This window comes from Chryseobacterium sp. MFBS3-17 (assembly GCF_020687745.1).
In the GTDB taxonomy this organism is placed as follows: Bacteria; Bacteroidota; Bacteroidia; order Flavobacteriales; family Weeksellaceae; genus Marnyiella.
On the sequence record NZ_JAJEWK010000011.1, the window covers coordinates 1 to 57671 of the forward strand.

Annotated in this window: 54 protein-coding genes and 3 tRNA genes (1 of these 57 running past the window's edge); 22 read left to right on the forward strand and 35 right to left on the reverse strand. The window is 41.3% G+C overall.

Annotated features, from left to right (window positions below; all coding sequences use genetic code 11):
- The 6 genes from LKO26_RS09245 to LKO26_RS09270 form a co-directional block, all read right to left on the reverse strand.
- Positions 1-605: RHS repeat domain-containing protein (locus tag LKO26_RS09245; RefSeq protein ID WP_227587574.1), on the reverse strand; the 605-nt coding region annotated here is incomplete at its 3' end.
- Between the two features lie 42 nt (positions 606-647).
- Positions 648-1064: a hypothetical protein gene (locus LKO26_RS09250; protein ID WP_227587575.1), complete on the reverse strand. Its 417-nt coding sequence runs from the start codon at positions 1062-1064 to the stop codon at positions 648-650.
- 4 nt (positions 1065-1068) lie between these two features.
- Positions 1069-1491 carry a hypothetical protein gene (locus tag LKO26_RS09255; protein WP_227587576.1) on the reverse strand — a complete coding sequence of 141 codons (423 nt, stop codon included), beginning with the start codon at positions 1489-1491 and terminating at the stop codon, positions 1069-1071.
- Positions 1492-1538: 47 nt separating this feature from the next.
- The gene (locus LKO26_RS09260) at positions 1539-1907 is read right to left on the reverse strand and encodes a hypothetical protein (protein ID WP_227587577.1); all 369 of its coding nucleotides are present in this window, start codon (positions 1905-1907) and stop codon (positions 1539-1541) included.
- 51 nt (positions 1908-1958) lie between these two features.
- Positions 1959-4697 carry a formate dehydrogenase subunit alpha gene (fdhF, locus tag LKO26_RS09265; protein ID WP_227587578.1) on the reverse strand — a complete coding sequence of 913 codons (2739 nt, stop codon included), beginning with the start codon at positions 4695-4697 and terminating at the stop codon, positions 1959-1961.
- A 12-nt stretch (positions 4698-4709) separates the two neighbouring features.
- Entirely contained in the window at positions 4710-6362 is a 1653-nt protein-coding gene (locus LKO26_RS09270; protein WP_227587579.1) for an NADH-ubiquinone oxidoreductase-F iron-sulfur binding region domain-containing protein, read from the reverse strand.
- 130 nt (positions 6363-6492) lie between these two features.
- On the opposite strand from LKO26_RS09270, the gene LKO26_RS09275 reads away from it, so the two are divergent.
- Positions 6493-7140: a CPBP family intramembrane glutamic endopeptidase gene (locus tag LKO26_RS09275; protein WP_227587580.1), complete on the forward strand. Its 648-nt coding sequence runs from the start codon at positions 6493-6495 to the stop codon at positions 7138-7140.
- A 5-nt stretch (positions 7141-7145) separates the two neighbouring features.
- Here the strand turns inward: LKO26_RS09275 and surE are convergent, their stop codons facing one another.
- On the reverse strand, positions 7146-7916 hold the full coding sequence (surE, locus tag LKO26_RS09280) for a 5'/3'-nucleotidase SurE (protein ID WP_227587581.1): 771 nt from the start codon (positions 7914-7916) through the stop codon (positions 7146-7148).
- Between the two features lie 131 nt (positions 7917-8047).
- Between surE and LKO26_RS09285 the strand changes: the two genes are divergently transcribed.
- Positions 8048-10171, forward strand: a complete 2124-nt coding sequence (locus LKO26_RS09285; RefSeq protein ID WP_227587582.1) for a carboxy terminal-processing peptidase — start codon at positions 8048-8050, stop codon at positions 10169-10171.
- A gap of 138 nt (positions 10172-10309) precedes the next feature.
- Here the strand turns inward: LKO26_RS09285 and LKO26_RS09290 are convergent, their stop codons facing one another.
- Complete coding sequence (locus LKO26_RS09290) at positions 10310-10753, reverse strand: superoxide dismutase family protein (protein ID WP_227587778.1); 444 nt, start codon at positions 10751-10753, stop codon at positions 10310-10312.
- Positions 10754-11114: 361 nt separating this feature from the next.
- On the opposite strand from LKO26_RS09290, the gene LKO26_RS09295 reads away from it, so the two are divergent.
- The 3 genes from LKO26_RS09295 to LKO26_RS09305 are packed head-to-tail and all read left to right on the forward strand — an operon-like array spanning position 11115 to position 13803.
- Positions 11115-12443 carry a 2TM domain-containing protein gene (locus LKO26_RS09295; RefSeq protein WP_227587583.1) on the forward strand — a complete coding sequence of 443 codons (1329 nt, stop codon included), beginning with the start codon at positions 11115-11117 and terminating at the stop codon, positions 12441-12443.
- The gene (locus tag LKO26_RS09300; protein WP_227587584.1) at positions 12436-13035 is read left to right on the forward strand and encodes a 2TM domain-containing protein; all 600 of its coding nucleotides are present in this window, start codon (positions 12436-12438) and stop codon (positions 13033-13035) included. Before LKO26_RS09295 ends, LKO26_RS09300 begins: the two co-directional genes overlap by 8 nt.
- 24 nt (positions 13036-13059) lie before the next feature.
- Positions 13060-13803 carry a LytR/AlgR family response regulator transcription factor gene (locus LKO26_RS09305; protein WP_227587585.1) on the forward strand — a complete coding sequence of 248 codons (744 nt, stop codon included), beginning with the start codon at positions 13060-13062 and terminating at the stop codon, positions 13801-13803.
- Positions 13804-13833: 30 nt separating this feature from the next.
- Here the strand turns inward: LKO26_RS09305 and LKO26_RS09310 are convergent, their stop codons facing one another.
- From LKO26_RS09310 to mnmA, 4 genes are read right to left on the reverse strand one after another with little or no spacing between them, the layout of a single operon-like run.
- Positions 13834-14232 (reverse strand): HIRAN domain-containing protein, encoded by a 399-nt coding sequence (locus LKO26_RS09310; protein WP_227587586.1) that lies wholly within the window; start codon positions 14230-14232, stop codon positions 13834-13836.
- Complete coding sequence (locus tag LKO26_RS09315) at positions 14219-14491, reverse strand: hypothetical protein (RefSeq protein WP_227587587.1); 273 nt, start codon at positions 14489-14491, stop codon at positions 14219-14221. The genes LKO26_RS09310 and LKO26_RS09315 overlap by 14 nt, the downstream gene beginning before the upstream one ends.
- Positions 14492-14518: 27 nt before the next feature.
- Positions 14519-14998 (reverse strand): hypothetical protein, encoded by a 480-nt coding sequence (locus LKO26_RS09320; RefSeq protein WP_227587588.1) that lies wholly within the window; start codon positions 14996-14998, stop codon positions 14519-14521.
- Positions 14999-15048: 50 nt separating this feature from the next.
- The gene (gene mnmA / locus LKO26_RS09325; protein WP_227587589.1) at positions 15049-16236 is read right to left on the reverse strand and encodes a tRNA 2-thiouridine(34) synthase MnmA; all 1188 of its coding nucleotides are present in this window, start codon (positions 16234-16236) and stop codon (positions 15049-15051) included.
- Positions 16237-16343: 107 nt separating this feature from the next.
- Here mnmA and LKO26_RS09330 point away from each other — a divergent pair, with 107 nt between their 5' ends.
- Positions 16344-16862, forward strand: a complete 519-nt coding sequence (locus LKO26_RS09330) for a hypothetical protein (protein ID WP_227587590.1) — start codon at positions 16344-16346, stop codon at positions 16860-16862.
- Between the two features lie 146 nt (positions 16863-17008).
- Positions 17009-17884 (forward strand): outer membrane beta-barrel protein, encoded by an 876-nt coding sequence (locus LKO26_RS09335; RefSeq protein WP_227587591.1) that lies wholly within the window; start codon positions 17009-17011, stop codon positions 17882-17884.
- A 69-nt stretch (positions 17885-17953) separates the two neighbouring features.
- Here LKO26_RS09335 and LKO26_RS09340 read toward each other — a convergent pair whose 3' ends face one another.
- Positions 17954-20479, reverse strand: coding sequence for an ATP-dependent Clp protease ATP-binding subunit (locus tag LKO26_RS09340; protein ID WP_227587592.1), 2526 nt, complete (start codon positions 20477-20479; stop codon positions 17954-17956).
- A 151-nt stretch (positions 20480-20630) separates the two neighbouring features.
- On the opposite strand from LKO26_RS09340, the gene LKO26_RS09345 reads away from it, so the two are divergent.
- Genes LKO26_RS09345 through LKO26_RS09360 form a run of 4 tightly spaced genes read left to right on the forward strand, consistent with a single transcriptional unit; the run spans position 20631 to position 23350 of the window.
- Positions 20631-20849: a uroporphyrinogen decarboxylase gene (locus LKO26_RS09345; RefSeq protein ID WP_227587593.1), complete on the forward strand. Its 219-nt coding sequence runs from the start codon at positions 20631-20633 to the stop codon at positions 20847-20849.
- A 9-nt stretch (positions 20850-20858) separates the two neighbouring features.
- On the forward strand, positions 20859-21959 hold the full coding sequence (locus tag LKO26_RS09350; protein WP_227587779.1) for a glycosyltransferase: 1101 nt from the start codon (positions 20859-20861) through the stop codon (positions 21957-21959).
- Between the two features lie 9 nt (positions 21960-21968).
- Positions 21969-22388, forward strand: coding sequence for a SufE family protein (locus LKO26_RS09355; protein ID WP_227587594.1), 420 nt, complete (start codon positions 21969-21971; stop codon positions 22386-22388).
- Positions 22385-23350 (forward strand): glycosyltransferase family 9 protein, encoded by a 966-nt coding sequence (locus LKO26_RS09360; RefSeq protein WP_227587595.1) that lies wholly within the window; start codon positions 22385-22387, stop codon positions 23348-23350. Before LKO26_RS09355 ends, LKO26_RS09360 begins: the two co-directional genes overlap by 4 nt.
- Positions 23351-23354: 4 nt before the next feature.
- Here LKO26_RS09360 and LKO26_RS09365 read toward each other — a convergent pair whose 3' ends face one another.
- The 4 genes from LKO26_RS09365 to LKO26_RS09380 form a co-directional block, all read right to left on the reverse strand.
- Positions 23355-24203, reverse strand: coding sequence for a ferric siderophore ABC transporter substrate-binding protein (locus LKO26_RS09365; RefSeq protein ID WP_227587596.1), 849 nt, complete (start codon positions 24201-24203; stop codon positions 23355-23357).
- Between the two features lie 9 nt (positions 24204-24212).
- Positions 24213-24614, reverse strand: a complete 402-nt coding sequence (locus LKO26_RS09370; RefSeq protein ID WP_227587597.1) for an ExbD/TolR family protein — start codon at positions 24612-24614, stop codon at positions 24213-24215.
- 3 nt (positions 24615-24617) lie between these two features.
- Positions 24618-25319: a MotA/TolQ/ExbB proton channel family protein gene (locus LKO26_RS09375; protein WP_227587598.1), complete on the reverse strand. Its 702-nt coding sequence runs from the start codon at positions 25317-25319 to the stop codon at positions 24618-24620.
- 91 nt (positions 25320-25410) lie between these two features.
- A complete protein-coding gene (locus LKO26_RS09380; RefSeq protein WP_227587599.1) occupies positions 25411-25872 on the reverse strand; it encodes a hypothetical protein in 462 nt (153 codons plus the stop codon).
- 191 nt (positions 25873-26063) lie between these two features.
- Between LKO26_RS09380 and LKO26_RS09385 the strand changes: the two genes are divergently transcribed.
- Positions 26064-27857 carry a DUF885 domain-containing protein gene (locus tag LKO26_RS09385; protein WP_227587600.1) on the forward strand — a complete coding sequence of 598 codons (1794 nt, stop codon included), beginning with the start codon at positions 26064-26066 and terminating at the stop codon, positions 27855-27857.
- Between the two features lie 9 nt (positions 27858-27866).
- Here the strand turns inward: LKO26_RS09385 and nth are convergent, their stop codons facing one another.
- Positions 27867-28538 (reverse strand): endonuclease III, encoded by a 672-nt coding sequence (gene nth / locus LKO26_RS09390; RefSeq protein WP_227587601.1) that lies wholly within the window; start codon positions 28536-28538, stop codon positions 27867-27869.
- A gap of 32 nt (positions 28539-28570) precedes the next feature.
- Here nth and bcp point away from each other — a divergent pair, with 32 nt between their 5' ends.
- Positions 28571-29023, forward strand: a complete 453-nt coding sequence (gene bcp / locus LKO26_RS09395; protein ID WP_227587602.1) for a thioredoxin-dependent thiol peroxidase — start codon at positions 28571-28573, stop codon at positions 29021-29023.
- Here the strand turns inward: bcp and LKO26_RS09400 are convergent.
- The 4 genes from LKO26_RS09400 to LKO26_RS09415 form a co-directional block, all read right to left on the reverse strand.
- A complete protein-coding gene (locus LKO26_RS09400; RefSeq protein WP_227587603.1) occupies positions 29020-29730 on the reverse strand; it encodes a hypothetical protein in 711 nt (236 codons plus the stop codon). The two genes, bcp and LKO26_RS09400, sit on opposite strands and share 4 nt — an antisense overlap.
- 76 nt (positions 29731-29806) lie before the next feature.
- On the reverse strand, positions 29807-30889 hold the full coding sequence (locus LKO26_RS09405; protein WP_227587604.1) for a mannose-1-phosphate guanylyltransferase: 1083 nt from the start codon (positions 30887-30889) through the stop codon (positions 29807-29809).
- 2 nt (positions 30890-30891) lie between these two features.
- A complete protein-coding gene (locus tag LKO26_RS09410; protein ID WP_227587605.1) occupies positions 30892-31482 on the reverse strand; it encodes a transcription elongation protein SprT in 591 nt (196 codons plus the stop codon).
- A 31-nt stretch (positions 31483-31513) separates the two neighbouring features.
- Positions 31514-32845 carry a TolC family protein gene (locus LKO26_RS09415; RefSeq protein WP_227587606.1) on the reverse strand — a complete coding sequence of 444 codons (1332 nt, stop codon included), beginning with the start codon at positions 32843-32845 and terminating at the stop codon, positions 31514-31516.
- A gap of 96 nt (positions 32846-32941) precedes the next feature.
- On the opposite strand from LKO26_RS09415, the gene LKO26_RS09420 reads away from it, so the two are divergent.
- From LKO26_RS09420 to LKO26_RS09435, 4 genes are all read left to right on the forward strand, one after another.
- Positions 32942-34180 carry a bifunctional folylpolyglutamate synthase/dihydrofolate synthase gene (locus LKO26_RS09420; protein ID WP_227587607.1) on the forward strand — a complete coding sequence of 413 codons (1239 nt, stop codon included), beginning with the start codon at positions 32942-32944 and terminating at the stop codon, positions 34178-34180.
- 54 nt (positions 34181-34234) lie between these two features.
- Positions 34235-34309: transfer RNA gene (locus LKO26_RS09425), tRNA-Val, on the forward strand.
- A 50-nt stretch (positions 34310-34359) separates the two neighbouring features.
- Positions 34360-34434: transfer RNA gene (locus tag LKO26_RS09430), tRNA-Val, on the forward strand.
- A gap of 197 nt (positions 34435-34631) precedes the next feature.
- Entirely contained in the window at positions 34632-35828 is a 1197-nt protein-coding gene (locus LKO26_RS09435) for a site-specific integrase (protein WP_227587608.1), read from the forward strand.
- 11 nt (positions 35829-35839) lie between these two features.
- Here the strand turns inward: LKO26_RS09435 and LKO26_RS09440 are convergent, their stop codons facing one another.
- Positions 35840-37264, reverse strand: a complete 1425-nt coding sequence (locus LKO26_RS09440; RefSeq protein ID WP_227587609.1) for a hypothetical protein — start codon at positions 37262-37264, stop codon at positions 35840-35842.
- Between the two features lie 250 nt (positions 37265-37514).
- Between LKO26_RS09440 and LKO26_RS09445 the strand changes: the two genes are divergently transcribed.
- Positions 37515-38543: an AAA family ATPase gene (locus LKO26_RS09445; protein WP_227587610.1), complete on the forward strand. Its 1029-nt coding sequence runs from the start codon at positions 37515-37517 to the stop codon at positions 38541-38543.
- 67 nt (positions 38544-38610) lie between these two features.
- Positions 38611-39768, forward strand: coding sequence for a DUF3871 family protein (locus LKO26_RS09450; protein WP_317206383.1), 1158 nt, complete (start codon positions 38611-38613; stop codon positions 39766-39768).
- A gap of 30 nt (positions 39769-39798) precedes the next feature.
- On the opposite strand, the gene LKO26_RS09455 is transcribed toward LKO26_RS09450, so the two are convergent.
- The 5 genes from LKO26_RS09455 to LKO26_RS09475 all read right to left on the reverse strand — a co-directional run bounded on the left by LKO26_RS09455 (position 39799) and on the right by LKO26_RS09475 (position 47025).
- A complete protein-coding gene (locus tag LKO26_RS09455; RefSeq protein ID WP_227587612.1) occupies positions 39799-41799 on the reverse strand; it encodes a hypothetical protein in 2001 nt (666 codons plus the stop codon).
- A 74-nt stretch (positions 41800-41873) separates the two neighbouring features.
- The gene (locus LKO26_RS09460; RefSeq protein ID WP_227587613.1) at positions 41874-43034 is read right to left on the reverse strand and encodes a restriction endonuclease; all 1161 of its coding nucleotides are present in this window, start codon (positions 43032-43034) and stop codon (positions 41874-41876) included.
- 5 nt (positions 43035-43039) lie between these two features.
- On the reverse strand, positions 43040-43366 hold the full coding sequence (locus LKO26_RS09465) for a hypothetical protein (protein WP_227587614.1): 327 nt from the start codon (positions 43364-43366) through the stop codon (positions 43040-43042).
- Between the two features lie 2 nt (positions 43367-43368).
- Positions 43369-46377 (reverse strand): Eco57I restriction-modification methylase domain-containing protein, encoded by a 3009-nt coding sequence (locus LKO26_RS09470; RefSeq protein WP_227587615.1) that lies wholly within the window; start codon positions 46375-46377, stop codon positions 43369-43371.
- Between the two features lie 9 nt (positions 46378-46386).
- Positions 46387-47025: an SOS response-associated peptidase gene (locus tag LKO26_RS09475; RefSeq protein WP_227587616.1), complete on the reverse strand. Its 639-nt coding sequence runs from the start codon at positions 47023-47025 to the stop codon at positions 46387-46389.
- Between the two features lie 467 nt (positions 47026-47492).
- Between LKO26_RS09475 and LKO26_RS09480 the strand changes: the two genes are divergently transcribed.
- Positions 47493-47843 carry a hypothetical protein gene (locus LKO26_RS09480; protein ID WP_227587617.1) on the forward strand — a complete coding sequence of 117 codons (351 nt, stop codon included), beginning with the start codon at positions 47493-47495 and terminating at the stop codon, positions 47841-47843.
- Positions 47844-48520: 677 nt separating this feature from the next.
- On the opposite strand, the gene LKO26_RS09485 is transcribed toward LKO26_RS09480, so the two are convergent.
- On the reverse strand, positions 48521-49708 hold the full coding sequence (locus tag LKO26_RS09485) for an AAA family ATPase (RefSeq protein WP_227587618.1): 1188 nt from the start codon (positions 49706-49708) through the stop codon (positions 48521-48523).
- 241 nt (positions 49709-49949) lie between these two features.
- On the opposite strand from LKO26_RS09485, the gene LKO26_RS09490 reads away from it, so the two are divergent.
- Positions 49950-50024: transfer RNA gene (locus tag LKO26_RS09490), tRNA-Val, on the forward strand.
- 330 nt (positions 50025-50354) lie between these two features.
- Here LKO26_RS09490 and LKO26_RS09495 read toward each other — a convergent pair.
- Together LKO26_RS09495 and LKO26_RS09500 are read right to left on the reverse strand one after the other, a co-directional pair.
- Positions 50355-50771 carry a hypothetical protein gene (locus LKO26_RS09495; protein WP_227587619.1) on the reverse strand — a complete coding sequence of 139 codons (417 nt, stop codon included), beginning with the start codon at positions 50769-50771 and terminating at the stop codon, positions 50355-50357.
- A gap of 11 nt (positions 50772-50782) precedes the next feature.
- Positions 50783-52186 (reverse strand): nucleoside recognition domain-containing protein, encoded by a 1404-nt coding sequence (locus LKO26_RS09500; RefSeq protein ID WP_227587620.1) that lies wholly within the window; start codon positions 52184-52186, stop codon positions 50783-50785.
- Positions 52187-52371: 185 nt separating this feature from the next.
- Between LKO26_RS09500 and LKO26_RS09505 the strand changes: the two genes are divergently transcribed.
- The gene (locus LKO26_RS09505; protein WP_227587621.1) at positions 52372-54498 is read left to right on the forward strand and encodes an elongation factor G; all 2127 of its coding nucleotides are present in this window, start codon (positions 52372-52374) and stop codon (positions 54496-54498) included.
- Positions 54499-54556: 58 nt separating this feature from the next.
- Here the strand turns inward: LKO26_RS09505 and LKO26_RS09510 are convergent, their stop codons facing one another.
- The 4 genes from LKO26_RS09510 to LKO26_RS09525 form a co-directional block, all read right to left on the reverse strand.
- Positions 54557-55108 (reverse strand): DUF6973 domain-containing protein, encoded by a 552-nt coding sequence (locus LKO26_RS09510; RefSeq protein WP_410681584.1) that lies wholly within the window; start codon positions 55106-55108, stop codon positions 54557-54559.
- A gap of 6 nt (positions 55109-55114) precedes the next feature.
- Positions 55115-55969: an acetyl-CoA carboxylase, carboxyltransferase subunit beta gene (gene accD, locus LKO26_RS09515; protein WP_227587622.1), complete on the reverse strand. Its 855-nt coding sequence runs from the start codon at positions 55967-55969 to the stop codon at positions 55115-55117.
- 119 nt (positions 55970-56088) lie between these two features.
- A complete protein-coding gene (fbaA, locus tag LKO26_RS09520) occupies positions 56089-57159 on the reverse strand; it encodes a class II fructose-bisphosphate aldolase (RefSeq protein ID WP_227587623.1) in 1071 nt (356 codons plus the stop codon).
- 74 nt (positions 57160-57233) lie between these two features.
- On the reverse strand, positions 57234-57671 hold the 3' portion of the coding sequence (locus tag LKO26_RS09525; protein ID WP_227587624.1) for an NAD kinase. It continues 429 nt past the right edge of the window; the window shows 438 of its 867 coding nt (coding positions 430-867); its start codon lies beyond the right edge, outside the window — the gene reads right to left on this strand; it ends in the stop codon at positions 57234-57236.

A 57671-nucleotide genomic window follows, 5' to 3' on the forward strand; every position in this document is an offset into this window, starting at 1 on the left:
CTACCATCTGGGTCAATGTATCGAATAGGATTATTAAAAGCGTAGGCGTATGGCGAAAACCTTCTTGAAACTTCAGCAAGTGGGTCGTGTTGTCCCCAAATTACAGCATCCGGCATATAGAACCTCGCCCCATAATCATACATTCCCGTCTCTTGGAGTTCCTTGCCGTTGTACTTGTAATTCTGGTAAGATCCCACACCAAAAACGGCTTCTTCTTCCTCGTTTCTTATAAAATTCATCCCGAAAGGATAATAGTCATTACTATCTGTTACCTGCGGGTTTTGGTAGCCATCATCTTTATAGCTTAGCCGCACATTTCCCAGGTGATCTTTGTACTGGTAAATATATTCATTATTTTTGAAATCATAAAAGCCTTCTGCGGTGGGAAAGAATTTCAAGACATCCACGAAATTGGTTTCGGTGGTGAAGGCGATGAAGGCTTCCATTTCGTAGGCATTGCCACCGGCATCCTGAAACATTTGCCATAACTCCTCGTCCCCTACTGAGGAAGCGTAATGAAACCCATCCAGGTATTCTGTAGAGGAAGAATACATTTGCCCCTCAGGTCCGGTGGAAAGGAAGTTTTTCTTCAGTTTTGTTCCCATTTAGCTGCTTCACCATTTAAAGCCTCAATTGATTATTTAGGTTTATTTTTTTGCATTTTTTGCCCATTCTGGTAGCTTTTTCCATCCTTCTGGAGGTGCTGATTTTATACTATCTGGAACAGGAATATCTTGAAAAATGTCAGAATAAGAAGGGTCTTCTAAAGAGAATTGAACTAAATAACGTTTGCCAATCTTGGGTTTTTTATTACTATTGTAATCATCAGTACTTGTGTATTTATTTTTGTTTACTGTATATGAATACATTACAGTTTTTGCATTCACTACAGGCCAATATATTCTGTATACATATCCAATCGTATAATTCCCCTTTTTTATTGGATTATTTTTATAAAATATATACCAAATAACGGGGATAAATAAAATTAATAAAAAAATTAAATTCCATTTAGAGTTTCTTACAAACAAATAGTAATGCAACAATTCCAATATTCTCTTCATAGATTTACGGGAATTTATTTTGTATTACACTTGCGCTATAATCTGGTGTATTCATTAATACCGTTCCTACAGCAGAACCTGCAGTTTGCCCAAATCGTGTGGTAGTTTGCATATAACTACCTATAACCGTTCCTTTGAATGCTGAAGAACCGCTAATTCCTTTTGCTGCTGCACCTCCTAAAATTCCTGCTGCCGCTTGAGTGGAAAATTTTTGAGCACTTATTGTCCCATTAAGCAAACTGGTCTGACTATTATAAGAAATATTTGTAGACGCAGAAATTAAAGAATTTCCTACGTAGTTCATTCCCCCTGCTGCCGCACGAATCCTTTCGTGTGGCCGGAAATCTTCTGCCCTAAAAACCAAACCGACTGCCACAGGATTTGGATTTACATAATCTATTTCTGTTTTACTACACGGTTGATCCATAATTCATTATTACCACGCGATGCAATCGTACGGCAGCGAAGAGATCATTAATCTTCTGATCTGTAAAAATTTAATACTTCTCCTGTATTTCTGTTAATGTTAATATATATCTTGCAATATCTGCAATTGTAACTCTTTACCACAATATGCCAAACTTTATTATCTGCAATTAAACTGATTTGATAAGGCTTGGCTTTTTTGGGATCAAGAAAATATCTCTTGCTAATTAAAATATCAACATACTTTATTGCGGTGTCTTCATCAGGGATTACATCTGTACCATAACGGTCTGTAATGGTACAAGGCAACTGATCTATTCCTCTGTTTTTATCGCTACACTTTTGCCCTTCTTTATCTTGTCCCAAAATAAGTACTGGCATAAAGCATAACATCACCAAAACGTTCTTTATCATCATCAATATAATAGGGCTTTTACGGGCACGGAACTGCTATTTCATCTCTCACCTCTATATCTTTTCCTTTGCCTCCATCATCTTGCGGTATTTTCCTTTGCTTTTGCGGATCCGGCAGCTTACTACTTTGTACTCGGGACACATGGCTTCACTGCAGTGCTCATCAGAGGTGATGATGTTCAGCATGACCTCGGGGAAATGGAACGTAGAACTCAGAATGCCGGGCTTCATTTCATCTGAAATACGCGCCTTGATGTCCACTTTGCCACGGGGTGATTCCACACAAACGAAATCTCCATCCTGTATGCCTTCCTTGCGGGCATCCTGTGCATTAATCAGCAGCACATCCTCGGTCAGAATTTCCACATTTCCGGTTCTCCTGGTCATCACACCGGAGTTATAATGCTCCAGTTCACGGTTGGTAGTGATGATGTACGGATAGTCTTTTCCGTATTTTTCTACTTCATTGCTTTCCCTGAAATCAACGAAAGTGAATTTCCCCAGACCACGGTTGAATTCTGAGATATGAAGCATCGGCGTATCAATTCCCCCTGGTTTTACCGGCCACTGCAGGCCGTTTGTGCCCAGATTTTCCCAGGTAATACCGGCAAAGAACGGAACAATCTGCGAAATTTCTTCCAGCATGCCTTCCGGAGTATAGTCCGGCTGCGGATAGCCCATGCGGTTCATGATGTCCACAATGATTTGTCCATCTGGCTTGGTGCCTTCCAGCGGCTCTACCACTTGTTGCACCTTTTGTACCCGTCTTTCGCCATTGGTGAAGGTGCCATTTTTTTCCAGAAATGATGCACCCGGTAGAATGACGTCTGCGTGTTTTGCCGCCTCGGTCATGAAGAGTTCCTGTACAATCAGGAGTTCCAGGGAATCCATGGCCTTCATGACCTTCAGCGTATTGGGATCGGTCTGTACCACATCTTCGCCAATGAGCCACAGCGCTTTCAGTTTGCCTTCAATAGCGGCATCAAACATCTCCGGAATTTTCAGTCCCACTTCCGCAGGAACTTCACGGTTATAGAATACATTATAGCGCTGGTTAATCTCCTGCTGAGTCACATCCAGGTATCCTGCTCCCTGATGGGGCTGGCAACCCATATCTGCCGCACCTTGTACGTTGTTCTGACCCCGCAACGGATTTACGCCTGCGCCTTTTTTGCCAATGTTTCCGGTAATCATGGCCAGGTCTGCAATCAGCTGCACGGTAAAGGTGCCCTGCATCTGCTCGGTAACGCCCAATCCGTGGAATTCCATGGCCGCATTTGCCCGAGCATAGGCAATCGCTGCCTCACGGGTTAGATTTTTATCAACGCCCGTAATCTCCGAAAGTTCGTCCATATCCAGCTTCAGAATTTCAGCTTTCATGTCGTCATAACCTTCGGTACGGTTGCGGATGAATTCTTCGTCTTCCAGACCTTCGGAGATGATATAATACAACAGCATGTTCAGCATGGCGACATTGGTGCCGGGGCGGAGCTGCAGGTGATATTGAGCGTATTTGGCCAGTTCTATTTTGCGCGGGTCTATTACAATGCCCGTCACGCCTTTCATCATTCTCTGCTTTATTTTGGCACCGGTTACCGGGTGCGCTGCCGTAGGATTGGCTCCAATGACCAGAATGCAGTCGGTGTACTCCAAATCAGAGATGGAGTTGGTTGCCGCTCCCGTTCCGAAAGCCCGCTGCATGCCCAAAGCGGTAGGCGAGTGGCATACGCGTGCACAGCAGTCTATATTATTGGTCCCGATGACGGCCCGCATGAATTTCTGCATCAGGTAGTTCTCTTCGTTCGGGGTGCGGGCAGAAGAAATTCCGGCAATGGCGTCTGGTCCGTGATTGGATTTAATCCGGTTAAATTGCGTCACGATATAATCATAGGCTTCATCCCAGCTGACCTCGGTAAACGTTCCGTTTCTCTTAATCATGGGGCTGCGCAGACGGTCGGGATGGTTATAAAATTTAAAGGCATAGCGTCCCTTCAGGCAGGTATGCCCGCCGTTGGCCTCGGCATCGTATGGTGCGGTGATGGAGATAATTTCATCGCCTCTGGAAGCGACATCCAGATTACAACCCACGCCGCAGTAGGTACATACGGTGCGCGTTACGGTTTCCGGAATCAGTTCGGACATCTGGAATACATCGGTAATGGCATCTGTGGGGCAGGCCTGCGAACAGGCACCGCAACTTACGCAGTCAGATTCCATGAAACTTACATCCATCCCTTTGATGATGTGGGCGTCATATCCGCGGCCGGCCATGCTCAGCACCATTTGTCCCTGCACTTCATCGCAGGCGCGCACGCAGCGGAAACAGTTGATGCACATATTGAGGTCAGAGCGCATATACGGATGGCTGGTATCTGGCAGGAAATGATTTTTGCCAGGAGCATCATAGCGTACTTCGGTAATTCCGGTGCGCTGCACTACTTGCTGAAATTCTGTTGGTTGCTCATCCATCACAAACCGGGATTCCTCCGGAAGGTCAGAAAGCACCAGCTCCATGATGTTCCGGCGCAGTGCGGTAATGTTTTCGGAATCGGGATACAGAAACATGTTTTCGGAAACCGGCGAGTGGCAGGAGGCCATGGCTTTGGTCCTTCCGTTTTCTTCCAGTGCCACATCTACGCAGCAAACCCGACAGGAACCGAAAGGATCCAGATTGGGTGCATCACACAAAGTAGGTACAGACTGCTGGCCCTTGTGGCGGCGCAGAAAGGACAGCATGGTTTCACCGGGTACAAATTCATACGGCTGATTGTTGATGTATGCGATATTGTTCATGGTCAAAAGGGTTTAGCTGAAGTGTAGGCTGAGTTCATCATTAAAATACTGCAGTGCATTTCTTGCCGGAAGCGGAATTCCGCCGCCGTGTGCACAAAGCGATCCCTGCTGCAGGGTGCTCAGCAAATCCATAAACAGATTGCGGTCTATGGCTTTCATTTCGTGGGCTGCTCCCGAAAGCATCTGGTGGGCCCTTTTGGTGCCCAGACGACAGGGGAAACATTTGCCACAACTTTCAAACGCTGCAAATTCAAACAAGTGTTCCAGGTATTTAATCATGGGAAAATCTTCCGGAATACATACCACAGAAGCATGTCCCAATAAGAATCCCTGGCTTGCAAAGGACTCAAAATCAATCGATAAACTGTTTATTTTCTCTATGGGAACAATTCCGCCCAGCGGTCCGCCAATGTGCAGTGCTTTCACGCCCTTCCGGAATCCGCCGCCATATTCTTCAATTACCGTGCCCAGGGGTGTGCCCATTTCCACTTCTACAATGCCGGGTTTCTGAAAGAGTCCGTCCAGCGAAATGAGTTTGGTGCCGCGGGATTTTTCGGTGCCCATGGCGGCATATTCCTTTCCGCTGTGCTGTACGATCCAGGTGGCTGCGGCCAGTGTTTCTACATTGTTGACCACGGTGGGTTTCAGGAAAAGTCCTTGTTTTGCAGGGAATGGCGGGCGTGTTCTCACCTCCGGTCTTTGTCCTTCTATCGCATTGATGAGCGCGGTTTCTTCGCCACAGATATAAGCACCTTGTGCCTTAATTACTTTAAAATTAAAATTAAATTCTGAGTTCAGGATCTGGTCACCCAGCAGGTTGAGTTCATGCAGTTTGTGGATGGCTTGCTGAATTATTTCTACGGCTTCCGGATATTCTGCCCGGATGAAGATTACGCCCCAGTTGGCTCCCGTGCAGTAGCCGGCCACCATCATCCCGAAAAGGACCATCAGCGGTTGCTCTTCCAGCAGATAGCGGTCAGAAAAAGCACCGGGGTCGCCCTCATCAGCATTACAGATGATGAATTTTTCATCGGAAATCTCATTCCGGCAACTCTCCCATTTGATGTGCATGGGAAAACCGGCTCCGCCCCGGCCGCGGATTTCAGAATCGCGGATTTCTCCCAGAATTTCGGCAGAAGGTCTGGCCAGGGTTTTTTCCAGCAGTGTTCTGAACGCTTCAAAACTGCGGAAATCTCCGGTAAGTACGGGTCGTGCGGCAGATACGCTGTACCGTCCGTTTTTGGAATGCTTTTCTTTTTTAATGATTTCTGCAAGCTGGTTGATGCTGTTTCCGGAATAGTTCTGATTCTTATAACTGAAAGCAGAATTTTCGTGGCAGCGGCCCAGGCATGTCATGTGCCCTATGGCAGCGGCATCAAAATGTTCCAGAATTTTTTCCTGCACTTCATCCTGGGTGCCGGCACACAGACAGGCAGAACCATTGCAGACATAGATTTCTTTGCCCCGATTTTCGGGCTTCATAAAATCGTAGGCGGTAATGCTGCCGTAGGTATTGGCGTCGCCCATTAAAAATTCATCGGCAAGCTTTGCCAGATGTGCCTCGGCGGGAGATCCGCCATCATTTACCGAAATCTGAGCCATCTGCTCAAAAAGATTTTTCTTAAGGCCTTTTCTGCCGGATAAGGCGCTGAGATTCCTGGACATTTTTCAAAAATTTGTTTGAGTGAAGTTAAGGAAAATTTTCCATCCGGTAAGTCTGAAATTTATGAGCCGGTTACTTCGCCGGGATGACGCGAATCTGCTATATTTGCAACAGTTAAATCCCTGATTAATTATGTGGACTTTCGTAGTAAGCAGCGTAGCATTTATGCTCATTTTATATTTCGTGTACCGTAGAAACTCCATCAGACTGCTGAATGATGATGCGGCAGTGAAACATCCGGCATTGTTGCTGCTGCTCAATTTTTCCGGAATCGTGTTATTCGGGATTTTCCCGGCTATGTTTCTGCCGTTTCCTGCATTTGAAATCTCCGGCTGGAATCTCACCCAATGGCTCACTTTAGTGGCATTGATGTGCGCTACTGCCGCAGTAGCATGGAACGTGGCAGACCGTGATTTAAGAAAAAGCCGGTTCACGGTAAACCCCGCATTGCTGGGTTTCGGATTTCTGGGGGCTTATTTTGTACTCCGCATCCTGTTCATCATTTGTTATGAACTCTGGTTCCGGGGATTTTTGCTGGATTTTTCCGTGGAAAAATACGGAACCGTAACGGCTGTCGTCATCAACGTGGTGCTGTATGTATTGCTGCATGCTTTCAACGGCAAAAGGGAAATGATTTCCTGCGTTCCTTTCGGAATTTTACTGTGTGCCATGGCATTATGGTTTGATTCTCCGCTGCCGGCTATAGGCATACATCTGGCACTTACGGTTCCGTATGATGTTCAGTTTGTGAGAATTAAGTCTGAAAAGAACTCGTCCTGAAAGCCTTAGGTATTCAGGATTTCAGACAGGGACTGAAGATGTTGATGTGCGGTGAGATCAAACTGTACCGGCACTACTGAAATATATCCTTCGGCGAGCGCATTTTCATCAGCATCATCTGCCTCATCCATATTATTGAAATAGCCGGTGAGCCAATAGTATTTTTTGCCGTGCGGGCTGATTCGTTCATCAAAACTTTCTTCCCATTTGGCATGTGCCTGCCGGCATACTTTAATACCTTTTATTTCTTCTTTTTTCAGTTTCGGGATGTTCACATTCAGAACCACGCCTTTGGGAAGGGGATTCTCTAGTGTTTTGCGTACAATTTGCTGCACGTATTCCTTGCACTGATCAAAATCTGCCTCCCAGCTGAAGTCCAGCAGTGAAAATCCGATGGACTGTAATCCTTCCACACCTGCTTCTACTGCTGCAGACATGGTGCCGGAATAGATGACATTGATGGAGGAGTTGGCGCCATGGTTGATGCCGGAAACCACCAGGTCCGGCCGGCGGTTAAGTACCTGATCCAGTGCGAATTTCACACAATCTACCGGAGTCCCGCTGAGGGAGATGTCCCGCTGAGGTCCGTCCAGCTGTATTTCTTCAAAGGTAAGGGTTGAATTGATGGTAATGGCGTGTCCTTTTCCACTTTGCGGGGAATTGGGCGCTACTACGGTCACCTCGCCGATTTCATTCATAAACTCCACCAGTTTGCGAACTCCCGGTGCAGTAATTCCGTCATCATTGGTTACTAAAATATGCGGTTTTTTAGTCATATTAATCATTTGCCAACAAATTTAGATAAAAAACTGCGGTCAGTAATGAATTAGGTATTAAATTTGAAGTTCTGTAGCTTCGTGTAACAAAGATTATTAAAAACAGACCTATTATAACAGAATTATTAAATATGTTTAAAAATTTTAAACTCAATAAATTACTTTTATTCATCCCGCTCACGAGCCTGATGTTCTGCTTCAATGCACCACAGGATGATGACGAAAAGATGAAAACCATTATGGTAAGCGTCAAAAACACGCTGTCTTACCTACATTACAGCCCCAAACCCATCAATGATGCCTACTCCCAGGAAGTTTATGACAAGTATTTTGAAATGGTAGATTTTGGGCGGCGGTATTTTATCCAGTCAGATATGGACGAGTTCAGCAGACACCGTACAAAACTGGATGATTATCTGAACAACGGTGATCTCACCTTCTACAAACTTACGGTAGACCGTCTGTACCAGCGGGTAGATGAAATAGATAAGATGACCAAAGACATCTTTAGCAAGCCTATTGATCTCAATCAGGACGAAACCCTGATCATTGAACATAAAATTAAAAAAGCACCGGCCAGTAAAGAAGAACAGTATAATGAGTGGCGAAAATTCATCAAATACAACATTCTGCAAGAAATGGAAACGCTGAACAGCAAAGAGGAAAGCCAGCGTAAAAAAAAGGACAGTGTACAGAGATTCGGTCTGAAAGACACCATAAAACTGGAGATTCTGACCCCGGAGCAGAAAGTGACCAAAGCCACAGATGAGGTGAAGGACTATCTGGGTGAAACCTTTACCCGCTTCAAGAAAAGAAAAAAGATGGACTGGTTTACGGTGTACATGAATGCTTATTCTGAAGTGTTTGATCCACATACCAACTATTTTTCGCCTCAGAACAAAGAGGATTTTGATGTGAATTTTACCGGTAAGGTCATCGGAATCGGCGCCATTATTCAGGAAAAGAAAGGAAATCTCTACCTGGGTGCATTGACGATAGGCGCACCAGCATGGAAGTCCAAGCAACTTACAGAAGGAGACCGAATTCTGAAGGTGAAAAGTCTTCCCAATAAAGAGGCGGTAAATGTAGTGGGAATGCTCTCTGATGAAGCGGTAAGACTGATCCGAGGTAAAGAAGGAACCGAAGTGACCCTCACCGTAGAGAAGAAGGACAAGTCCATCAAAGAAGTGACCATGATCCGTGAAGAGGTGGCTATGGAAGATACGTATGCAAAAAGCATCATCATCAATTCTACCGATGGTAAAAAGTATGGTTTCATCAACCTGCCAAGCTTTAATGCTGAGTTTGAAAAACAGGAAAACGGCAGAAATGCATCTGACGATGTGAAGAATGAAATCATCAAACTCAAGGCACAAAACGTGCAGGCCATCATTCTGGATCTCAGAAATAATGGCGGTGGCTCACTGACCGAAGTGGGAGATATCATGGGACTCTTCATGAATACCGGTCCTTATGTGCAGGTGAAAGATGGCAACGGAAAGATCCAAACTCTGCGCAATAAAACCAATAACCCCATCTGGGCCGGCCCACTAATCATCATGCAGAACGAACTTTCTGCATCTGCATCAGAGATTTTAGCTGGAGCCATGCAGGATTATGGCAGAGCAGTTGTGGTAGGGTCTCCCCAATCTTTCGGAAAAGGAACGGTACAGACTTTCATAGACCTGAATCGTTTTCTGAATACCAATGATGATTTCGGAGCACTTAAACTGACGATTCAGAAGTTTTACCGCATCACCGGAGAATCTACCCAGAAAAAAGGAATAGAATCTGACATTCAGATGAAGGATTTCTATACATTTTCTGAAATCGGGGAGCGGTATGATGATTTTGCGCTTGCATGGGACCGTATTCCTGCGGTGGCATTTCAGAAAGTAAATGGTATAGATATTGAAAAACTGAAGCAGCGCAGTGCACAAAGAATGGCTTCAAATGCCAATTATCAGCTTTTGCTGGAATCTGCCCGGTGGAAAGAGCAACTGGATAAAGAAGAGAGCATTACGGTAAATCAGACCAAATTCTTCGAACTGATGAAACAGCGTAAGGATCAGATTAAAAAATTTGAGAAGCTGGATAAATTTAACAACGGTCTCAACTTCGTACAGTTCCCGGATGAAGCCGCCCGGATGCAGAAAGATGAAGCCTTTAAAAAGAAATCTGAAAACTGGCAGAAACGTCTGGAGAAAGATGTTTATCTGCAGGAAGCCATTAATATAGTATCGGAAATGATTTGAGAATATTTTTTCAGAACATATCAGTCAGCCGCCTTTTTTGGGCGGCTGATTTTTTGAACAGCATCATGGCTTTCGGTTTTTTGGCCAAAAAAAACAGCCACGGTTGGTGACTGTTTATCTGTTAAGGTTGAGGAATCATTAGTTGATTTCAACACAACCTACTCTGCCACCGGCATTTCCCGTAGGCTGAGTCTGGAAGTCGTCTTCTTTCTCATGAATAATCAACGTTTTACCCACCAGATTTTTGGTTTCGTCTCCACCCAGACTCCATTGGTCGGTGGTGAAAGTCAGCACACCTGTTCCGTCTGCACCTGCTTCCAGATTACCGATGTCTCCCATGTGGTGGTGCTCATCTCCCCATTTTCCGTGATCTTTGGTAGTAGGATTCCAGTGTCCGCCTGCAGATGAAGCATCTTCTGCAGAGCAATCTCCAAATTCATGAATGTGCACCGCATGAATCCCCGGCGTAAGATTGCGGGCTTCAATGGTAAGCGTTACTTCGTTTCCGTTTTGTACAAATGTTACGGTTCCCTCTGTGTTGGTTCCGCTCTTTGCATTGATATTGTACGACTTGGTAATCATATCTTCACGCTGCGTAACTACAGGTGACTGCTCCGTTTCGGCTTCAGTAGATGTTTCCTGAGTGGTTTTTTCCTGGTTACACGACAATAGTGCAAGTCCCAGCCCCAGGAATAACAGTTGTTTTTTCATAGAGTTTGATTTTGTTTAATGATGATAATTGGAAATTAAAAGGTTAAAGTTAATCCAATTTTGTGGTCTCCACAATTTATTTAGGTGGCATCTTACAATTTTACAATAATTCGGGTGAATTCTGAAAACGGATCTTCTCTGAACGGTTCAGCAGCAGAATCTGACGGTTCAGCAGAAAATAATTTCATAAATATCGGAAGTCTTTTACCTTTGAACTGTTAAAATGAGAGCAATGAACAGAAAAGCATTTCAGATCCTCAGCATTATTGCGCTGGTTACCGGCACGGCCTTCTTTGTGGTGTTCACTGGTACCAAAACACCTCAGAACTGGTTGCTGTGCGTGGCCATATCCTTCCTCTACAGCTTTCCTTTGGCCTTAGGAAACGGCTATATGAACCAATATCTGAACCGCCGTTATTCCTGGACCGGTGATACCCGGAAAAGAGTAGCGTGGGGAATTGCCGGTACGGTGGTCCTGAATGTCCTGCTGGTTCTGGGAATCAATTATGTGGTATATATCCTGCTGCTGAAAAACGATTCCGGGATGTTCTTCAGCGGAGATATGGCGGTGGTAAATTGGATTATGCTGAATGTGACCCTGCTCATTTCTGCTATTTTGCATGCGAAAAGTTTTATGGAGGAATGGAAAAGGTCTTCCCGTAAAGAAGTGGTGGAGCAGAAACTCATTGCCCGTTCGGCAAACGCCCAGTTCGAGAGTCTTAAAAACCAGCTGGATCCGCATTTTCTTTTTAATTCACTGAACGTGCTCAGCGCACTTATTGACGAGAATCCGGATAAAGCCCAGGATTTTACCGCTTCCATGTCCAAAATTTACCGCTATGTTCTGGAAGAGAAAGATAAGGAACTGGTGACGGTGGAGGCGGAGATTGATTTTGCCCGCACCTATTGCGAACTTCTGAAAACCCGTTTCGAGGAAAGCGTGAACTTTGAGTTTGATGTAGCGGCAGACGTACAGGACTCCTTTGTGGTGCCACTGTCCCTGCAACTGTTATTGGAAAACTGCATTAAGCATAACTACGCAACCGCCAGAAATCCACTGAATATCAGGATTTATTCTGAGGGTCAGTATCTGTTTATAGAGAACAATCTGCAAGTCCGCGAGCAGGTGAAAGAAAGTGCCGGCATTGGCCTCAGCAATATTGTGCAGCGCTATGCACTGCTCACCGGTCAGCATGTATTTATTGAGAAATCAGATGATTTCTTCCGTGTAAAAATTCCAATTTTAAAAGAAAAAATTACAGCTATGAATCCAACACCCATCCCAAGCAACGAAGCCTACAGAAAGGCTGAGAAAAGAGTAAAAGAACTGAAAGATTTCTACGGAAACCTGATCTCCTACTGCCTGTTTATGCCGTTCCTGATCTTCATCAACCTGAAAATGACACCCGGATACCACTGGTTCTGGTGGCCGGTGCTGGGTTGGGGAATCGGCGTCATTTCTCACGCATTCCAGGTATTGCGCATCGGCAGGAACTGGGAAGAGAAACAAATCCGGAAAATTCTGGAAAAAGAAAATCAAAACAACAAGTACCATGGATAAACTGAACAGAAAGGATTTCCGCTACCAGCAGGCTGCCGGGCGGATCCGTGAAATCAAGGGTTATTATATCCATCTGGCGGTGTATGCAGCGGTAAACCTGGTCATTCTGATAGACTTTCTGACACAGCGGCCCGCCGATGGAGAAAACCAGCCGTATAACTTCTTTACCGGTGTGCTGTGGGGTGCAGTCATCATCATCCACGCGGTGAGTATTTTTCTGCCGGGCATCCGCAAATGGGAACAGGCAAAAACCGAAACTTTTTTAAAGCAGGAACTGGCTGGCAATCCGCAGAACTGTACCATGACGCCTGAAGAGGAAAATGCAGGCAAATTGCGAAAAGCCCGGGAAAAAGTGAAGAAGATAAAAGGATTCTACATCCACTCTCTGTGCTATGTGGTTGTGAATATCTTGATCATCACCATTGGACTGAACAAAGGAAAATCCATTACTGATATGGATCATTATTGGGTGGCCATCTTCTGGGGCATTGGACTCCTGAGCCACTGGGCCAGTGTTTTCATTCCGTATTTCATGCTGGGAAGCAAATGGGAAGAGCGGAAAATCCGGGAATATATGGATAAATACCCTTAACTTTAAGCACCCTGATTTGTTCTGATGATAAAAACCGTAATCATTGAAGATGAAAAACCGGCTGCACGGAAACTGGCACGGCTGCTCAGCACCATTCCGGATGTGGAGGTGGTACAAGTCCTGAATTCGGTAGAGGAAGGCTTGTCATGGTTTGGCAGCCAACCACACCCCGATCTTATTTTTTCTGATATTGTCCTGGGAGACGGGCTTTCTTTTGATATTTTTGAAGAGGTGCCCACCAGAAGTTTCATCATTTATACCACAGCTTTTGACCAATATACCCTGAAGGCTTTTAAGCTGAACTCTATTGACTATCTGCTGAAGCCGGTGATGCCCGATGATCTGACCCGTGCGCTGGAGAAGTTCCGGAGTTTCCTCCCTTCTGAGCGTCCGCCTCATCCGGATGAAATAAAATCCCTCATCCGCAATGAAAAGCAAATATTATCCAGAATTCTGGTCAAAATAGGGTATAATCTGAAAATCATTTCCGTAGATGAAGTTTCCTGTTTTTTCAGTGAACATAAAATCGTGTATCTGCAAACGCGGGAACGGGTGTATCCCACAGATTATACGCTGGATGAACTGCAGGATTTGCTGGATGGACGCCGTTTTTTCCGGGTAAACCGGCAATTCATTATTCACGCTGAAATGATTGCCAATATTTACACTTCACCCTATTATAAAGTGGATTTGCTTTTTCAGCCGGAAACGGAAATTACCGTGAGCCGTGAGCGTGTGAAGTTTTTCAAAGACTGGCTTACACGCTGATTAGGAAAGTGTTAAACGTTTGTAAGAAGGTTAATCTTTCATGAAAACCTGCAGATCCATCCGCAACCATTTGCCTTCCCATTCTTTGGCGGTTACTTTGGCGTAGAATTGCTTGCCAACATCCATTAACCTGGCAATCGTCTGATTCTTAGATTTGGGAATGTAGCCTAATTTGGTGTCTTTGTATAGTACTCTTATGGCAAATGCGTCATACTGATTATCCGGTTCCCGCTTTAGTGACAGTTCGGTATGATCAGGAACAATTTCTTTTTCAATATCCTGAAGATTAAGGTAGGATGTGCCGGCTACAATGGATTCCAGTGCCAGAATGTCTTCTTCAAAAGCTTTGAAAGTGATGGCGCCGGAGTTGATTAATTTAAATAATCCGCCATCTGTTCTGCGGAGTCCGGTTGCTTCAGGCTGATCCATAAGTGTCTTTGATGATTTCGTAGTCGGCTTGTTTTTCTTTCAGGTATTGTTGCAGGTCTTCAATTTCTTTGCGCAAAGAATCCTGTTTCTCCTGTATCCAGTCTTCATCCCTTATTTTATTTGCGATATTAAATGGAAAGTCATTTTCTAATTCAGCTATTTGTTTTTCCAACTCTTTTATGCCTTGTGTCAACAGGGCTGTCTGCAGCAGAAGATCCTCTTCATTCAACTCTTTTTCTGCTGTTTCTCTGCTTTTCAATTGCTCGTTATACACAATCTGCAGCGCTTACAGTTGGTTCAGATCTCCGTTTTTGTAAGCGGTATAAAACACATGCCACAGATCTTGCTGTTCACCGGTCAAATCCGGGTTGATATCCGGGTGAAGATTTCTGGCAATATTTCTGTAGATTTTTCGCAGTTCCATGCTGTCTTCCGGAGAAGCCAGATTACTGAGCACCGCTCTGCCTGTCACTACTTTATTTTTGGCGGTTGAGATTTCACCTACGGCCTGCTGCATCAGTTCGCGACCGCGGATTTCGATTTCGGTAAAATCCGGATATTTCCCGAGATTAATGTCCTGATGGGCCCACTGAATTTTCTTTTTAAGCGTTCTGATTTCAATATTCAGCTCCAGAATTTCCACTTCATACTGGCCAATCTGGGTGGCATACAACGCTTCCAACTGAACTTTGCCCCAGTTTTTCATGACGTCCAGGTCATTGAGAACCGAGAGGTATCCCGATTTCAATATTTTTAGATCATTCAAAAGTTAAAATCATTTGTGTGTGTTTAAGTGGATATTTCTGTAGTTTAGATTTAAGCAATGACACCGCTGCCCAGCAGTTCTTCGCCGTCATACCATGCCGCGAACTGACCTTCGGCTATGGCAGACTGTGGTTGTTCAAACTCCATGAACAGCCCTTCGTCAAACTGATAAATCGTGGCTTCTTCCAGAGCCTGACGGTACCGGATTCTGGCCTGCACCTTCATGGATGCGCCGTTTTGCAGTCTTAAGTCTTCGCGCACCCAGTGCACTTCACTGCGGTCTATTTTCAGTGCTTTTCTGTACAATCCTGGGAAATTACGGCCTTCACCTACAAAAAGCAGGTTATGGGTCATGTCCCGGTGGATGATGAAACAACTTTCCTTATGTCCGCCAATGCCCAGCCCTTTGCTCTGGCCTATGGTGAAATAATGAGCACCCTGGTGTTTGCCAATGACTTTGCCGTCTTCTTTTTTATATTCAATTTTAGCAGATAGATACTGCAATTCTTCCAGTTTGGAACGGAATACCGGTTTTTCCTGATGAAATGCAGGGAAATCATCGAAAATTTCTACAATTTCACCTTCCTTGGGTTCCAGTTGTTGCTGAAGAAAAGTAGGCAGACTCACCTTCCCGATGAAGCAAAGTCCCTGGGAATCTTTTTTATCTGCGGTAACCAGCCCGATTTCTTTGGCAATTTCGCGGACCTCCGGCTTGGTGAGTTCTCCAATCGGGAACAATGCTTTGGAGAGCTGCTCCTGGCTCAGCTGACACAGAAAATACGACTGATCTTTGTTCAGGTCTTTCCCTGCCAGTAGATGGTGAATTTCTTTTCCGTCCGGACCTGTGGTCGATTTTACCCTTGCATAATGGCCGGTGGCTACTTTGTCTGCACCCAGAGAAAGCGCTGTTTTCAGAAAAACATCAAACTTCACCTCGCGGTTGCACAGCACATCCGGATTTGGCGTGCGTCCTTTCTCATATTCCGCAAACATATAATCCACAATTTTTTCCTTGTAAAGTTCGCTCATATCAATCACTTGGAAAGGAATTCCCAGTTTCTGAGCTACCATGAGGGCATCATTGCTGTCTTCTATCCAGGGACATTCATCTTCCAGCGTTACCGAAGCGTCATTCCAGTTGCGCATAAACAGTGCCACCACTTCATGGCCCTGCTGCTGCAGCAAATAAGCTGCTACGCTGGAATCTACACCGCCGGAAAGTCCTACCACAATTTTCATATTCTTTTGTTCAGATTTTAAAAAAGATAATCTATCTTTAGATTTGCAAAATTACGATAAACAAATTTGATTTACAGAACTATAGTACATAGATAAAAACGATTATTATGAAGAAAAACGGGTTACTCTTTTTCGTGCTGATTTCAGGTCTCGCCATGGCACAGATTTCCACAGGAGCCACCAGTGGTAAATGGACGTTTGGTGGAGGAATAGGTCTTGGTTTCGGGAGCAATGGCTATTTTAATGTGGGAATTTCTCCGCGTGCCGGCTATAAGGTTTTGGACAATCTGGAAGTGGGGGCGCAGGGCAGCCTGAATTTTCAGTCCTCGGATTATTATAAATCCACCATGATCGGAATCGGACCTTTTGCCAATTATTATTTTGCGCAAAATTTCTACGCCAGCACACTGATGCAGCATTATTTTGTAAATTATACGGACAAGCTGTATGATTACAAGGCAGATGCAGAAGAAACCGCCCTCTATCTGGGCGGCGGGTACATGCAGCGCATCGGGACCAATGCTGCCATGCAGATCGGGCTGATGTATAATGTACTCTGGCGGGAGAACAGCAGTATGTTTTCCAGTGGTTTTTCGCCCACCGTCGGATTTGTGATCGGAATATGATCACGGTTCAAATTTTGAAGTTTAATCAAAAATTAGCAGCAAAGAAGTACTTCTAAGGTCATTTTAACAAAAAATTATTAGTTTTTTCTTGTTTATTATGGCTTACACGCTTAGTTTTGGGGCAGTAAAATTAAATTTGATTGAACATGAAAAAAGTTTTTTTAGCCATTTCCTGCCTGGGAATGTTGGCCGTAGCACAGAATGCGCACGCGCAAATGATTACAACTGCCCAAACCATGCCTGCTGCAGGTACCGGTTTTTATGTGGATGTTCATGGAGGGTATAATCTGCCTATGGCGACTCAGAATGTGGGTTACTTCGGATATTATACCTATGGTCAGGGGATTATGAATTATGAATACAACCCCTCCGGAGCAGACCGGGTAGATGATGTGTTACTGTCTTTGGGCAAAGGTGCTAATTTCGGAGTGAATCTGGGGTATATGTTTACCAAAAATCTGGGTGCTGAACTTGGAGTTAATTATCTGATGGGTGCAGAATATACTGCCAGCCAAAAGGGCAGTGGAAATGATGTGATCAATCAGACTTTGTCTGCAAAGATGTTGCAAATCAGCCCTACTGTAGTATTGCGCGGAAATTACAGCCAGCTGAATCCGTATGCAAAGTTCGGGGTATTGATCGGAGCAGGTTCCAAGGTGACCTATGAAGAAGATGAGCGTTATGGTTCTTCTACCTACTACACCAAACAGGAACTGGAAGGCGGAACGCCTGTGGGCTTTACCGGTGCATTGGGACTGGACTATGCCATCAACAGTCAGTTTTCCGTGTTTGGTGAACTGAAAGCGAACAGCCTGACCTACAGCCCAGAGAAAGGTAATGTGGTAGTGGCCAATTATAATGGTGAAGATGATTTGCAGTATTGGGATGTGGCCGACAGACAGACCGTTTTCAGTGACGATTTCGAGTTGAATTCAGATCCGGACCAGCCTACACAGGCAAGCAGACTTGCACTTCCGTTTTCCAGCATTGGCCTCAATGTAGGTGTTAGAGTTAAGTTCTAACAGAAACTTTATAAAACAAAACACCACCCGGCCGCCGGGTGGTGTTTCTTTTGGTATGATGCGGATTATTTACTGTACCTTCTCTTTCTTGCCCTTGGGACTGCTGGCCTTTTCCAGGCCATCTTTGGCATCATTCAGTTTCAGGATGATGGTGTCTCCTTCTGCAATTTGTTTATTAACCAGCATTTCTGCTATCAGGTCTTCTATATACTTCTGCACGGCACGTTTCAGTGGTCTGGCACCAAAATCTTTATCCCAGCCTTTATCAGCAATGAAATTTTTGGCCTCATCAGTAAGTTCTATATGATATCCCAGTTTTTCAATGCGTGCATACAGTTTGCCCAGCTCCAGATCAATGATTTTTCTGATGTCTTCCTGCTGCAGCGAGTTGAAGATAATGATATCATCTATTCTGTTCAGGAATTCAGGCGCAAATGCTTTTTTCAGGGCGTTTTCTATAGTAGATCTCGCCCGGGCATCACTTGATGATTTTTTGGCTGAGGTTCCAAATCCTACTCCGTCTCCGAAATCTTTCAAATCTCTGGTTCCGATATTGGAAGTCAGGATGATGATGGTATTTCTGAAATCTATTTTTCTGCCGAGGCTGTCGGTTACAAAACCTTCGTCCAGAATCTGCAGTAAGATATTAAACACATCCGGGTGTGCTTTTTCTATTTCATCCAGCAACAGTACCGCATATGGTTTTCTGCGGATGGCTTCTGTAAGTTGCCCGCCCTCTTCATAGCCTACATATCCCGGAGGCGCTCCTACCAGTCTGGACACTGCAAATTTCTCCATGTACTCACTCATGTCAATCCGAATCAGCGCTTCATCACTGTCAAAGAGCTCACGGGCCATCACTTTGGCAAGTTCGGTTTTACCTACACCGGTAGTTCCCAGGAAGATAAATGTTCCGATGGGTCTGTTGGGATCCTTCAGGCCGGCACGGTTTCTCTGAATGGCTTTTACCACTTTTTTCACCGCTTCTTCCTGTCCGATTACTTTTCCGTTCAGTTTGGCATCCATTTGCGCCAGTTTATCCAGCTCGTTTTTGCCTACTTTGGTCACCGGGATTCCGCTCATCATGGACACCACTTCGGCTACGTTTTCTTCTGTCACCACTTCCTTTTTCTCGCGTACTTCATTGTCCCATTTTTCCTGAGCCGCCGCCAGTTCCATAATCAGTCTTTCTTCTTCATCTTTCAGTTTTCTGGCTTCCAGGTAGTCCTGGGCTTTTACTGCTTTCTGCTTCAGTTCCTTTATTTCCTCTATTTTTTGTTCGTTGGAAATGATTTCAGTAGGCACCTTCATATTCTTGATATACACCCGGGATCCTGCTTCATCCATTGCATCAATAGCTTTATCGGGCAGAAAACGGTCTGTAATATAGCGGGCCGTCAGATTCACACAGGCAGCTACTGCCTCATCCGTATAGGTGACATTATGGTGGTCTTCATATTTGTCTTTGATCTGATTCAGAATCTGTATGGTTTCTTCTACGGAAGTAGGTTCTACCATTACCTTCTGAAAACGTCTTTCCAGCGCACCGTCTTTTTCAATATATTGTCTGTACTCATCCAGCGTAGTGGCGCCGATGCATTGAATTTCGCCGCGTGCCAGTGCAGGTTTGAACATATTTGAGGCGTCCAGACTGCCGGTAGAACTGCCTGCTCCTACAATGGTGTGCAATTCATCTATGAAAAGAATCACGTCTTTGTTTTTTTCCAGTTCAGTCATGATGGCTTTCATGCGCTCTTCAAACTGTCCCCGGTATTTGGTGCCGGCTACCAGACTGGCCAGATCCAGCGTAATCACCCGTTTTCCGTACAGTACCCGCGATACTTTCTTCTGATGAATGCGCAATGCCAGACCTTCGGCAATTGCCGATTTCCCTACTCCCGGTTCGCCAATGAGCAGCGGGTTGTTTTTCTTTCTTCTGGAAAGAATCTGCGAAACCCTTTCAATTTCTTTTTCGCGGCCTATAACCGGATCCAGTTTTCCGTCCCGTGCCAGGGTCGTAAGATCCCGTCCGAAGTTATCCAGGGTAGGTGTTTTGCTTTTTCCGGAGCCTATGGTTCCGCCCGGTTTTCTCATCTGACCGTATTCCTCGCGTTCATCATCTTCATCATACGCGCTCATTTTCGGAGTTTCGCCGGAGTTTTTGAGCATGGTCTGGTATTCCTTGGTGACCCGTTCATAATCTACATCATATGCGCCCAGGATATTAGAAGTAGGATCCTCAAATTTATAGAGGATGCCCAGCAGTAAATGTACGGTATTAATTTCTGTACTGCGGTATTGTCTGCATTCCAGTTCTGAGCGTTTTACGGCCTGATCTGCCATTTTGGTAAAAGAAATATGGGGAGCTTCCTCTGCCAGCGGGTTGATGGCAGTGGTGCTCATGGTTTCAATCTTCCTGCGTATTTGTGTAAGATCGGCATTCAGATTCTGAAGGATTTCCTTGGCAGAGTTTTCAGTTTTGAGGATGCCCAACAAAAGATGCTCTGTATTCAGGAATTCACTTTTCAGTCTTCGTGCTTCGTTTTTGCTGTGTTTGAAAACTTTATCCAAACCATCTGAAAATTTATAATTCATGATGTTATCTCTATTTAAAAAAGTGTGTTCTGTTGTTTAATGCTAATCAAAGTTACAAATACTTTACCAAAAAAGGAATAATGACTTTCTGGCAGTTTTGGGTTTTTTATCTTCCTGAAAATGATTAGCTTTGCCCTCCTAAAACAGTAATATGAGCCCGGAAATTGCCAGTTATGTAGGTTATGCAGCCTCTTTTTTTGTGGTATTAAGCTTTATTTTGAAAGACCTTAGAAAAGTAAGAATTGTTAATTTAATAGGCTGTATTCTTTTTGTAATCTATGGGATTTACAGCGGGATGTTGTGGCCTATTATCATTCCCAATGCCATTCTTTGCTTTATTCAGCTCTATCATTTAGTGAAAAAAGATTAACTTTTGGCGATGAAAATTCTGGTTTCTGCCTTCAGTAATCTGTATACCGATCAGCGTATCGAGAAAGTGTGCCGAACCCTGCACGAGAACGGATATCCGGTAGAACTTATCGGAAACGACTGGGGTGGTGCAGGCAAAATGGAACGTCCGTATCCTTATTTCAGAATCCGGCATAAGGCCGGCTCGCTGCGTATGGCTTATGCAGAATTTCAATGGAAACTGTACCGGGAGCTGATGAAGAGAGCAGATTCCGGAACGGTGCTGCTGGCCAATGATCTGGATGCATTGTTGCCCAATGTGCTCGTAGCCCGTAAATTAAAAATTCCACTGGTTTTTGACAGTCATGAGATTTTCACTGAAATGCCTGCCATTCAAGGGCGCTGGACTCAGAAAATATGGCGGCTTCTGGAGCAGAAACTTGTGCCGGGTATGCGGTACATGATGACCGAAAGTTACAGTTATGCCGGCTGGTTCAAAGAAAAGTATCAGGTGGATTGTGTGGTCATCCGAAATATTCCGAGAATCATCACGACACCGGTTGAAATTCCGGAGAATAAGACCAAGATTGTTCTGTACCAGGGCGTTATCAACCAGTCCCGGGGAATTGCCCAGGCCATCAAAGCCATGAAACAGGTAGATGGCGCCGTGCTCAAAATTGCGGGTGATGGCCCCAAAAGACAGGAATATGAAACGCTGGCCATAGAAGAAGGCATGGCAGACCGGGTCATCTTTACCGGAAAGCTGCATCCGGAAGACCTTCGGAAACTGACCTGCACTGCAGATGTGGGCTTAAGTATAGAAGAAAACGGTGGGGTGAGTTATTTATACTCCCTTCCGAATAAAGTTTCAGATTATATCCAATCACGGGTTCCGCTTGTCATGATTAATTTTCCTGAAATGATGAAGGTTTACCAGGATTTTAAAGTAGGAGAAATAGCCGAAAGTCATGATCCCGCACATCTGGCCCAAAAAATAAACACGGTGCTGCAGCACGGACGCCACTTTTATTTGCCTGAACTGGAAAAGGCTGCCGCCGTTTTGAACTGGGAGCATGAAGAACCCAAAATTTTAGCCTTATTCGAAAAGGTGAGAAAGGAAAACTTTCGCTAATTTTGCAGCATGACAATTAAAGAAAAACAGCAGGAAATTGTTGAAGAATTTGAGTTTTTGGACGATTGGGAGCAAAAATACGAGTATATTATCGATCTGGGTAAGGAACTGAAACCCCTTCCTGAGGATAAGAAAACCGATGATAACCTGATAAAGGGCTGCCAGTCCAAAGTTTGGATTGATGCGAGTTTCCGAGACGGTAAACTTTATTTTGATGCAGATTCTGATGGTATTTTACCCAAAGGAATTGTTTCACTGCTGGTTTCCATTTACAGCGGGCACACTACAGATGAAATTCTGGCTTCTGATTTCGGATTTATTTCTGAAATTGGCCTGCAGGAATTTCTCTCGCCATCACGGGCCAATGGTTTGATGGCCATGACCAAACAAATTAAATTCTATGCAGTCGCCTTTCAGCTAAAAGCATGACACGCATTCTGACATACCGTTTTTCGGCATTCGGCGATGTAGCTATGGCCGCCGTGGTAGTGCGCGAATTCTTGGCGCAGAATACGGATGCAGAAATAGTCATGGTCTCCCGCCAGCAGTTTGAACCTTTATTTCAGAATATTCCGCGGCTCATCTTCAAAGGGGTCGATTTAGATGATTTTAAGGGATTCTTTGGTTTGAAACGTCTGGCAAAAGAACTGCTCACAGAATTTCAGCCTACCTGCATTGCTGATCTTCATGATGTCATCAGAACCAAGATTTTAAGACGGATTTTTCGTGGTAAGGGCTATAGAGTTGCGGTAATTGATAAAGGGAAAGAGGAAAAAGAACACCTCACCGATATCTGGAACCTTGAAAAAACACCATTGAAACAAACCGTTGAGCGATATGCAGATGTCTTCCGGGAGTTGGGCTTCGCATTGACTCTGTCTCATCAGCTGACGCCGCAGCAGTCTCCAAAATCAGGGATTGGTTTTGCACCTTTTGCGCAGCACCACGGAAAAATGCTGCCGCTGGAAAAATCCTATGAACTGGCTTGTCTGCTCTCAGAAAAGTATAAAATCTTCTTTTTCGGTGGTGGTTCCCGGGAAAAGGAAGTACTGGAAAAATGGGAGCAGGAAATTCCCAATACGGAAAATCTTGCCGGAAAACTTACTTTAACAGAAGAATTGGATAAAATTGCCGGCTTGCAGGCCATGATTTCCATGGATTCTGCCAATATGCATCTGGCCAGTCTTGCGGGTACCCGTTGTATTTCCATTTGGGGATCAACCCACTATTTTGCGGGATTTCTGGGCTACGGACAAAGTACGGAAGATGTAGTCCATGTGAAAGATCTTACCTGCCGGCCTTGTTCGGTTTTCGGGGATAAGGAATGCTACCGTGGAGATTATGCCTGTCTGGTGGAACTTGATGTACAGAAAATAGCAGAAAAGCTGTAATCACTTAGAAAGTGATTCTGTAAGTTCCTGATGATGAGGTAGAGGCACGTTCTGCCTTCACATATTTTTTCACCCAAGATACAGAAGTAGATACTACGCAACCATCTGAAATGCCTCCGGACCGGCTGGCAGAAGTTACATTTCCTGCCTGATCTACCGTATAACTGATGCTGATGGTTCCCGAAGCCTTACAGTTGTGAACAGGCTGCGCACCGCCCCTGCCCATGGTTCCGGGAATAAAACCGACCAGTTTACGGTCTACCCCTATTCTGCTGTCGCCGTCACCATCTCCGCCCAGCGGGTCGCCTGCATTTCCGGTAGTTCCGTTCGTTCCCTGGCTTCCTGCTTTGGTTCCGCGGCCACGCAATAAATTGCCTACTGCGGCTGTACCCTTGCCGTCACCGCTGCCTTTTGTGGCATTGGCTGTAGTGGCTTTGCTACCGGTAGTTTTAGAAGTGGCGGTCTTTTTTGCTACAGGTTTTTCGGTGGTTTTGCTTATTTTGTCTACTTTGGCGGTAGTGTTTTTACTGTTGTTTCCGGTTATGATTTTCTCTCTCACCTCTGGTGCCGGAGTTTCTATTGCTGATTGCGACACCGGATCAGGATTTTGCAAATCCGAAAGGGCGGCCATAGAGCCTTCCTGCTCGGCAGGTTCTTCTAAGCCGTCACCATTTCTGTTGTCCCCGAAATTAATGAGCATGGCAGAGACCACTTCATTTTGAGCGGGAACCACGTGGGTTATTTTATAGAGAAAAACGAAAAGGAGCAGGGCAGCCCAAATCCCAAGAGTGATCATTCCGCTCTTGAATTTATCTTTTTGCTCTTCTCTTCTATTGATGCTGTAATAATCCATTTCAGAAAATTATTCTTCTCCTTTTGTGGTTGCAATTGCAATATTATACCGGTGCTTTTCTGCGATTTCCATTACAAAAACCACATCTTTGTGCAGGCTGTTCCTGTCTGCACGGATGGTAAAGGAAGGATTCTGCTGGTTTTGCAGACGGCCGTTGATGGCCGCTTCCAGTGCTTCACGGGTTACCGGATTGTCATCTACAAAATATGTTCCGTCTTCTTTAATGCTTACGGCAAGTTCGTTCGGAATATTGGGATTTTCTACCTCGCCTTTTGGCAGTTTTACGTCTATTGCACTGATGTTGGATGCCGCAGAAGTCACCATAAAAAATATCAACAAAAGCAGAATTACGTCTACCATTGCTGCCAGACTGAATTCGGGATTTGCTTTGTTTCTTCTTTTCAGATTCATAATTTAAGGCTTATTGATGATATCTAAGAAATCAGTGGACATGTTTTGAACTTTCAGTATAAATTTATCAATCTTGGTCAGCAGCAGGTTATAGAAAAAATTGGAGGGTATGGCTACTGCCAGACCGGTTGCCGTGTGTCCCAATGCGGTATAAATGCCTTCTGAAAGCGTGCTGGGAGAAAATGAACCTTCCATATTGGCCATATTGAAAAACGCCATAATAATTCCGATAACCGTTCCCAGAAGTCCCAGCATGGGCGCAATACTGGGGATGGACGCCAGCAGGTTCAGGTTTTTTTCCAGCAAAGAAACTTCAATTTGCCCCTGACTTTCCATAGCGCTTACAATGTCTGATACCGGTCTGCCAATGCGGGTAATTCCTTTGCCCAAAATTCTGGCCTCCGGCGTATTTTGTCTTTCACAATATTGTATGGCACTGTCCAGTTTACCGTCATTCAGCAGGTCATTCAGATTATTCATCATGTTCATGTCGTTGATTTTCAGCTGTCTGTTGATGTAGAATAATCTCTCCAGGAAAATGTACAATGAGAAAACCCCCAGGCAAAGCATGGTCACCATCACCACATTGGCAAACAGATTTCCATGGAACATAATCTTCCAGAAGGAAAATTCGTGGGTAGTTACTTCCGGAGCCACCGTTTGTGCCTGCAGTAACATGAAGTTTGAGAGTTCAATAAATATCATTAATATAAGGTTTGTTTGGGTTATAACGAGAATCGTAGTTGAATAGTATTGCAAAGCATACCATCCGGTCAATTATTTTTTTGTTTTGGTATTAGTCTTCGTCCACTTCAATCTGATCCGGGCGGAAGTGACATTTGAGTTTAAACGGAATCAGATCATCAGATCCGGTATAGAAATCATCTACATTCCCGGTCCAGCACAGTTGCAGTTCGCCTGCATCATCATGATCAAAACTCAGGTTACTGTCATAAAGATAAGCGTCTTCATCATCATACAGATCTATTTCCGTATAAATTTCGTCTTCGGTGTCCTCTACTTTGAAGTTTTGGGCCGAAAGTTCTGCGTCCGGAATGGGAAAATCGGAAACTTTAAGCAATAACTGGGGGAAATTGTAGTGCAGTGAATCGTCATCCACATGATCCAGAGAATCGTCTGTAATGATTTCTACTTCAAGGAAATGCTGACTGTTGATGTAAACCGCTTTGCAGTAAGTGCTTTGAATGTGATATTTAAGGGTTTCCTCAGGATGGTAGATTTTTAAAATCCCTTTCATTTCAATAAGAAAAAAGTATGTTAATTAATTGATTGTTAATCTGGTTTAACAAAGATAAAAAATAGATTCATTGCGCAAAATTTTTTATTTGTTTTTTAATTATCATTCCGGAAATTCACCATTGACCGGAAAAAAGAATAATTTTATCTTTTCCATAAAATCAAGTAATTTAGCCCTCATAAAAATTCATTATGAAAACTTTTTTTGTTAAAATTTTAGCCATAGCCTTCATCGCTGTAACCCTTGCCTCCTGCAAAAAGAAAGATGCGCCGCTTACCAAAGAATTTCAGATAAGTCTGGATTCCATTGCGGCCAATTACTATGAGCAATACCTGAAGCTTTACCCGCTGGAAGCCACTGCACAGGGAGATATGCGGTATAATGACCAGCTGCCGGTCAATATTGATAAGGATTTCATACACAGTGAAATCGCATTCTACAATTCCGTTATGGATCAGCTAAAAAAAATAGATTATGAACAACTTTCAGATGAAGATAAAACGGTGTATGATGTGCTGGAATATACCCTGAAGGACAAAACCGAAATGTATGTGTACAATCCTCAGCTGATCCCGTTCAATCAGTTCGGCGGTCTGCCACTCACCATGCCGCTGCTGGGGAGCGGGCAGGGTTCGCAGCCCTTCAAAACCGTAGAAGATTATGAAAACTGGCTGAAAAGAGCTGCCCAGTTTCCGCTTTGGATGGATACTGCTATTCAAAATTTCAAAGAAGGCATCGCAGCAAAGCATGTATTGCCGGAAAAACTGGTGGTGAAAATGATTCCGCAGATGAACGCTCCCGAAATCACAGCCGAAGATTATGAGAAGAATATATTCTACGGTCCGGTACTGAATTTTCCGGGTAGTTTTACCCCAAAGCAAAAAGAGAAACTTACCAAAGATTTTCAAACGCTGATTTCGGAGAAATTAATTCCGAGCTACAAGAAAATGGCAGATTTCCTGGAGCATGAATACCTGCCCAATGCCAGAAAAACCGATGGTATTGATGCCCTGCCAAAAGGTAAAGAAATTTACCAGTACTACGCGAAAAGCTGGACTACCACGCACCTCACTCCGGAGGAAATTAATAAGATTGGTCTGCAGGAGGTAGCCATGCTCAGAGCCGAAATGGAAAAAGTGAAACATCAGGTAGGATTCACCGGCACATTGGAAGAGTTTATCCGCTATGTGCAAACAGATCCGGCTGCAATGCCTTATAAGAGCAGCAAAGAGGTGCTGGATGCTTTTAATGCCGTACTCACAAAAATAACTCCGAAGCTGAAAACCATGTTCAGTCAGAATCCGAAAACGCCTTTTGAAATACGCCAGACCGAAAAATTCAGAGAAGCCACTGCCAGCGCAGAATACTATCCCGGTACGGCAGACGGATCCAGACCCGGAATTTTCTATATGCCTTTGCCGGATCCGTCACGGTTTAATGTGACCAGTGGTATGGAATCCCTCTTCCTGCACGAGGCCATTCCCGGACATCATTACCAGGTGGCACTGCAGCAGGAAAATACCAGCCTGCCCAAGTTCATGCGCTTCGGATGGTTTGGTGCTTACGGCGAAGGATGGGCACATTATTGCGAAACATTGGGTCCGGAACTGGGTTTATATACCGATCCATATCAGAAAATGGGGTATCTGAGTGATCAGATGCTGCGCGCAGTGCGACTGGTTATAGACACCGGCCTGCACGGCGGAACCATGACCCGTGAGGAAGCCATTACCTATTTTCTGAATAATATTTCTTATGATGAAGCTGCGGCAACTGCGGAAATAGAGCGCTATATGGCAATGCCGGGCCAGGCTTTGGGGTACAAGATTGGTTCTATCAGAATCCGGGAGCTGCGTACGCAGTATGAGAAAGAACTGGGCAGTAAATTCAAGCTGGCTGCATTTCATGACGAAGTCCTCAGCCAGGGCTGCCTCCCGCTGGATGTGCTGAACAGAAAGATGGAAAGTTGGGCGAAGCGTCAGTAACGACAATCATTAATCCGCCTCAGGCAGCGTTTCCGTCCCGGTGGGGCTGGTTGCCTGGGGCGTTTTTTCAAAAAGCATCCGGGTAATAAAATCTTTTTCGCCGTTGCCACGTGCCGGAGCATATTCTCTTCCGTAAAAGATAATCTGCAGATGCAGTTTATTCCACGTGTGTTCCGGAAATAATTTTTTCGCATCACGCTCGGTTTCTGTGACATTTTTTCCTGAGGTAAGTTTCCATCGGGTCATCAGCCGGTGTATATGGGTGTCCACCGGAAATGCGGGCACACCAAATGCCTGACTCATAACCACGGAGGCGGTTTTATGCCCCACGCCGGGCAGGGCTTCCAGTTCTTCGAAGGTTTGGGGTACAATCCCCTGGTGCCCTTCCAGCAGAAGTTCGGACATCCGTTTCAGGTTTTTGGCTTTTGTATTGGCTAATCCGATTTCTTTAATCAGTTCTTTAATTTCAAATACTTCCAGTTTTGCCATTCTTTGCGGGGTTCCCGCCACTGCAAAAAGATCAGGAGTTACCTGATTTACTTTTTTATCTGTGGTCTGGGCAGAAAGTGCCACGGCAACGAGCAGGGTAAAAGGATCCCGGTGATCCAGGGGAATGGGCGTGGCAGGATATAGTTTTTCAAGCGCTTCCATCACGGCAAGGGCCCTTTGCTTTTTTGTCATTTTAGCGTTAAATTTGAGCAAAATTACACATTATGTTACAAGCAGGCGATCAGCTTCCGGAGTTTGAATTGTTGAATCAGGACGGTAACGTCATTAAATCTTCAGATTTCGCCGGTAAAAAACTGGTGATATTCTTCTATCCCAAAGCCAGTACCCCGGGCTGCACTGCGCAGGCCTGTGATCTGAATGGCCATCTGGGAGAGCTTCAAAAGGCTGGATATACCCTGATCGGGATTTCTGCCGATCCGGTAAAAAGACAGAAGAATTTCCACACAAAATATGGTTTTCAGTACGATTTACTTTCAGATGAAAGCCATGAAGTACTGGAAAAATTCGGCGTTTGGCAACTCAAGAAATTTATGGGCCGGGAATTCATGGGCATTGTGCGTACCACCTTTATTTTTGATGAGAACGGAATATGTACACGCGTGATAGAGAAAGTGAAAACTAAAGAAGCTGCGGCGCAGGTTCTGGCAGATGCTTAGCGGCGTTTGCTCTGTATCTTCCGGATCCGGCGTTCCATTTTGTCCGTCATTTCCTTCTGAATTTTCTTCTGTTCCTCAGCTTTCAGACGGGCCTCTTCCATTTGTTTCTGGAGGGCGCTGTAGTGCGGGTTGTTTTCACATTCTTTGCCATACAGTTCAAAATATTTTCCCATGTCTGTTTCTCCGGTCACCGCACCGGTTTTTTTATCCACATTCAAGGCATAATGGTTGATTTCAAAAGGACAGTCCAGTGACATTACCTTCCCGGCATGTACGGTGTAGCTGGCTCCATTATCGGTATAATTTGCAGCTACATCCTGATATTCAAAATCGATTACATATCCTTTGGCCACGGCTGCCAGAGCAGCTTCCTGAGGATTGTCTATATCACCTATGAACGTCCGGAGACCCTCCGCATCCGTGATGTAGCGGGTTTGTCCACCTTTGGTATAGGCAATATAATAGTATCCGTGTTCGCGCTGATCAATAACAAAACCTGTAGCGCTGTTTTCGTACGCCGGCGGATTTTCCGGACGGATGACCGTGTTTTTACCATCAATATTCCGGATGACTGTCCAGCTGTCGGGGTTGCTGTTCGGAATAATGGCTTTCAGCAAATTCTCGGTATTGCTGAATAATTTTTTGCTTCCCTGTGCCAGAACCATGTGGCCGGCACAAAGGAAAATTACTAAAATATATTTCTTCATTTTATTTGATATTCAAAACGTTGCACATAGTCAGAACAAAAACTTGACCAACTTATTGCTTCCTCGCTTGAAGGTTTCAGATGAACTTATTTCCTTTTTTAAAGTTTTTCAGATCCTGTACATATTCCTTAATCAGCTGATCATGATCCCGCGGGCAAATCAGCAATGCTTTGTCGGTATCTACGATGATGTAGTTTTTCAGTCCGTCTATGATGGCGGCTTTGTTGCGGTTTTTCAGCCGAATCACATTCCCGCGGGAATTGTACGTCATAACGTATTTGGAATTCACCGCATTTTTTTGTTCATCCTTTGCCGCATTTTCATATACTGAGGTCCATGTTCCCAGGTCACTCCAGCCCAGATCTGCCGGAATTACATATACATTCCGTGCTTTTTCCATGATACCGTTATCAATAGATATTTTGGCCACTTTCGGGTAAATAAGCTCAATGCAGCGTACTTCCTTTCCGGAATTATATTCGCAGGAATTGAACTGCTCTACCATATCGGGCAGATGGTCTGCGAAAGCTTTCTGAATGGATTTGGTATTCCAGACAAAAATCCCTGCGTTCCAGAGAAAATCGCCGCTTTCCAGAAATGTCCGGGCAATTTCCAGACTGGGTTTTTCGGTGAAGGTTTTCACTTTGGCAGCTTCAGAATCTCCTTTGTCTATAAACTGAATGTAGCCATAACCGGTATCCGGTCTGGTGGGGGTGATGCCCAGTGTGATGAGGTAGTCATGGTCCGTGGCCAGATCCAGCGCATATTGTACTTTTTCCAGGAAAGTTTTTTCTTTCAGAATCAGATGGTCTGCCGGCAGGACGATGAGGTTGGCATCCGGATTGGTTTCCGCAATTTTATTGGCCATATAAAGGTTGCAGGCCGCGGTATTTTTCATCATAGGTTCGCCTACAATATTGTTTTCCGGGACTTCCGGCAACTGACTGCGGGAAACGTCCACATACTCTTTATTGGTGATGACGAAAATATTTTCTGCGGGAATAATCTGACTGATGCGGTCGTAGGTTTGCTGTATCATGGTACGTCCTGTGCCCAGAATGTCCTGAAACTGCTTTGGAAATTTCTGCGTACTCATGGGCCAGAATCTGCTTCCTACGCCTCCTGCCATTATAACGCAGTAATTGTTTGATTGTGACATATTTAACCTGTTTTTTCTACTCTGGCCATGGCTTTGAAAATGTATTTTTTGCCGGTCTCCAGATTGAGACAAATATAATTCTTTTTAAGTTTTTGTTCTATGATATATGTTTGCTTTTGGTAAATAAAGCGTTCTGCAGGCTGGGAGCCATCCAGAAATTCTGTGCAATCATCTTCCTCTTCTGTGTGGAAGTATTTTACCAGTTCAGGACTCGCGGTGAAATTGGCTTTGGGAGATCGGGCATGGCGCACAATAACGGGTCTCAGAGGTTCCTCATAGACTTCTATGCTTTCCAGCAGCAGGTTTCGGAACTGCGATTTCCACTCTGCCCCGTGCGGGGCTATTTCGGGTCCGAAATGTTTAAAGGCAAACAGATGAGCCAGTTCGTGGGTCAGAATAAAAAAGAATAAATCTTTATTCCGAATAAAATTGACGGTAATCTGGTGTCCTTTGCCCGGACGTTTGCTGTAATCACCCAGCTTGGATCGGCGGTTACGGGTGATTTTGATATGGATGGGAATACCGGTCAGCCACTTTCTGACATAGGGCATGGCGGATTCCGGCACGTATTCCTGCAAGGGTTCTAATGACATTTCAACAAAATTCCCGGCAAAATACGGATTTTCAATCTAATGTAATCGGAATTCCAGCGTAGAAATTAAGCAGTTTCAGGCTGAAAAGGTAGTTGTATTTGGATTGTGCCACAGATCCCCGCGCATTGGCAAAATTGTTCCGGGCTACATTCAGATCATAAATAGTGGTGCGGCCTGCATTGTAACTTTTCTCGGCGTAATCCATGGCTAAGGCAGAACTTTTTTCTGCTTCCACCGCCGCAAGGTAAGACTGATAGTTGGCTTCCGCATCAAACTGGGAACGCTGCACATTCTGCAGGACTTCCTGGCGTTGCATGGCCAGCGTATTACGGGCAATCTCCTGGTTGATTTTGGTCTGTTCTACCTGCAGACGGGTAATCCCTTTGTTAAAAACAGGGATATTTGCTGAAACGCCAATTTGCTGCCCGAAGGTATCGGCATACTGCTGAAAGAAGGTACGGTCATTCACAAGGCCGTTATTTTTCACCAGAGAGTTAAAGTATGAAGAACCTATGCCGGCACTGGCACTGATGGTGGGCCAGAAGGCGGTTTCCGCAATTTCAGTTTGGGTTTCGGCAGATTTGATGCGGCTTTCCGCAGCTTTTATCTGTGGCTGATTCTGAAATGCAATGTCAATGATATTTTCTGTGCTGTGCAACGGAGCCTGTGGACGCTGCTGAATGTCCACATCTTGTACATCAAAATTTTTATAATCTTCCAGCCGGAGCAATTGGGCCAGGTCAAAAAGACTTCTGGAAGTATTGATCTGCGCATTGTTCAGATTTTGTTTTTCGCGGGCCAGTGCTGCTTCTGCCTCGGCCAGTACGGTTTGCGGTGTGGTGCCTACGTCGGTGGTAATTTTGGCCCGGTCATACTGGCGGGTCGCATTTTGCAGGGCACTTTCAGCAATTTTTTCAATTTCCTTGTTCAGGAGGATTTGCAGATACTGCTGTGCTACCTGCAGCGATATGTCGTTTTTGATTTTTTCCAGATCATAATTGGCTGCTTCCAGGTCGTAGTTTGTTTTGCGTACGTTCTTTTCCAGCCGTCCATTATTAAACAGCAGCAGGTCTGCACCCAGATTGGCACTGTTGGTAAAATTATCATTGCGCTGTGTAGTCCCGAAATAATCTCTTCCTTCTCCGAAAGAGAAATTATTGTTAATGGAAGCAGAGACCGAAGGTAAATGTTCCCTTTTGGCAATCTGCAGATAATTTTCCTGAATTTTTTGATTGTACATGGAGCCTGCCACCTGCAGATTGTTTTGCAGAGCATACTCCACAGACTCCTGAAGGGTCCACTTTTTTTGTGCATTCAGACCAAAAAATGCAAGCCCGAAGATCAGAAACGACAGCTTTTTCATCGCTTATTTTTCTAATAAGACGCATCTGTAGTAAAATTGTTACATTTTTCTGCCCTGAAACTTTTACCGGTAGAAATCTTTTTCCAAATTTGCGGCATGACACAAGCGCAATATCAGGAAGCCTTGGAATGGCTGTTCGTACAGATGCCGAACTATCAGAAAGACGGTAAAAAAGCTTATAAGCCCGGCCTGGATAATATCCGTAAACTTTGCCATTATTTTGGAAATCCGCAGGATAAAATTCGGACCATACACGTAGGCGGGACCAATGGCAAGGGATCGGTGAGCAATATGCTGGCATCTGTGCTGCAGGAAGCCGGCTACAGTGTGGGCTTGTACAATTCTCCGCATTTGGTGGATTTTACAGAACGTATCCGGATTGACGGAAGTCAGTGCGACAAAGAGTTTGTGTTTGATTTTATTGAGAAACTGAAGGCTTTACCGGGAGATATACGACCCTCTTTTTTTGAATTTACCACCGTGATGGCATTTGAATATTTTTACCGGCATCAGGTGGATTTTGCCATTATTGAAGTAGGGTTAGGTGGCCGTCTGGATGCTACCAATATCATCAGGCCACTGGTCGCTGCCATCACGAATGTGGCACTGGATCATCAGGATATTCTGGGAGATACCATTGAAGCGATTGCCAGAGAGAAGGCAGGAATCATAAAGGAAGGTGTACCGGTGGTGTGCGGCGATGAAAGGGACGTTGTGAAATCAATCATCCGTGCCGTGGCAGAAACGCAACAAGCGGAGTATATAGATGCCACAGTTCTGGACGGAACTTTAGAGTCAGATTTAAAGGGACAATATCAGCATCAGAATAAAAAAGTGGTGGTAGGGTTGATGAATGCACTGCGGGAGCAGGGAGTTGAAATTCCGCTGGGAAGCCTGGAGGATGGATTAAAGAACGTTCAGAAGAACACCGGATTCATCGGCAGGTGGTATCAGTTTTCTGAGGAGCCACTGATTATTTGTGATACCGGACACAATCAGGCGGGTCTGGAGCAGGTTTTTGAGCAACTGAACGGGATACAGCGTTTCAAGCATATTGTTTTGGGATTTGTAAATGACAAGAAAATTGATGAGGTTTTGACGCTTCTCCCCCGGAATGCCGTGTATTATTTTGTAAAACCATTCATTAACCGGGGCAGAAGTCCACAGGAATATGAGGATTTGCTCAAAAAAGCAGAAATTAATTATGAAATTTTTCAGGATGTACAGTCAGGATATCTCTCTGCCTTACAAACGGTTAAAAATGATGAGATGATATTTATAGGCGGAAGCAACTTTGTAGTGGGAGATTTTTTGGAAAAAAATTTGGAGAAATAAAAAAAGCTTGTATATTTGCAACACCAAAATTTGGAAATCCAAACAGCGGCACAAGGGTTCTTAGCTCAGTTGGTTCAGAGCATCTGGTTTACACCCAGAGGGTCGGGGGTTCGAATCCCTCAGGACCCACACTTGTACAAATCTCTTCAGAAATGAGGAGGTTTTTTTTTGAAAATTTGGGGCAGTTAGCTCAGTTGGTTTAGAGCGTTGCGTTGACATCGCAGAGGTCACTGGTTCGAATCCTGTACTGCCCACATAAAAGGAAAATTTCAGAGAAATCTGAGATTTTTTTTTGTTTTATACTTTTGTGTAGAGTTAGCGGGGGGTCTCAAAAACTCACTTCTTCCATTCTGTATTTCTTAATAATCTTTTCATGCTTTAAAGGCATAAAAAGGGAACACCAATTATTTCCTTGGAACACCAATGTAAAACCTCATTAAAACACAAAAAAATGAATACTATTAAAATCTTATTTGTAATAGATAAGGCAAAATCTAATAAACTCGGATTTGCTCCTTTAAGATGTAGAATTACCTACTTAGGAGAGAGGAAACCTTTTGCTACGGGATTATTTATAAATCCTAATAATTGGAATGCTCAAAAGCAGAAAGCAATTCCACCAAATACAGACAATACGCAAATTAACACTCAACTAAGCCTGATTAAACAAGAAATTAATCAGGCTTTTTTATTTCTACAAGTTCAAGACAAGAATTTTAATGTTGAAGATATTTACAGACAATACAAAGGAGAAACTATCAAAGAAGAAAAATCCATAATGGAGATTTTTAACCTGCACATTGCAAAGCAGGAAAAACTTATTGGAATATCTACCTCCAAAGTATCAGTTGCAAAATTCTACCAAACCAAGAATCATGTAAAAAACTTCATTAAATGGAAATACAATAAGCAGGATTTCCTTTTGGTAGAAATGAAAATGTCTTTTATCACAGAATTTGAGTTTTACTTAAAAGCAGAAATGAAATTTGAGCAAAATACAATTCACAAGACTTTGCAGAGGTTTAAGCAGATTGTAAAAATTGCTGTGGGATTAGACTTTTTGGATAAAGACCCATTTCTTTTATTCAAGAATAAAAGACCTAAAAAACAGGTGGTTTTTCTAACTACAGAAGAATTACAAGCCATTGAGGAGCATAAATTTGCTACAATAAGGTTACAACAAGTAGCTGATATGTTTATATTTTGTTGTTATACAGGACTTGCTTACAAAGAAATGGCAGGATTGGTAAGGAAAGATATTTTCACAGGATTTGATGGTAAAAAATGGATTTCAGTATTTAGGGAGAAAACCAAGAAAATTTATGAAATACCAATATTACACAAAGCAGAGGAAATTTTGAAGAAATACCAAAATGAAGAAAAAGCACTTCCTAAAATCAGTAACCAAAGGTTCAATGCCTATCTAAAGGAAATTGCTGAAATTACAGGAATTGAGAAAAACCTTACTCATCATTTGGCAAGGAAAACTTTTGCTTCCACAATACTCCTTTATAATGATGTTCCAATGGAAATTGTATCTGAACTTTTAGGACATTCTGAAATGCAGACTACACAGAACCATTATGCTAAAGTGGTTAGAAAAAAGGTTAGTGAGCAGATGGAAAAGGTGAACTCCAAGTTGAAATAAAAAGGTGGGATTTATTCCCACCTCTCAATTTTCAATGTTGGCTCTGCACCAATATATTTTTTCAATATTTCTTTTAATTTTTGCTCAACATATTCCACATTATCTTCTGTTGTAATAATGGAATCATGGAGTGTAAATAATGGAATTTCTGGTCTTTCTTCTGTAATTATTTTGCAGGTTTTATGTAAAACCAGATCTGCTTCCAAATTCTGTAAAACAACAGCCAATGTTGGATGATGACCATTTTTAATGAACTTTAAAACCTCATAAACATTTGGAAATTGTTTTTGAAACAACTGGATGGATTTGATAAATTTTATTGAAGAATTTTTACTGAATAAGGTGCTAAAAGTTATTTCTTTGGCAGCTCCTTTAATTTCCGCAAGAGAAGTTTCCTCAATTTCACCATTTTCATTTAATATCTTTCCAAATTCTTCATAAAATCTTCCACTTGAAACAATTTCTTTAAATAATTGAACATCTGATTCTTTGGAAATTTTATCAATCAAAACTCCAAGCATAATAATAAGAGAACTATCAGATTCCAGGATTGGATGGGCTTGGATTATTCTATCCTGCATATCATTTCTATCATACCCCTCTTTACTTAGTAAAGCTTGTAATAAATAGGGTTGGGAATTGGTTATATCAACAGCACAGAGTGTCTTTCCATCAAATTTGATAAATTTTCTTAAGTTGGATTTGAGTTGGGTTAAATAAGTATGCAATCTTCCTGCTGTCTTATCTACAAAGAATAATTTTTGATTGTCTCTGTATAATTTTTCAATGGGATAAAGCCTACTGTTCAACCTCAAATGTGGGTAAGCAATGTCTGGATTTTTTAAGTCCTTTCTGTATTCTTCCATCAAATAATTTGTTGCACCTTCAATATCAATGGTCAATTTTCCAAAAAACCAACTTTTCAAATATTCCAATTGATATGAAATTTCAAAATCTTGATGATCCCTCAAATAAGTGATGTTCTTGATTAAAGGCCACGAAGTAATTTCAACTGGTTTTAAAATACTTCTGTATGCTTCTCTAAATCTTAATCCTGCTGAAACCACACCATTTGTATAACTACTTTCCTCTACAATTTTATGTTCTTTCAGATAATTGATGTAATCCCTGTAATTCTTGATGATTGAACCCAAAATACTTTTATTAATGGGTGTAAATCCTGAATAATTTTCAATGGATTTCTTCTTTCTGGAAGGCAAAGAATAAATCAAATCCAAAATGTAAACAAATCTATCCCTTTTATAACTGAATTGAGGAGGATTTTGGTTCAAAATCTTGTCAATATCCAATTTTTCAGGTAAATAAAGGACAAGTTTTGGGATAAATGGATAGCCACCTTTAGTTTTTTCTACAAGTGATGCTTCTGCACTTGGGCTATTCTGCGTATTTAAGTGGGCTGTAGAAGCAGTTCCCACTGAATGACTTTGTGCCATTACCCCCTCTCGAGAAGGAGCTGTGCCTTTGGGGTGTTATACCCAAGAGGTGCTTACAAATTAAGCAAGTGGCATCAATAATTTGATACTACAAAATTACAAAAAAAATAGCACTTTTCCAAAAACTCCCAGAAGTTTTTTCAGTTATATTTCATTGATTTTCAAAATATTATTTCAGATTTTTCTGAAATATTTATCACATTTTTATTAACTTTTAAAACCTAAAAATTTTATGCAATTAAGACAATCAGAACGAAAACAAGCCAAAATCAAGATGGCTCTGCAAGGAAGTGCAGGAAGTGGAAAAACTTATTCTTCACTACTCCTAGCCAAAGGAATTACAGGAGGAAATTTATCCAAAGTAGCTGTTATTGACACAGAATATGGAAGTGCAGATTTGTATGCCCATTTGGGCAATTACAACGTACTTTCATTAGCACCACCTTTTACACCAGAAAACTACATTAAAGCTATTGATCTCTGTGAAAGTGAAGGAATGGAAGTCATTATTTTAGACAGTATTTCCCATTGTTGGGATGAATTATTGGATTTTCATTCTAAATTGGCAGGCAACTCATTTACCAATTGGGCAAAAGTTACACCTCGCCAAAAATCATTTGTAGATAAAATCCTACAAACCGATGCTCATGTAATAGCCACGATGAGAACCAAACAGGATTATGTACTGAACCAAAAAGATGGAAAGTTTATTCCTGAAAAAGTAGGGCTTAAATCTGTCCAAAGAGATGGTTTGGATTATGAATTCACTTTGGTTTTTGATGTAGATATTAAGCACTTCGCAGTATCAAGTAAGGACAGGACAGGTTTATTTATGGGAAAACCAGAATTTATAATTTCTGAAAACACTGGAAAGGAGATATTAGATTGGTGCAGTACAGGAACTAGTGGTTTAGATGAACAAAAAGAGGCTATAACCCCTCAAAACCCTGCTACAAATCAAAATCCCAACCCAACTTCAAGAAATGGAAATTTGCCACAAATTGACCCACAAGAAGCCTTTGAATGTCCTGAAAATGAAGAATCCTTTGCTCCAAGTCAAGATTTATCAGAAACTACAGAAAAAGAGGTTTTTGAAGCTATTGGAAAATGTAATACCGTACAAGAATTATATGCATTGTATAAACAATTTCCACAATTTCAGCAGAGTTTGAAGGTGGATTTTGAAGCCAAAAAATCCCTGCTCATCAATTTAACTAATCCAAAAAACTTTTCACAAAATGGAAAATCAAGAATTCAGTAAAACTCCCAACATAATAGAAGAACATACTATCCATAACACCCTGCGAATTAGAAGCGTAGCAGAAACAATGCCTCAACATCAACAGGACAAGAAATCTTTACGGGATATTTTCCTTGATGGTGAAGTTGATTTTATGGATATAGAAGATGCAGAAGTATTTTATCCCAGTAAAATGAATGAAATACAATCAGAATCCACCCTAACTCATCTAGTATTACAGGAGGTTGAACAAAAAGAAGTTCAACCTTTTTTATTGGAAAAAACTGGAAGTAGTCCTGTCATTTTATTAGACTATAAGAAGGAGTCCAAAGAAAAACCTTTTATTGTTGCTAATACTGAAGAAGTAGAATTAGAGCATTTGAAAAATGATTGCATTATTCCTGTATTTAGCAAAGACAATGAAAAAACCATTGCCCACCAGGAATTTATTGATGTAGTGTATGGTGCAGTTTCGGAGTTGTTTCCTTACCAAAGTATTGCAGATCCAGAGATTAGAGTTTCGCATCAAATTAAAGGCAGAACACCTGATGCCATCCATTTAAATGCAAAAGATTTATTAGAACATCAGAAGACCATTTATTATGAAAGAATGGCATTTCTGATTAAAATCCCCAGTATTACGCATTTTGTAAATGGAAATGAAATTTCACTTTGTGTAGGTGGCGTAAGAAGTTACAATCAGGAAAACCTATATTCCAAAAAAGCATTGGAAAAGTTTAAATTCTTCATTGGATTTCAGAATTGGGTTTGCATGAATATGTGCATTAATACAGATGGGTTTTTAGAAAATCTGCGAGTTTCAAATGCAAGTGAACTTCAAACTAAAGTTTTAGATGTAATGCAAAATTATAATGCAGAACTACATTTAATGGAAATGAAAGAGCTTTCTCAGGATTATTTATCAGAACATCAGTTTGCACAACTCATTGGTAGAAGCAGGCTATATCAACATTTACCAAAATCTGAAAAACTCAGAATTCCTGAACTGAATTTTAATGACAGCCATATCAACACTATGGCTAAAGATTATTATGAAGACCAGAATTTCTCTAGAATGGAAGATGGTAGGATTAACCTTTGGAGTGTGTTTAATCTGTTTACACAAGCTAATAAATCCTCTTATATAGACACTTTCCTGGACAGGAATCTGAATGCTTTTGAATTTTCTAAAGGTCTTCAGAAAGCTCTCAATGGTAATTCAGATTATCATTGGTTTTTGAGTTAGAGGATACCCACTTCAAATATGAAGTGGGTTCTATTTTAACTTTTGCTGTAACTTTTCTTTGTAAGCTTTAATATTAGATTCATTATAATATCTGATGAAAACATTTGCTAGGACAAAAACATTAAATACTGAATAAAGACCAGTAATGACCCATCTTAATATAATATTTTTCTTAAATATTTCTAAGTTTTCATAAAACTCTATGAGGTTCCAATTAGAAAAAAATCCTAAAATCAATAGAAATGCCACAAATAGCAGTAGAGAAAACAAAAGCATATATACTGATTTAATTTGCCACTTTTTAACTTCGCTATTTATTTTTTCCCATTCTAACTGTTTTTTTAGCTCCTGAACCTCATCTTGTAAAACTAGGTTTTCCTTACCGAGTAAATTGGAATTTAAGCTATATTCATCAACTTTCTTATCAAAGACTTTTATTTTTTTCTCTAATTTAGTATATAGTGCAGCTAGTTTATTATTTTTATTTTTTTCAATTAATTCTTGTTTGTCAGACTCTTCTTTAATTCTCTTTACAAATTCTATTTTATTATCTTCTGATGCAATTTCATTTAATTCTTGCACATTCTTAATTTGGCTATTTGTAATTCTAGTTGCTAAATTTAATATGTCTTTTTCTGTTATATCTTCACCACTGTATTTAAATATATTATCTTCTAATTCCTTTATTACTGCTGATTTTGGAATAGAAGAATTGAGTGAAATCGAAATCATAGAATTTAGTCCAATTTCGGCAAACTCATCCTCATTTAATTCTTTCTTTATCTCGGGGTTAGATAACCATAAAACACTTAGCAGTTCATCTGCCCTTATACTTTCTGAAATAAATTCCTTTTGATATATACCTTCGTTCGTGTCGATATTATTAATCGAATTATTTACAAACCAGCATTTTGCTTGTTCAAATTTGGTTACCTTTTTTCCTCTCTTTTCTTTTACATATAGTAATGCCGTAGCATCATGCAATGCTGAAACCTTATTTAATCTAACCTCCTTCAAAGATTTGTACTCCTCAGTTTGTTTTGCTTTGCTTCTCATATTATCTTGAATAAATAATATGAAGAAACCCATTTTGTTTAATGTGTCCTGAATATTATCTGCAATTCTTTCCAAGTCAACTTTGTTCAAACCTCTTCTTTCACAAGCATTTAATATATCCTCCGGATTTACATATTTTATTAGAGTTGAATTATTAATATTTTCCGCTTTTTTGTAAAGTAATTGTTGAATTTCTTTTATGGTGTCATTCATTAAAGAAATTTTATATCCTCTTCTCCTACTTAATTCAATGACCTTCTCACAAGTTTTTGTGGATTCGGTTGTATTTAAATCCATTAAACTAATCACGAAATTTGTATCTAGTAAAAGTTCAACTTCGTCTTTATATTCACTTATTTCAAATTCTAAATAAGTAGAAATTAGAGATCCTAAATATATATTTTTTATCAAGTCGAAAATATTGGGAATATTTTTGAAATAGTCAATAAATTTTGCCTCTATGACACCATTCTTTGTATTTTCAACTTTTAGATCGCTATTAAGGTGCTTCAGTAAAGATTTTTTATTTTTATCAATATATTCAACAATGGAAAACTCTGTTTTATATTCATTAATTTGACAAAATTCTTTGAATAAATTATTCAACTCAAAGATTTCTTTTGACTTCTCCTGATAAAGCTGCTCGTATTCGTAGAAATAATATTTTTTTATTTGGTAAGAATGATCACTGTACAATTTGAAATTCTCTTCACCAGAAACATTTTCTTCTGCCTGAATTTTTGCTAGGATCTTACTTAAAACTGGAATTGGTATTTCGAGAGAGAACATAGCGGTTATTTCATCAGAAATTTCAATAATAGATTTTCCAGCTTTGATACCTTTTGTATTAAGTGAGTTTAATGCTCTTTTTGCTAAAGGTAAAAAGTAGTCAATTGGTCCTTCAACAAAAGTTCCTGAATTTCTTATATGGGATAGCAAACTATAAGTAGTTGCTTTTTTTTGATTATCTGTCATTATGATGTTTATTGCAATAGCTATTTTTAGTTGTTAATTCACATAACCTTAAATAATTCCATAAAATTCTATTATTATTCACCTCTCCATCTGAAGGCTTTCCTGTAACCTTTATTTTCAGCCTCCTCAACAGTTAGAACATTCTCACCACCATTGAGAACATTTTGGGTGATGTCATATTTCTGGTCGAATGGAAGATGATAAATATAGGTTGGTAAACCATATTCATCTTTACCTATATTACACTTTATCCGTGGGTAATTTTTGTTATAAGGTATTGTCAATACCTCAATCCTCAGGGCTTCCGCAAATTCTAAGGCAGTGGATGATAATTCTGTTGTAGTTATAAAGACAGGCTTAAAATCTTCATTAAAAGGAATCCCAATATCCTCGAACAAAGAGCCTTTTGATTTATATTTATTTACTTCCCATTTATCTAAATAATATTTCATGGAAGTTCCAAAAAGCTGGTTTATAGCATTTTCATGAATGTTTTTTGTCTTACTCCAGTTTTTGCACTGAATTAGTAATGTCTCCTTTCCCTTCTTACAAATCAAATCAATACCTAAATCAGCTAAACCTTTTTTTATACCATGATATTGCACTTTGTAACCTTGTTGCTCATAAATATAACCAATATATCTTTCATAATCTTGACCAACTGCAGATTTGCTCATTTTTCTATTAACATATCTGTCTAAAGCTATTTGTAAAATTTCAGTTCGACTTAACTGTATTTGTTCAGTCTGTTTAACTAAGAGGTCAATTTTATCAGTCGTGTCTACTTCTACATCATCTAAATATTTATCTTCACTTGTAATGTCAACAATTTCTTCTACATCTGGAATTAAACTCTCGATTTGACTAAGTTGCTGTTCAAGATCAAGAACTTTTCTTCTTAGTACCTTATTTTCTTTTGCAAACTCCTTCTGAGCTTCAAAACATTTTGTAGCGTATCTTCCTTTCGGATACACAATGCTTTTTTCATCTAGTAGGAAATAAAAATCAGCATATTTATCTTTTAACCACTCAACTGAAGTGAAAACGTTTTCATAAACACCTTTCAATTCTTCCTTATCATTATTGATTCCTTCTTTAAGCCTAATTAAACTTTCTTTTTCATTGATTATATTTTTTTCCGTAGTTATAAGTTTTTGATTTATAGCAACAAATTCCTCTTTAAGCGTTAAAAGTTCTTGAAGTCTATTATTTAATCTATTACTAAAAAACTTCATGGTATTTATTTATAATTTTTGAGATTAGATTTCTGTTTATCAATTTCTTGTTCATATTGATACTCCAGATTCTTTATATGTTTGCGATTAATCAAACAATCTAAGTAATATATAAGCTCACGCATAATAAATTTGAAATTAACTATCATAAGAAAAGATCCAATAAGTAAAATAGCACCCGTCATGGTAGCTACCCAAGCATTAGAAAATTCAATTCCAAATGTTTGCAGTCTAGAGTTAAGCCAATTACCAAATATATAAGCAACGGCAATAAATATTGCACCTCCAAATATTAAAGCAAAACAGCCTTCTTCGTCCCTACTATAACTCATAATTATTGTTTTTCAATTAATTCAATTTCCTCCTCACTCAATCCATAAAGCTCATAGACCATCTGATCTATTTCTTTATCTGTACTAGCTATTTTGGATTGAATTTCTAATGCTTTGCTTTTTTCCTGATCAAAATAATCTGCCCATTCTGCTTCTTCTGAAAGGGTGAGTTTTATTTTTTGTTTTGCCAGTTCTCTTATGTACTCTGGATAGGAGAGTTTGTACCATTCTAACAATTTTTTTGATTTAATAACATCATTAAATCTTCTGGATATAGACTGCAAAAATTTATATATTATGTTGTCCAACTGTTCATTTAAGAGTAACATAAGACTTGCCTTTTCAGAAATTCTAGTGTTGCCACTTTTCTTTATCGGGACGTTTTTTATGGAGGTCAGTGATATCCTTGGAAATAAATTTTGTTTACTCTTTTCAGAGGTGTTATTGATATAGAAACCCATAAGTCTAGAGTTTAGAATTGCTAGTAGTTCAAGCTTAAAATCTTCATCAGTTTTTACCAAAATTACAGCTTTATTGCCTACACTTATGTCCTTGGACAGTGTGCAAAGTAAATTAGCCTTGCTAGGAATTTCCCTAACCATGATAGTATTTGTACTAATAAAATTTTTAGCAGGTTTATTATAATTCCATTCACCATATGAAACATACTCTTTGGTTGGTGCTAACCTATATCTCCCTATCATACTACCTCCAACTTCTGGAATATAAGTTTGGTTTTTTTTCTCGAGAGAATGGTAAATTCTGTTTTTTATCTGTTCTTGTGTATGAATAGAATTGTGATAGACTTGTAACCCTATTGTATATTCAGCAATTTGGTAAAGTGGTGTAGAGTTGTTTTTAATCTTTTTAATTATCCCAAAATATTCTGATTCTTCTAGTATTTCAAACTTTTCAAGATTATCTTGTACTTCATATGAATTTGTATTTAATGCCTTTGCGAGAGTCTCAGGAGATGGATTTTTTGATAAATCAGTTATAAATTCTACGTTTTTTCGCTGATTGAAATTTTTAGAAAGTATAAAAATTGCTGTGTTGACACCTGCAGTTTCAAATACCATCCCCTTAAATGTTAAGATTTGAATAATTGCTGTTTTAGATTTTATAAAAGCACGTAGTTTTTGCGAAGAAGGAATTGTTAAAAAAGAACTTGGTGTTATAAATGAAAGATAGCCTGCATCATTTAGTAAGTTTATGCTTTTTTCTATAAATATTCTATATAAATCAGGTTTGCCCTCTATAGTTGAGAAATTTGCTGTTAGGAATTTTTTTACACCAGGTTGAAGTTGCTGTTGAACATATGGCGGATTCCCAATCACAACATCAAAACCACCTTTGGCAAATACTTGTGGGAATTCTTTTTCCCACTTAAAAGCTTTCTCACCCGCAATCTCAGGATCATCAATTAAGGAATTCCCGCACTTGATATTATCATTTAAACTGTTAAGCTTTCTGTTAGGTTCTGCTGTCCTAAGCCACAGAGAAAGTTTGGCTATTTCTACAGATTCCTCATTAAGATCTACTCCAAATAAATTATTCTCTAAAATACTCTCAGAATGGTAGGTAAAGGTGAAAGATGAGCCTGTAAGTTTTGTTTCCAATTCATCAACATAATTATGCTCTGTGATCAAGAAATTGAGTGCTTCATTTAAAAATGCCCCGGAACCACATGCAGGATCTACAATAGTAAGTTGATGTAGCCAATCTCTATAAGTATTCAATCTACCAAGAAGGTTTTCCTTAGTTTTTAGCTGTCTTTTTTTATCTGTGAAGTATTCCTCTTCAATGATGCCAATATCTAATTTTTTCTCTTCACAAAGCTTTCCAACTGTATTTTCAACAATGTATTTGGTAATATATTTTGGGGTGTAAAAGACACCATCCTTCTTCCTCTTTGTTTTAGTTTTATCTATTTCCTGTCCCTCTAATTGAGCTTTGATTTCATCAATTTCATTCAGGGAATTTTCAAAAATATGTCCAAGAATATTTACATCTACTTCACTGGCAAAATCATATTCTGAAAGCTTAGAAGCATGCTTAAAAAGCAGATCATCATCTATTGTAATTGAATCCAGAATTTCATCAGGTTTAAAAAGACCACCATTATATGCAAAGACATCATGGTGTTTACCTTTAAAACCAGTATTAAGGTATCCAAAATATTTTTTGAATCTGTGATATAACGGGACATATTCATCCAGGTCCCGTAGTTTTTCCCATTGCTGTAAAATTAGCCTTACAGAGTTTGGTGGAAGTAAACCCCTGTCTTCTCCAAAAAACAGGAAAAGCAATCTATCTAAAAGCTTCTGAGATTTCTGGAAAAGTTCCAGTGCATCATACTGAGGATTTTGAGCAGTAAGATTTTGGAATAATTCTCTTTTAAAAACAGAATAGTCTTTGTACAGTTTTTTAGTTATTGCATCTTCTTGGCTTAAGGATTCATCCTTAATTTTTCCAGGAATATTCTGCTGAATGTTTTCATATGCTAGACACAAATAAAGCAAGTTAAACTGCTCCTGATCAAGCTCAAACAGATTAAATTCAATATGTTCAATTGCATTGTCTATGTAGAGTCTCAACTTCTCAAAATTGGAAGTGATGACATATTTACAGTTCAGCTGGTTATTCTTATATCCAAATGCCTGATCCTCAATTTTTGATAGATCTGTTGTATTGGTTCCCTTAAGTTCAATAATTCCAACTACATTATCACCAATAATAATTGCACCATCAGCTTTTTTACTGTCTTTTACATTTTTATATTCTGTGGTAAGATTAAAGTTTGGAGTTGGGTTTTTGGTATAGCCCAACACATTAACAAACAGGTCAATTAAAAACTCACCCTGATATTGTTCTTCCTTGGAATTTCTAATATTTTCCTGAATGGTGGGGTTGTGAAAGTGCTCACGAAATACCTCCCACTTTTGGGAAATTGTTTCTGGATTTTGAGTTTTTAAGTATTTGGTGATTACTGTTTTTTGGAATAGTGACATAGTTGTATTTTAGAATAGAGAATTCTGCTGAGTTAAATTAGTTGCTTCCAGTTCTGCTTCATAATTTGGAAAAGCAAAATCTTCTAATGGTATATCATCTAGCCATCTATATTGAACCTGTTTATTGAGTAAAATAGGCATTCTTTGTTTGGTATTATGAATTTCAGACATCAGTTCATTGGCTTGTGTTGTAACTACAGTTACTGTTGGTATTTCTTTGCCTGTTTCTGGGTCTTTCCAAATATTATATAGACCACCTAAAGCAAAAATAGGTTGGTCTTTTACCTTTATCAGGTATTGCTCCTTATTTTTTCCCTTTTCATCAAGCCATTGCCATTCGTGAAATCCATTGACCAAAATTAAACACCTTTGATTTACAGAGTTTTTATAGCTTTTCAGTTCATCAGCAGTTTCAATTCTTGCATTAAGAGTTTTCTTTTGAAAATCCCTGTTTTTTGACCAAAAAGGTATTAATCCCCATTCAGCAGGAATAATATGGTCTGTATGTGAGTCCTTAATGATAGGAACTCTAGGATTTGCAAAACCATTAATTCTGAACTCTCTGTGATATGGTTCTCCAACATATTCAGCTCCAAAATATTCTTCAAGTTCTTGGGCTTCTGAAAGAAGTGAAATATAGTTACACACAATAAAAATTAAAGATATAAAAATAGTAAAATTACTCCAGTTGCTTCCTTAAATTCTGAATATCCTTTTGCAGGTTATCCAAAACATCCTTAAGGTTGGTTGTGTCCAGATTATTTAGAATAAATTCTTCTGTATTAATAGCACAGGCAAACTCCCAAATTTCATAAATATCTGTTAGTTTAATTTCATAAGGTTGATAGCCTTATCCTAATTAAAAAAAAATTGGACTACCACGAAATAAGATGTGAAAAAAAAATTCCAAAAAAATAAAATTTTCATAGTATTTACTCTTTTGTCCCCTCCCCTTACAAACTACCGCCACCTATGTTGGACTGGGGAAACTCCCCTGTCACCTTTTAAGAAAATTCAAAAATTTCAGGCAGATTAAATTTTAGTTGATAGCAAGATTTGATTTGTAGAAGTGTAGTTTTTCTTTGGAGGTTTTTCTAACTCAAAAATCAACAACAATGGTACGAATTATCAGTTACAAAACAAGACAAAAAGAAGATGGAACAGAATTTTATCTTTTAGAAGTTCAGGGTGGTATTGAAATGATTAAATCCCAAACAACAGGACAATATTACGCTACAGCTAAGAAAGCCACAGTATCAACAACATTTGATGAAGATACCTGTAGAGGTTTGATAGGAACAGAATTTCCAGGTAAAGTAGTGAAAATCCAAACAGAACCTTATTCCTACACCATTAAAGACTCGGGAGAAACTATCAAATTGGAACACAGATTTGTGTATCTTCCAGATGATGTGAATTCTGATGAAGAAATGCTTGCAAAAAAATTGGAAGAAGCATTTGTTTAAAACATCTTAAAATCAGCCCTTCTTTAGGGTTGATTTTTTTTTCAAAATGCATAAATGTCCAGTTTGTGTGGAGTATATATGATGTATGCACAAAATGGATTTTAAATAAACCTTGCATTAGCACGAAGCACCAATCAACTCTATATCATTATGTTGGGAGTTTTGCAAAATTTCTTCTACATATATATTATAGCGAAATTGTGGATAATTATTCTTGTATATTCTTGAGATTCTAGGTTAAAGCTGGACTATTTTGAGGTATTTAATCAGATAATTAGGAATCCAGTGTAATTTGGGAAATATTTTCAGAAAATATGTGAAAATTCATCTGTAACTCATAAATAGCCAAATCTTAATTTTGAGTATACTCTGCATCAATTAAATATTTTGCTGAAATTTCCATTGCCTCTGCAATTCTGAAAAGGTCAAAAAAACATTTGGATTGGAACTCCCTGCTTCAATTCTTGAAATGTTGGACACATCCATTTTACCACCAAACTCTTCAATTTAATGACCAGTTGTACATGAGTAATCCCTTTGGATAATATCACTTCCTTATTTACCAATTATTTGGAGATTTGGAATTATGGCTCATTTATATCCCAATAGATTATAGGATTGATATTATATATGGAAATGCACCTTACTTAAATATGATTTATGATTAATCTATTCTATTATGATGGGAGTTTTGATTTTATTTCATTGATGTAATTTGAAACTGTTGATTTTCCAATAGTATGTCCTTTAGATTTTAGAGTACTTTCAATTTCTCTTACTGATTTTTTCTCTGAATGAAGTTTTCTAATTATTGGCAAAACTTCTTCCTTTTTAGAATAGGTTTTACCCAATGTTGCAATTGAAGAAGAAAGAATTTGCCCCTCATTAAAAAATAGTAACTTTTCCTCATCAAACTTTAATACTTTAGAGTATTTCTTAATTTGTGAAGAAATATAATTACCTTTTGTAATTGTTAGTGTTCTTTTCGAATCATCATTTGGATAGTGTTTTAGTTCAACCAAAACTCTCATTTTTGCTTCAAAAGCCTGCGAACCTAAAACATTATCTTTAGATGCTGTAAACTTATCAGTTCTTTTTCCAATATGATGTAAAAAAAGAACAAGACAGTTGTTGTTTTTACTGAAATTACTAAACCAATTTAGAAACTCCCGTACTTTTGTGCTAGAATTTAGGTCACCACTAAAAATGTCAGTGAACGCATCTATGATAACCAAATCTGCTCCTACAACAGCTAAATCATTCTCTAATATTTTGAATATATTTTTATTGCTGTCTTCACTGGTATCAATATCAAAAACAAATTTGATATGATTTAGATCTTTAATGGGTACATTATTATCTCCAAACATTCCTTTGATTTGTTTCTTAAGAGAAACACTTGTTGAAGCAGGATCATCTTCTGTGCTAATATAAATTACATTTTGAGTATTTGCATCTAATTTGTACCCTAAAAAGCTGTCCAAATTGAAAGCAATAGATAATGCAAGTTGTCTTAAAAAAGTACTTTTTCCTGTGTCTGAAGAGCCCACTAAGGACACAACTCCTACTTTTGGAAAGATGGGGTCAAGCAATTTTGGAAGCTCTTCAAATTCAAGCTGAAAAAGTTTGAAACCTGAATATTTATCATCAATGAAAGAACTAGTATCACCTGAACTTTTAACTTTAGGTGGTTTTTTAACAGGAACTTTCGATGTTTCAGATTTTGGTGATTTAGCACTCGTGGTTGGCTTAGGAATATTAACATCTCCATAATCTTCATGTGAGGAGCTTGTTAATTTCCCACTATTTAAAAATTCAAATAACTTATTTGCTGCATCCAAATTATTCTTATCTTCGGTACTCATATGCTTAATTTCTAAATAAATTTTATATAGAACATCAGACAACAATATTACATTGTCCAATGTCCAATATTATATATAGGTGGACAAATTTATGAAAAAGGCACACTTTTAGGCATACCTTAATCAAAAATATTTGTAAATTACTAATTATCAATAAAAAAGACTATTATGTTCGAATCCCTCAGGACCCACACTTGTACAAATCTCTTCAGAAATGAGGAGGTTTTTTTTTGAAAATTTGGGGCAGTTAGCTCAGTTGGTTTAGAGCGTTGCGTTGACATCGCAGAGGTCACTGGTTCGAATCCTGTACTGCCCACAAATTCCATTTATTTCTTGTGTTTTCGTATGATTGACCTACGCTGCCTGAGATTCGGGAAGTAATCACTTTAAAATTTGGCTGTTGTTTAGCTGAACGGGAAGAACGTTTTGTCTTTAACGCCGCCGGACCATCAGTTAGCTGAATGCTAAGCTCCTTGGTTTAGCCACAGTCAATGTCTCATCAATCCTTTTCGAAAGAAGTACATCACCCGAACATAGCCCGGATGGCAGCGGCTACCCCGCACAGATTGCACCATGGGGCAATCTGGAGGAGTAATAGCGGACAGCCGGTTACTCCCGGCCAATGAAGCAATACCCGTGGTGCTCCTTATGATGGAAAGGGTGCTTCCGGGTTTTCCAGATATTTCTGGATTTCTCCCAGTCTTGCCGTTACCGGGAGCGAGAATATTTTACTTTCCTGCAGCCATAATTCCATGAAGTGCTTTGCTTTTGCGGCCAAATCTGGTGAAGGCGCGTTCCGGAAACAATAGAAAAACAGATTTCCCAACAGTTCGTACAGCGCTACCCGGTGGCCTGCATCTCTGGCCTCTACCCAGGAATTCAGTTCAGTGGTGCTCATAGCGGTGAGCTCTTCCAGACTCATTTTGAACACATCCCGGAGTCGGGTCTCAAACACCAGTTCTTCTTCTGCAGGTTCGCCTTCATTTTTGCCCAGAAGCATGCTGGCAATCATTTCTGAAAACTGTTTTACAATGCGGATGATATAATCTTTGTCGTGAATCATGTTTTAAATTTTTAGCCGAAGAACAGATAGGCCAGTCCGATGGCGGTGATGATGCCTACCAGGTCTGCCAGAAGCATGGCTCCCACGGTATAACGGGTGTTTTTAATGGATACTGCGCCATAGTACACGGCGATTACGTAGAATGTAGTGTCCGAACTTCCCTGCAGAACCCCTGCCAGTCTGCTGGCAAAACTATCGGGCCCGAAAGTGGTCATGGTATCTACCATCATCCCGCGGGCACCTGATCCAGACAGTGGCTTGATGAGTGCCGTAGGTAATCCGTCTACAAACCGGGTATCTGCACCGGCATAGGCAGCCAGCCATTTCATGCCGTCTATTATCACCTCAAAAACTCCGGAAGTACGCAGAAGGGAAATGGCGATGAGCATCCCTACAAGATACGGAATGATTTTCACACAGGTCCAGAATCCTTCTTTGGCTCCTTCTATAAAGGCATCAAAGACATTTATTTTTTTATAAATCCCGCCCAGTACAATGGCAAAGAAAATGAGAAGGATGATTCCGTTGCTCAGAACCTTGGAGAAACTGGCGAGTTCTTCCTGACTCAGCCGTACCAGAAATACCACCAGAGCAGCAATGATGGCTGAAATGCCCCCCACATAAGCCAGTACAACTGGTTGAAAAAGATTGATTTTCTGTTTCAGGGACACAATAATCATGGCGGCCATGGTGGCGGCAAAGGTTGCAATGAGGCAGGGCAGAAAGACATCGGTAGGGTTTTCTGCACCCATACTGGCGCGTATGGCGATGATGGAAACCGGAATCAACGTAAGGCCGCTGGCATGCAGAGCCAGAAACATAATCTGAGCATTGCTCGCTCGCTCGGTAGAAGGATTGAGCGTTTGCAGGCTTTCCATGGCTTTAAGCCCAAAGGGCGTTGCTGCATTGTCCAGTCCCAGTAGATTGGCACTGAAGTTCAGCATCATGTGCCCGAAGGACGGATGGTTTTTGGGCACTTCGGGGAAGAGTTTGGAGAAAAATGGCTGAATCATACGGGAAAGCAGATTGATGCCCCCGGCTTTTTCGGCAATGCCCATAAAGCCCATAAATAAGGTCATGATACCGATAAGTCCCAGGCAGATTTTCACGGCAGTTTCTGAAGTCCCGATCACTCCGTCTGTAGCCTGAACGCGGTACACTTCAACATGCTGCTGCCCGAGATCTGCTTTGTAACCGATATGATTGTTTTCATAATGTCCTGTGCCGAGCAGAGCCTGCTTTGCTTCTGCCGTCATTTCAGCCATGGGTTTCTGGGTAATGGCTATGGTGTCACCGCCTTTGCCTACTACCATATCATTATAAATATCATGGTATCCCGGAACGAAGAGATATTTGATGCTGGCCACCACAATGGCGATAATGATAAATGCTGACCAGATTCTGCTTAATACCATTTTTTGAAAATTTTTGATAAAAATAAGTTTTTTAACTCAGCAATGTCAAAAATCATGATTTATATCTGAAAAATTTTTGATTCATCAGTGCAAAGTTTTGTAACTTTAGTTCTCCAAAAAAATCCAAATGCACACCATTTCGTTTTTTGAAGGCTTGATAGAGAAACAGTTAAAAAATCTATATTATGAGTGCACACACAAAAAATTTACGAAATGTGGTCACATTGGGGCATTCCGGTTCCGGTAAGACCACGCTTATAGAGGCCATGTTATTTGAAGGCGGAGCCATTAAGCGCAGGGGAAGTATAGAAGGGCACAATACGGTAAGTGACAATACCGATCTGGAGCATGAAAGGGAAGCCACCATTTTTTCTCACCAGATGTTTGTGAACTGGCGCAAAAACAAAATCAACGTGATTGATACCCCGGGATTTGATGATTTCGTAGGGGGTGTGATTGCCTCACTGAAAGTGGCAGATACGGCACTCATTGTACTGAATGCTGCGGGTGGTGTAGAAGTAGGAACCGAACTGGTGTGGGAGTATGTGGAGCAGTTTGAAACGCCTGCAATTTTTGTCATCAACCAGATGGATCATCCGAAAGCTGATTTTGAAGCGACATTACAGCAGGCAAAAGAACGTTTTGGCAGCAAACTGGTGCCGTTGCAGTATCCGCTGAACTCCGGTGATGGATTTAACAGGATTGTAGATGCTCTGCGCATGGTCATGTATGAATTTCCCACTGAAGGTGGTAAACCGGATAAAAAGCCGATCCCCGAAAGTGAAATGGCCAGAACTGTGGAGATGCATAATGCACTTGTGGAAATTGCAGCAGAGAATGAAGAGGGTCTCATGGAAAAATACTTTGAAGCGGGCACCCTGTCTGAAGAAGAGTTGGCCAAAGGAATCACCATAGCGCTGGCGCATCAGCAGTTTTTCCCGGTATTTGTGGCCTCCGGACTCAAAGATATGGGCAGCGGCAGAATCATGGGATTTCTGGAAGATATAGCGCCCTCACCGGCAGATCGCCCCAACCGGGTGATGGAAGACGGCTCCGAAGTAGCCTATGACCCCAACGGTAAAACCACCCTTTTTATTTATAAAACCAGTTCTGAACCTCAGGTCGGGCTGCTTTCTTATTTTAAAGTCATCTCCGGAACACTGAAGCCGGGAGATGAACTGGTGAATGCAGATACCGGTGAGACAGAGCGCATTGCGCAAATTTTTGTTTCTGAAGGTAAGGACCGCACACCGGTGAATATGCTGGAGGCGGGCGACCTGGGGGTTACGGTAAAGCTGAAATCCGTGCGCACCAATCATACACTCAATTCCAGAGGAACAGACCGTAAGGTAAGGCCGATGCAATTCCCTGAAAGCAGAATCCGCAAAGCCGTTTTTGCAGAAAATACTGCCGATACGGAAAAACTGTTTGCAGCGCTGAATAAAATTAAAGAGGAAGACCCTACGCTGATACTGGAAATAGATCAGGATACCCACGAAACCGTGCTGGGCGGCCAGGGACAATTACACATTGACCTCGTGAAGTACAGACTGGAGAAAGAATACGGCGTGAATATGCTGATGAGAAACCCCAGAATCTCTTACCGGGAAACCATCACCGGTAGCGCCGATGCAGAATACCGCCACAAAAAACAATCGGGCGGGGCAGGACAGTTTGGCGAAATCCATATGCGTGTAGAGAATTATGATGAAGGCATGGAAGACCCGAAAGGCATGAACATCCGGCAGAAAGATATTGAAGAACTTCCGTGGGGCGGTACTCTGGCCTTTTATTGGTGCATTGTGGGCGGAGCTATAGACAACCGTTATATCGGCGCTATTAAAAAAGGAATTATGCAGCAGATGAAAAACGGACCCCTTACCGGTTCTCCATGCCAGAATATCCGGGTTGCTGTATATGACGGCAAAATGCACAGTGTAGACAGCAACGATATTTCCTTCCAGCTGGCTGCTTCGGGAGCGTTCAGGGAGGCATTCAGCAAAGCCAATCCGCAATTGCTGGAACCGGTGTACCGGGTAGAAATCCTGTGTCCCGATGAGAGTACCGGAGATGTGATGGGTGATCTGCAGACCCGCCGTGCCATGATTTCCGGCATGGATACGGAAGGGCATTATCAGAAAATTTTGGCAGACGTGCCGCTGGCGGAGATGAATGATTATGGCTCCACGCTGCGGTCCATAACAGGTGGTAAAGCCAAGTTTCTCATGAAATTTGCGGAATACCAGCTGGTTCCTCAGAATGTACAGCAGCATCTTATGAAGAGACATGCAGAGGAAAAGGTAGAAGCCTGAGACTACGGTTTCTTCAGATTAAAATATACAGCCCGCCGGAAAGCGGGCTGTTGTGCTGTTATTTTTCCAGATACACCAGTACATGTCCCGGCTTTTGTTCCAAATCGGTCAGGAGAATGGCGTCCCGGGTCATGCTTTTCAGCTTTTCCACAAAGAAACCGGCTTCAAAGAACTGCCGGTGTATGCCTTCCAGCATTTCCATGAAAAGATCCATACCCACCTGGTTATTGTGAAGATCCATTTTGGTTTCCAGCGGTTTATTCGGGAAAAGTTCTTCGTGCATATCGGTGATTCGTTTGCAGAATTTCAGGGATTTTTTTGGCGATGAAATCTTACAGCAGTACATCATAATCAGACAGGTCCACAGCGCATGCCGGAACGCATTGCCCACTCCATTGGCCGAACTGGTTTCCGGAAAATTTTTGTGTGCGATGGCGAAAGACTGTATCGTGGCATAGAAACCCAAAAGAGACAGCAGCGGATGGGGAACCGTAATCCTGAGCAAGGTGATAATCTTTCGGAAACTCAGCGTAGAGAGCGTCTTGAATAATATGAGGGTGACTTTCCGCATCGCAAAAAATCTCACCGGCGGCGGTGAGATTCGGATCATTTTCGATTAGTGTACGTTACTTAAAAGCCTTACGGTTTTGGAAACGGTTTCTTTAATCTCGGTTCTGCGTACGATGAAATCCACAAAGCCTTTTTCCTGAATGAATTCCGAAGTCTGGAATCCTTCCGGCAGGTCGCGGCCTATGGTTTCTTTGATGACGCGTGGACCTGCAAATCCGATCAGAGCGCCCGGTTCTGCCATAATGATATCCGCCGTCATGGCAAAAGAGGCGGTAATCCCTCCAAAGGTAGGGTCACAGAGATAAGCGATGTACGGAAGTCTGGCTTCAGAAAGCTGCGCCAGTTTACTTTGAACCTTGGCCAGCTGCATCAGGGAATACGTTGCTTCCTGCATTCTGGCACCGCCGGACTGGCAGATGATCATGTACGGAAGTTTGTGTTCCATGCAGTAATCTACCGCACGGCGTATCTTTTCGCCCATTACAGATCCCAGCGAACCTCCGATGAAAGAAAAATCCATACAGGAAACCACCATTTTGGTTCCGTTTACTTCACCGGTGGCATTCCGGATGGAATCGGTAAGTTTGGTTTTGGCTTTTACCTCTTTCAGACGGTCTGTGTAGGATTTGGTATCTTTAAAATTCAGGATATCTACACTTTCCACATTTTTGTCCAGTTCCGTGTATTTACCATTGTCAAAAAGCATTTCAAAAAACTCTTCGCTTCCTATGCGGACGTGAAATCCGTCTTCCGGGGAAACATAATTGTTTTTTTTCAGCTCGTCATGTTCCACAATTTTTCCCGAAGGGGTCTGATGCCAGAGTCCTTTCGGAACATCCTTTTTATCTTCGGTAGATGTGGTGATATTTTTTTCTTTTCTTTTAAACCAGTCAAATGCCATCTGCTTGAAATGTTAAATTAAATTGTGTGCGTACTGAATCAGAAGATTCAGCGCCTGCAAATTTAGGCTATAAAGTTTAAAATTTTGTCATTATTCAAACTTTATAGCCCGCTTTTGATTTATTTGAGTGTATTCACGTTGTTCAGATCTTCGAAGGCCTGAACCAGACGTGTGCCGAAAGTTTCTTCTCCTTTTCTGAGCCATACTCTCGGATCATAGAATTTTTTATTGGGTTTGTCATCTCCTTCCGGGTTGCCAATCTGGGTTTTCAGGTATTCCAGTTTTTCTACCATATAATCGCGGACTCCCTCAGTGTAAGCAAACTGCAGGTCAGTATCAATATTCATTTTGATGACGCCGTAATCGATGGCTTCACGGATTTCTTCCAGGCTGGATCCGGAGCCGCCATGGAATACAAAGTTCACAGGTTTCTCACCGGTATTGAATTTTTCCTGAACAAATTTCTGAGAATTATCCAAAATTACAGGGGTCAGTTTCACATTACCCGGTTTGTACACGCCGTGTACGTTTCCGAAGGCTGCCGCAACCGTAAAATGCGGAGAAATTGCTTTCAGCTTTTCATAGGCATAAGCTACTTCGTCTGGCTGGGTGTATAATTTGGAAGAATCCACCCCGGTATTATCTACACCGTCTTCCTCTCCGCCGGTTACACCGAGTTCTATTTCCAGGGTCATGTCCATTTTGGCCATGCGCTCAAAATAACGGCAGGAGATTTCCATATTTTCTTCCAGAGGTTCTTCAGAGAGATCCAGCATGTGGGAAGAATACAGAGATTTTCCGGTTCTTTTATAATATTCTTCACTGGCATCCAGCAAGCCGTCAATCCAGGGTAAAAGTTTCTTGGCACAGTGGTCTGTATGAAGAATTACGGTAGCACCATAGGCTTCTGCCAGGGTGTGAATGTGGTGTGCACCGGCAATCCCACCCAGTATTGCAGATTTTTGCGCTTCTGCGCTCAATCCTTTACCGGCGTTGAAAGCCGCTCCGCCATTAGAGAACTGAATGATTACCGGAGCGTTCAGTCTGGCCGCTGTTTCCATAGTGGCGTTCACATTGCTGGAGCCAATCACATTTACCGCCGGAAGCGCAAATTTGTTTTCTTTTGCATACTGAAAAATGTCTGTAACCATTTGTCCTGTGGCAACACCTGCCGGAAACATTCTGCTCATAATTTTTTTGATTTTTTAAGATTATTGTGTTCAGATTTTTATGCAGTAAAGTTAAGGAAATTTACGGGAACAGGTCAATTCCTTTTGTCTTTTCCCCAAAGCAGCCTTTCCCGCAGTTTATCATAGAAAGTAATGTCTTTCGGCAGCAGCAGATGCAGCTCAAAAGGTGCTTTTTTCACCCGCACCTCTTCATCAATATCCAGTTCGTATAATCTGGAATCCAGGGAGAGTGAATAGCTGGGTACCCGGCTTTCTACCTTCAGGCGTATTTCTACATCATCCTTCAGGACGATGGGGCGTACATTCAGATTATGGGGAGCAATGGGCGTCAGTACAAAGTTATCATTGGTAGGCGCTATGATGGGGCCGCCACAACTGAGCGAGTAGGCGGTAGATCCTGTAGGGGTAGATACAATAAGGCCGTCTGCCCAGAAAACGGTGAGGAAATCATCATTGATGTAGGTGTCTACCGTTACCATAGCCGTGGTTTCCTTCCGTACAATGCTCAGGTC

Coding starts and splice junctions, on each gene's coding strand:
- LKO26_RS09250 (WP_227587575.1), bottom strand. CDS start 1,064: ATGAAGAGAATATTGGAATTGTTGCATTACTATTTGTTTGTAAGAAAC.
- LKO26_RS09255 (WP_227587576.1), bottom strand. CDS start 1,491: ATGGATCAACCGTGTAGTAAAACAGAAATAGATTATGTAAATCCAAAT.
- LKO26_RS09260 (WP_227587577.1), bottom strand. CDS start 1,907: ATGATGATAAAGAACGTTTTGGTGATGTTATGCTTTATGCCAGTACTT.
- fdhF (WP_227587578.1), bottom strand. CDS start 4,697: ATGAACAATATCGCATACATCAACAATCAGCCGTATGAATTTGTACCC.
- LKO26_RS09270 (WP_227587579.1), bottom strand. CDS start 6,362: ATGTCCAGGAATCTCAGCGCCTTATCCGGCAGAAAAGGCCTTAAGAAA.
- LKO26_RS09275 (WP_227587580.1), top strand. CDS start 6,493: ATGTGGACTTTCGTAGTAAGCAGCGTAGCATTTATGCTCATTTTATAT.
- surE (WP_227587581.1), bottom strand. CDS start 7,916: ATGACTAAAAAACCGCATATTTTAGTAACCAATGATGACGGAATTACT.
- LKO26_RS09285 (WP_227587582.1), top strand. CDS start 8,048: ATGTTTAAAAATTTTAAACTCAATAAATTACTTTTATTCATCCCGCTC.
- LKO26_RS09290 (WP_227587778.1), bottom strand. CDS start 10,753: ATGATTACCAAGTCGTACAATATCAATGCAAAGAGCGGAACCAACACA.
- LKO26_RS09295 (WP_227587583.1), top strand. CDS start 11,115: ATGAACAGAAAAGCATTTCAGATCCTCAGCATTATTGCGCTGGTTACC.
- LKO26_RS09300 (WP_227587584.1), top strand. CDS start 12,436: ATGGATAAACTGAACAGAAAGGATTTCCGCTACCAGCAGGCTGCCGGG.
- LKO26_RS09305 (WP_227587585.1), top strand. CDS start 13,060: ATGATAAAAACCGTAATCATTGAAGATGAAAAACCGGCTGCACGGAAA.
- LKO26_RS09310 (WP_227587586.1), bottom strand. CDS start 14,232: ATGGATCAGCCTGAAGCAACCGGACTCCGCAGAACAGATGGCGGATTA.
- mnmA (WP_227587589.1), bottom strand. CDS start 16,236: ATGAAAATTGTGGTAGGACTTTCCGGCGGTGTAGATTCCAGCGTAGCA.
- LKO26_RS09330 (WP_227587590.1), top strand. CDS start 16,344: ATGAAGAAAAACGGGTTACTCTTTTTCGTGCTGATTTCAGGTCTCGCC.
- LKO26_RS09335 (WP_227587591.1), top strand. CDS start 17,009: ATGAAAAAAGTTTTTTTAGCCATTTCCTGCCTGGGAATGTTGGCCGTA.
- LKO26_RS09340 (WP_227587592.1), bottom strand. CDS start 20,479: ATGAATTATAAATTTTCAGATGGTTTGGATAAAGTTTTCAAACACAGC.
- LKO26_RS09345 (WP_227587593.1), top strand. CDS start 20,631: ATGAGCCCGGAAATTGCCAGTTATGTAGGTTATGCAGCCTCTTTTTTT.
- LKO26_RS09350 (WP_227587779.1), top strand. CDS start 20,859: ATGAAAATTCTGGTTTCTGCCTTCAGTAATCTGTATACCGATCAGCGT.
- LKO26_RS09355 (WP_227587594.1), top strand. CDS start 21,969: ATGACAATTAAAGAAAAACAGCAGGAAATTGTTGAAGAATTTGAGTTT.
- LKO26_RS09360 (WP_227587595.1), top strand. CDS start 22,385: ATGACACGCATTCTGACATACCGTTTTTCGGCATTCGGCGATGTAGCT.
- LKO26_RS09365 (WP_227587596.1), bottom strand. CDS start 24,203: ATGGATTATTACAGCATCAATAGAAGAGAAGAGCAAAAAGATAAATTC.
- LKO26_RS09370 (WP_227587597.1), bottom strand. CDS start 24,614: ATGAATCTGAAAAGAAGAAACAAAGCAAATCCCGAATTCAGTCTGGCA.
- LKO26_RS09375 (WP_227587598.1), bottom strand. CDS start 25,319: ATGATATTTATTGAACTCTCAAACTTCATGTTACTGCAGGCACAAACG.
- LKO26_RS09380 (WP_227587599.1), bottom strand. CDS start 25,872: ATGAAAGGGATTTTAAAAATCTACCATCCTGAGGAAACCCTTAAATAT.
- LKO26_RS09385 (WP_227587600.1), top strand. CDS start 26,064: ATGAAAACTTTTTTTGTTAAAATTTTAGCCATAGCCTTCATCGCTGTA.
- nth (WP_227587601.1), bottom strand. CDS start 28,538: ATGACAAAAAAGCAAAGGGCCCTTGCCGTGATGGAAGCGCTTGAAAAA.
- bcp (WP_227587602.1), top strand. CDS start 28,571: ATGTTACAAGCAGGCGATCAGCTTCCGGAGTTTGAATTGTTGAATCAG.
- LKO26_RS09400 (WP_227587603.1), bottom strand. CDS start 29,730: ATGAAGAAATATATTTTAGTAATTTTCCTTTGTGCCGGCCACATGGTT.
- LKO26_RS09405 (WP_227587604.1), bottom strand. CDS start 30,889: ATGTCACAATCAAACAATTACTGCGTTATAATGGCAGGAGGCGTAGGA.
- LKO26_RS09410 (WP_227587605.1), bottom strand. CDS start 31,482: ATGTCATTAGAACCCTTGCAGGAATACGTGCCGGAATCCGCCATGCCC.
- LKO26_RS09415 (WP_227587606.1), bottom strand. CDS start 32,845: ATGAAAAAGCTGTCGTTTCTGATCTTCGGGCTTGCATTTTTTGGTCTG.
- LKO26_RS09420 (WP_227587607.1), top strand. CDS start 32,942: ATGACACAAGCGCAATATCAGGAAGCCTTGGAATGGCTGTTCGTACAG.
- LKO26_RS09435 (WP_227587608.1), top strand. CDS start 34,632: ATGAATACTATTAAAATCTTATTTGTAATAGATAAGGCAAAATCTAAT.
- LKO26_RS09445 (WP_227587610.1), top strand. CDS start 37,515: ATGCAATTAAGACAATCAGAACGAAAACAAGCCAAAATCAAGATGGCT.
- LKO26_RS09450 (WP_317206383.1), top strand. CDS start 38,611: ATGCCTCAACATCAACAGGACAAGAAATCTTTACGGGATATTTTCCTT.
- LKO26_RS09455 (WP_227587612.1), bottom strand. CDS start 41,799: ATGACAGATAATCAAAAAAAAGCAACTACTTATAGTTTGCTATCCCAT.
- LKO26_RS09460 (WP_227587613.1), bottom strand. CDS start 43,034: ATGAAGTTTTTTAGTAATAGATTAAATAATAGACTTCAAGAACTTTTA.
- LKO26_RS09465 (WP_227587614.1), bottom strand. CDS start 43,366: ATGAGTTATAGTAGGGACGAAGAAGGCTGTTTTGCTTTAATATTTGGA.
- LKO26_RS09470 (WP_227587615.1), bottom strand. CDS start 46,377: ATGTCACTATTCCAAAAAACAGTAATCACCAAATACTTAAAAACTCAA.
- LKO26_RS09480 (WP_227587617.1), top strand. CDS start 47,493: ATGGTACGAATTATCAGTTACAAAACAAGACAAAAAGAAGATGGAACA.
- LKO26_RS09485 (WP_227587618.1), bottom strand. CDS start 49,708: ATGAGTACCGAAGATAAGAATAATTTGGATGCAGCAAATAAGTTATTT.
- LKO26_RS09495 (WP_227587619.1), bottom strand. CDS start 50,771: ATGATTCACGACAAAGATTATATCATCCGCATTGTAAAACAGTTTTCA.
- LKO26_RS09500 (WP_227587620.1), bottom strand. CDS start 52,186: ATGGTATTAAGCAGAATCTGGTCAGCATTTATCATTATCGCCATTGTG.
- LKO26_RS09505 (WP_227587621.1), top strand. CDS start 52,372: ATGAGTGCACACACAAAAAATTTACGAAATGTGGTCACATTGGGGCAT.
- LKO26_RS09510 (WP_410681584.1), bottom strand. CDS start 55,108: ATGATCCGAATCTCACCGCCGCCGGTGAGATTTTTTGCGATGCGGAAA.
- accD (WP_227587622.1), bottom strand. CDS start 55,969: ATGGCATTTGACTGGTTTAAAAGAAAAGAAAAAAATATCACCACATCT.
- fbaA (WP_227587623.1), bottom strand. CDS start 57,159: ATGAGCAGAATGTTTCCGGCAGGTGTTGCCACAGGACAAATGGTTACA.